51 protein-coding genes, 1 tRNA gene and 2 pseudogenes (1 of these 54 running past the window's edge) are annotated in these 57671 nt (G+C 61.1%); 37 read left to right on the top strand and 17 right to left on the bottom strand.

Annotation, left to right across the window (positions count from 1 at the left end):
- Positions 1-717, bottom strand: the 5' portion of a protein-coding gene (locus FHT28_RS31995) for an aldo/keto reductase (protein ID WP_168598405.1). It extends 282 nt beyond the left edge of the window; the window shows 717 of its 999 coding nt (coding positions 1-717); it begins with the start codon at positions 715-717; the stop codon falls past the left edge of the window.
- Positions 718-1041: 324 nt separating this feature from the next.
- Between FHT28_RS31995 and FHT28_RS31990 the strand changes: the two genes are divergently transcribed.
- From FHT28_RS31990 to FHT28_RS31975, 4 genes are all read left to right on the top strand, one after another.
- Entirely contained in the window at positions 1042-2130 is a 1089-nt protein-coding gene (locus tag FHT28_RS31990; protein ID WP_246705006.1) for a polyamine ABC transporter substrate-binding protein, read from the top strand.
- Positions 2131-2356: 226 nt separating this feature from the next.
- A complete protein-coding gene (locus tag FHT28_RS31985; RefSeq protein WP_037199032.1) occupies positions 2357-3499 on the top strand; it encodes an ABC transporter ATP-binding protein in 1143 nt (380 codons plus the stop codon).
- 2 nt (positions 3500-3501) lie between these two features.
- Positions 3502-4413 carry an ABC transporter permease subunit gene (locus FHT28_RS31980; protein ID WP_037199031.1) on the top strand — a complete coding sequence of 304 codons (912 nt, stop codon included), beginning with the start codon at positions 3502-3504 and terminating at the stop codon, positions 4411-4413.
- 3 nt (positions 4414-4416) lie between these two features.
- The gene (locus FHT28_RS31975) at positions 4417-5232 is read left to right on the top strand and encodes an ABC transporter permease subunit (RefSeq protein ID WP_037199029.1); all 816 of its coding nucleotides are present in this window, start codon (positions 4417-4419) and stop codon (positions 5230-5232) included.
- A gap of 21 nt (positions 5233-5253) precedes the next feature.
- On the opposite strand, the gene FHT28_RS31970 is transcribed toward FHT28_RS31975, so the two are convergent.
- Entirely contained in the window at positions 5254-7158 is a 1905-nt protein-coding gene (locus tag FHT28_RS31970; RefSeq protein ID WP_047560997.1) for an AsmA-like C-terminal region-containing protein, read from the bottom strand.
- Positions 7159-7322: 164 nt separating this feature from the next.
- Between FHT28_RS31970 and FHT28_RS31965 the strand changes: the two genes are divergently transcribed.
- The 3 genes from FHT28_RS31965 (at position 7323) to FHT28_RS31955 (ending at position 12118) form a co-directional block, all read left to right on the top strand.
- Entirely contained in the window at positions 7323-9275 is a 1953-nt protein-coding gene (locus FHT28_RS31965; protein ID WP_168598403.1) for an acetoacetate--CoA ligase, read from the top strand.
- Between the two features lie 355 nt (positions 9276-9630).
- Positions 9631-11559 carry a DEAD/DEAH box helicase gene (locus tag FHT28_RS31960; protein WP_168598402.1) on the top strand — a complete coding sequence of 643 codons (1929 nt, stop codon included), beginning with the start codon at positions 9631-9633 and terminating at the stop codon, positions 11557-11559.
- Between the two features lie 157 nt (positions 11560-11716).
- Positions 11717-12118, top strand: coding sequence for a GFA family protein (locus FHT28_RS31955; protein WP_168598401.1), 402 nt, complete (start codon positions 11717-11719; stop codon positions 12116-12118).
- 93 nt (positions 12119-12211) lie between these two features.
- On the opposite strand, the gene FHT28_RS31950 is transcribed toward FHT28_RS31955, so the two are convergent.
- Positions 12212-15844 carry an ATP-binding protein gene (locus tag FHT28_RS31950; RefSeq protein WP_168598400.1) on the bottom strand — a complete coding sequence of 1211 codons (3633 nt, stop codon included), beginning with the start codon at positions 15842-15844 and terminating at the stop codon, positions 12212-12214.
- Between the two features lie 221 nt (positions 15845-16065).
- On the opposite strand from FHT28_RS31950, the gene FHT28_RS31945 reads away from it, so the two are divergent.
- Both FHT28_RS31945 and FHT28_RS31940 read left to right on the top strand, forming a co-directional pair.
- Positions 16066-16515 (top strand): phasin, encoded by a 450-nt coding sequence (locus FHT28_RS31945; protein WP_037199021.1) that lies wholly within the window; start codon positions 16066-16068, stop codon positions 16513-16515.
- A gap of 216 nt (positions 16516-16731) precedes the next feature.
- A tRNA-His gene (locus FHT28_RS31940) sits at positions 16732-16808 on the top strand.
- Between the two features lie 51 nt (positions 16809-16859).
- Here FHT28_RS31940 and FHT28_RS31935 read toward each other — a convergent pair.
- The 3 genes from FHT28_RS31935 to FHT28_RS31925 all read right to left on the bottom strand — a co-directional run bounded on the left by FHT28_RS31935 (position 16860) and on the right by FHT28_RS31925 (position 19098).
- Entirely contained in the window at positions 16860-17006 is a 147-nt protein-coding gene (locus FHT28_RS31935) for a hypothetical protein (RefSeq protein ID WP_162693744.1), read from the bottom strand.
- A gap of 115 nt (positions 17007-17121) precedes the next feature.
- On the bottom strand, positions 17122-17838 hold the full coding sequence (locus FHT28_RS31930) for a hypothetical protein (RefSeq protein WP_168598399.1): 717 nt from the start codon (positions 17836-17838) through the stop codon (positions 17122-17124).
- Between the two features lie 378 nt (positions 17839-18216).
- Positions 18217-19098 carry a LysR family transcriptional regulator gene (locus FHT28_RS31925; protein WP_047561005.1) on the bottom strand — a complete coding sequence of 294 codons (882 nt, stop codon included), beginning with the start codon at positions 19096-19098 and terminating at the stop codon, positions 18217-18219.
- Positions 19099-19210: 112 nt separating this feature from the next.
- On the opposite strand from FHT28_RS31925, the gene FHT28_RS31920 reads away from it, so the two are divergent.
- From FHT28_RS31920 to FHT28_RS31870, 11 genes are all read left to right on the top strand, one after another.
- Positions 19211-20707 (top strand): CoA-acylating methylmalonate-semialdehyde dehydrogenase, encoded by a 1497-nt coding sequence (locus FHT28_RS31920; RefSeq protein ID WP_168598398.1) that lies wholly within the window; start codon positions 19211-19213, stop codon positions 20705-20707.
- 145 nt (positions 20708-20852) lie between these two features.
- The gene (locus FHT28_RS31915; protein WP_092573029.1) at positions 20853-21200 is read left to right on the top strand and encodes a VOC family protein; all 348 of its coding nucleotides are present in this window, start codon (positions 20853-20855) and stop codon (positions 21198-21200) included.
- A 228-nt stretch (positions 21201-21428) separates the two neighbouring features.
- Entirely contained in the window at positions 21429-22496 is a 1068-nt protein-coding gene (locus FHT28_RS31910; RefSeq protein ID WP_092572988.1) for a YjgN family protein, read from the top strand.
- Positions 22468-23571, top strand: a complete 1104-nt coding sequence (locus tag FHT28_RS31905; RefSeq protein ID WP_210255944.1) for a M48 family metallopeptidase — start codon at positions 22468-22470, stop codon at positions 23569-23571. Before FHT28_RS31910 ends, FHT28_RS31905 begins: the two co-directional genes overlap by 29 nt.
- 120 nt (positions 23572-23691) lie before the next feature.
- The gene (rirA, locus tag FHT28_RS31900) at positions 23692-24180 is read left to right on the top strand and encodes an iron-responsive transcriptional regulator RirA (RefSeq protein ID WP_037199013.1); all 489 of its coding nucleotides are present in this window, start codon (positions 23692-23694) and stop codon (positions 24178-24180) included.
- A 342-nt stretch (positions 24181-24522) separates the two neighbouring features.
- Positions 24523-26118 (top strand): ABC transporter substrate-binding protein, encoded by a 1596-nt coding sequence (locus tag FHT28_RS31895; RefSeq protein WP_037199011.1) that lies wholly within the window; start codon positions 24523-24525, stop codon positions 26116-26118.
- 89 nt (positions 26119-26207) lie between these two features.
- Complete coding sequence (locus tag FHT28_RS31890; RefSeq protein WP_037199010.1) at positions 26208-27212, top strand: ABC transporter permease subunit; 1005 nt, start codon at positions 26208-26210, stop codon at positions 27210-27212.
- A 9-nt stretch (positions 27213-27221) separates the two neighbouring features.
- Positions 27222-28115 (top strand): ABC transporter permease subunit, encoded by an 894-nt coding sequence (locus FHT28_RS31885; RefSeq protein WP_047561021.1) that lies wholly within the window; start codon positions 27222-27224, stop codon positions 28113-28115.
- Positions 28115-29131: an ABC transporter ATP-binding protein gene (locus FHT28_RS31880; protein ID WP_037199007.1), complete on the top strand. Its 1017-nt coding sequence runs from the start codon at positions 28115-28117 to the stop codon at positions 29129-29131. The genes FHT28_RS31885 and FHT28_RS31880 overlap by 1 nt, the downstream gene beginning before the upstream one ends.
- Positions 29128-30081, top strand: a complete 954-nt coding sequence (locus FHT28_RS31875; RefSeq protein ID WP_037199004.1) for a peptide ABC transporter ATP-binding protein — start codon at positions 29128-29130, stop codon at positions 30079-30081. The genes FHT28_RS31880 and FHT28_RS31875 overlap by 4 nt, the downstream gene beginning before the upstream one ends.
- A 212-nt stretch (positions 30082-30293) precedes the next feature.
- Positions 30294-30821: a gluconokinase gene (locus FHT28_RS31870; protein ID WP_168598397.1), complete on the top strand. Its 528-nt coding sequence runs from the start codon at positions 30294-30296 to the stop codon at positions 30819-30821.
- 8 nt (positions 30822-30829) lie between these two features.
- Here the strand turns inward: FHT28_RS31870 and FHT28_RS31865 are convergent, their stop codons facing one another.
- The 3 genes from FHT28_RS31865 to FHT28_RS31855 all read right to left on the bottom strand — a co-directional run bounded on the left by FHT28_RS31865 (position 30830) and on the right by FHT28_RS31855 (position 33756).
- On the bottom strand, positions 30830-32077 hold the full coding sequence (locus FHT28_RS31865) for an FAD-binding oxidoreductase (protein WP_168598396.1): 1248 nt from the start codon (positions 32075-32077) through the stop codon (positions 30830-30832).
- Between the two features lie 129 nt (positions 32078-32206).
- Positions 32207-32704, bottom strand: coding sequence for an isoprenylcysteine carboxylmethyltransferase family protein (locus tag FHT28_RS31860; RefSeq protein ID WP_168598417.1), 498 nt, complete (start codon positions 32702-32704; stop codon positions 32207-32209).
- Entirely contained in the window at positions 32704-33756 is a 1053-nt protein-coding gene (locus tag FHT28_RS31855) for a type III polyketide synthase (RefSeq protein WP_168598395.1), read from the bottom strand. The genes FHT28_RS31860 and FHT28_RS31855 overlap by 1 nt, the downstream gene beginning before the upstream one ends.
- A 195-nt stretch (positions 33757-33951) precedes the next feature.
- Between FHT28_RS31855 and FHT28_RS31850 the strand changes: the two genes are divergently transcribed.
- From FHT28_RS31850 to FHT28_RS31840, 3 genes are all read left to right on the top strand, one after another.
- Positions 33952-34494, top strand: coding sequence for a tetratricopeptide repeat protein (locus FHT28_RS31850; protein ID WP_037198995.1), 543 nt, complete (start codon positions 33952-33954; stop codon positions 34492-34494).
- 62 nt (positions 34495-34556) lie between these two features.
- A complete protein-coding gene (locus FHT28_RS31845; protein WP_037199071.1) occupies positions 34557-35201 on the top strand; it encodes an RNA polymerase sigma factor in 645 nt (214 codons plus the stop codon).
- Complete coding sequence (locus FHT28_RS31840) at positions 35194-35997, top strand: anti-sigma factor (protein ID WP_246705005.1); 804 nt, start codon at positions 35194-35196, stop codon at positions 35995-35997. Before FHT28_RS31845 ends, FHT28_RS31840 begins: the two co-directional genes overlap by 8 nt.
- A gap of 144 nt (positions 35998-36141) precedes the next feature.
- Here the strand turns inward: FHT28_RS31840 and FHT28_RS31835 are convergent, their stop codons facing one another.
- On the bottom strand, positions 36142-36495 hold the full coding sequence (locus FHT28_RS31835; protein ID WP_168598415.1) for an antibiotic biosynthesis monooxygenase: 354 nt from the start codon (positions 36493-36495) through the stop codon (positions 36142-36144).
- 130 nt (positions 36496-36625) lie between these two features.
- On the opposite strand from FHT28_RS31835, the gene FHT28_RS31830 reads away from it, so the two are divergent.
- From FHT28_RS31830 to FHT28_RS31815, 4 genes are all read left to right on the top strand, one after another.
- Positions 36626-37513: a LysR family transcriptional regulator gene (locus FHT28_RS31830; protein WP_168598394.1), complete on the top strand. Its 888-nt coding sequence runs from the start codon at positions 36626-36628 to the stop codon at positions 37511-37513.
- A gap of 176 nt (positions 37514-37689) precedes the next feature.
- Entirely contained in the window at positions 37690-39270 is a 1581-nt protein-coding gene (locus tag FHT28_RS31825; RefSeq protein WP_168598393.1) for a Ppx/GppA phosphatase family protein, read from the top strand.
- A complete protein-coding gene (locus FHT28_RS31820; protein ID WP_037198985.1) occupies positions 39267-39986 on the top strand; it encodes an RlmE family RNA methyltransferase in 720 nt (239 codons plus the stop codon). Before FHT28_RS31825 ends, FHT28_RS31820 begins: the two co-directional genes overlap by 4 nt.
- Before the next feature lie 63 nt (positions 39987-40049).
- Positions 40050-40433, top strand: coding sequence for a VOC family protein (locus tag FHT28_RS31815; RefSeq protein WP_037198982.1), 384 nt, complete (start codon positions 40050-40052; stop codon positions 40431-40433).
- A 25-nt stretch (positions 40434-40458) separates the two neighbouring features.
- On the opposite strand, the gene FHT28_RS31810 is transcribed toward FHT28_RS31815, so the two are convergent.
- Positions 40459-41889 carry an MFS transporter gene (locus tag FHT28_RS31810; protein ID WP_047640452.1) on the bottom strand — a complete coding sequence of 477 codons (1431 nt, stop codon included), beginning with the start codon at positions 41887-41889 and terminating at the stop codon, positions 40459-40461.
- Between the two features lie 347 nt (positions 41890-42236).
- On the opposite strand from FHT28_RS31810, the gene FHT28_RS31805 reads away from it, so the two are divergent.
- Positions 42237-43109: an MBL fold metallo-hydrolase gene (locus FHT28_RS31805; RefSeq protein WP_168598392.1), complete on the top strand. Its 873-nt coding sequence runs from the start codon at positions 42237-42239 to the stop codon at positions 43107-43109.
- A 72-nt stretch (positions 43110-43181) separates the two neighbouring features.
- Here FHT28_RS31805 and FHT28_RS31800 read toward each other — a convergent pair.
- Positions 43182-44069, bottom strand: a pseudogene (locus tag FHT28_RS31800) (alpha/beta hydrolase).
- Positions 44070-44397: 328 nt separating this feature from the next.
- On the opposite strand from FHT28_RS31800, the gene guaB reads away from it, so the two are divergent.
- From guaB to FHT28_RS31775, 5 genes are all read left to right on the top strand, one after another.
- Complete coding sequence (guaB, locus tag FHT28_RS31795) at positions 44398-45882, top strand: IMP dehydrogenase (protein ID WP_037198972.1); 1485 nt, start codon at positions 44398-44400, stop codon at positions 45880-45882.
- A gap of 3 nt (positions 45883-45885) precedes the next feature.
- Positions 45886-46473 (top strand): hypothetical protein, encoded by a 588-nt coding sequence (locus tag FHT28_RS31790; RefSeq protein ID WP_168598391.1) that lies wholly within the window; start codon positions 45886-45888, stop codon positions 46471-46473.
- A 42-nt stretch (positions 46474-46515) separates the two neighbouring features.
- The gene (locus FHT28_RS31785) at positions 46516-46938 is read left to right on the top strand and encodes an MAPEG family protein (protein ID WP_037198967.1); all 423 of its coding nucleotides are present in this window, start codon (positions 46516-46518) and stop codon (positions 46936-46938) included.
- A 147-nt stretch (positions 46939-47085) separates the two neighbouring features.
- Positions 47086-47967 (top strand): dienelactone hydrolase family protein, encoded by an 882-nt coding sequence (locus FHT28_RS31780; protein WP_168598390.1) that lies wholly within the window; start codon positions 47086-47088, stop codon positions 47965-47967.
- 208 nt (positions 47968-48175) lie between these two features.
- A complete protein-coding gene (locus FHT28_RS31775; RefSeq protein WP_047640456.1) occupies positions 48176-48808 on the top strand; it encodes a TetR/AcrR family transcriptional regulator in 633 nt (210 codons plus the stop codon).
- Positions 48809-48847: 39 nt separating this feature from the next.
- Here the strand turns inward: FHT28_RS31775 and FHT28_RS31770 are convergent, their stop codons facing one another.
- Entirely contained in the window at positions 48848-49801 is a 954-nt protein-coding gene (locus FHT28_RS31770; protein ID WP_037198961.1) for a LysR substrate-binding domain-containing protein, read from the bottom strand.
- A 201-nt stretch (positions 49802-50002) separates the two neighbouring features.
- Here FHT28_RS31770 and FHT28_RS31765 point away from each other — a divergent pair, with 201 nt between their 5' ends.
- The 3 genes from FHT28_RS31765 to FHT28_RS31755 all read left to right on the top strand — a co-directional run bounded on the left by FHT28_RS31765 (position 50003) and on the right by FHT28_RS31755 (position 52819).
- On the top strand, positions 50003-50302 hold the full coding sequence (locus FHT28_RS31765) for a DUF1127 domain-containing protein (protein ID WP_047640457.1): 300 nt from the start codon (positions 50003-50005) through the stop codon (positions 50300-50302).
- A gap of 190 nt (positions 50303-50492) precedes the next feature.
- Entirely contained in the window at positions 50493-51071 is a 579-nt protein-coding gene (locus FHT28_RS31760; protein ID WP_047640468.1) for a dienelactone hydrolase family protein, read from the top strand.
- Positions 51072-51190: 119 nt separating this feature from the next.
- The gene (locus FHT28_RS31755; RefSeq protein WP_168598389.1) at positions 51191-52819 is read left to right on the top strand and encodes an ABC-F family ATP-binding cassette domain-containing protein; all 1629 of its coding nucleotides are present in this window, start codon (positions 51191-51193) and stop codon (positions 52817-52819) included.
- Positions 52820-52921: 102 nt separating this feature from the next.
- Here the strand turns inward: FHT28_RS31755 and FHT28_RS31750 are convergent, their stop codons facing one another.
- From FHT28_RS31750 to FHT28_RS31740, 3 genes are all read right to left on the bottom strand, one after another.
- Positions 52922-53800, bottom strand: coding sequence for an aldo/keto reductase family oxidoreductase (locus FHT28_RS31750; protein ID WP_047640470.1), 879 nt, complete (start codon positions 53798-53800; stop codon positions 52922-52924).
- Between the two features lie 516 nt (positions 53801-54316).
- The gene (locus FHT28_RS31745) at positions 54317-55195 is read right to left on the bottom strand and encodes a DUF937 domain-containing protein (protein WP_037198953.1); all 879 of its coding nucleotides are present in this window, start codon (positions 55193-55195) and stop codon (positions 54317-54319) included.
- 137 nt (positions 55196-55332) lie between these two features.
- Positions 55333-56706, bottom strand: a complete 1374-nt coding sequence (locus FHT28_RS31740) for a glutamate--cysteine ligase (RefSeq protein ID WP_037198951.1) — start codon at positions 56704-56706, stop codon at positions 55333-55335.
- Positions 56707-56951: 245 nt separating this feature from the next.
- Here FHT28_RS31740 and FHT28_RS31735 point away from each other — a divergent pair, with 245 nt between their 5' ends.
- Complete coding sequence (locus FHT28_RS31735) at positions 56952-57563, top strand: LysE family transporter (RefSeq protein ID WP_047561047.1); 612 nt, start codon at positions 56952-56954, stop codon at positions 57561-57563.
- 13 nt (positions 57564-57576) lie between these two features.
- Here FHT28_RS31735 and FHT28_RS31730 read toward each other — a convergent pair.
- Positions 57577-57671 (bottom strand): annotated as a pseudogene (locus tag FHT28_RS31730) (IS5/IS1182 family transposase); the annotation flags it as partial.

Here is a 57671-nt window from a genome sequence, read left to right as displayed (position 1 = left end):
GCGCAGCTGCGGGCTGAAGCGGCCTTCGGTCGGTGCGACATCGTGCCTGTGCTTGCCGGTGAGAAGGCCACCGGCGATCGGATTGTAGGGGATGACGGCGATGCGTTGTTCTTCGGCAAGTGGCAGCAATTCGCGCTCGATTTGGCGGAACAGCAGATTATAGCGCGGCTGCACCGAGACGAAGCGGGCGGTGCGCAAAAAGTCAGCGCGGCCAAGCGCCAGGGCCAGCCGATAGGCCAGGAAGTTCGACACGCCGACATAGCGGGCCTTGCCGGAGCGTACGATGATATCGAGCGCTTCCAGCGTCTCGTCGATCGGCGTTTCGCGATCGTCGGAATGCAGCTGGTAGAGGTCGACGTAATCGGTGCTGAGACGCCGCAGCGAAGCGTCGATGGCATCGAGAAGGTGCTTGCGCGACGCGCCCTGATCCCAGGATGACGGGCCGACCTTGCCGACGGCTTTGGTCGCGACGATGAAGCGGTCGCGCTTGCCCTTCAGCCAGCCGCCGACGATCTCTTCGGTGCGGCCGGCAAGCTGCTCGTCGCCGCCAAGCGGGTAAACGTCGGCCGTGTCGATGAAGTTGACGCCGGCGTCGGCCGCCTTGTCGAGAATGGCGTGGGCTGTGTCTTCCTGCTCGATCTGCAGGCCGAAGGTCATCGTGCCCAGGCATAGGCGCGAGACGCTGAGGCCGGTATTGCCGAATTTTTGGTACTGCATGATGCACCCTTGAATTATGGGTTGGGTTTGCCCGCTGGGCAGGGCTGCGAAACGGGCGTGAGACTATTCTAGGAGTGAGACGCTACGATGTTAGCAAAGCTAGTTTCCGCATTCACGCAGGAAGCGGATCTTGAGTTCACAATCGCGTGCAAGCAGGAAGCGTCACCCTTTGCAATGCCGTTTCTCGGCAAATCCGCCAAAGCTCGCAATGGCTTGCTTTTCCCCCTTGTGGCGTTCCGATTTCCTTTCTAGTCTAACGGGAAAAACAGAGGGTTGGGTGTCGCCAAGATGCCCTTGAACAAAACAGGAGTGACTATGAAGTCCATGTTCGCACGGCTCGCAGCAACGGCTTTCGCGGTCGTTTCGCTGGCGACGGCCGCTCAGGCAGAAGACAAGGTCGTCAATATCTACAACTGGTCGGATTATATCGACGATTCGATCCTGACCGATTTCACCAAGGAAACCGGCATCAAGGTCGTCTACGATACGTTCGATCAGAACGAGACGCTGGAAACCAAGCTTCTGGCCGGCAAGACCGGTTATGACATCGTCGTGCCGACGGCATACTTCCTGCAACGCCAGATCAAGGCCGGTGTCTTCCAGAAGCTCGACAAGTCCAAGCTGCCGAATATTTCGAACATGTGGGATACGGTGCAGCAACGCATCGCCACCTACGACCCGGGCAATCAATACGCCATCGACTACATGTGGGGCACCAGCGGCGTCGGCTACAATGTCGACAAGGTGAAGCAGATTCTCGGCTCCGACGAAGCACCTGATATCGACGTGATCTTCGATCCCAAGCTCGCCGCCAAGTTCAAGGATTGCGGCATCTATATGCTGGATTCGCCGACGGACGCCATTCCGGCCGCCCTGCGTTATCTCGGCCTCGATCCGAATTCGACCAAGGCCGAGGATTTCAAGAAGGCCGAGGCGCTGCTGACCTCGATCCGGCCCTTCGTCCGCAAATTCCATTCCTCTGAATATATCAATGCGCTCGCCAACGGCGATATCTGCATCGCCTTCGGCTATTCCGGCGATGTGCTGCAGGCACGCAACCGAGCCGTAGAAGCCAAGAACGGCGTGAACATCGGCTACTCGATCCCCAAGAAGGGCGCGCAGATGTGGTTCGACGTCATGGCGATCCCGGCCGATGCGCCGCATGTCGCGGAAGCGCACGCCTTCCTCAATTACATCATGAAGCCGGAAGTCATCGCCAAGGCCAGCAACTTCGTCTCTTACGCCAACGGCAACAAGGCGTCGCAGCAGTTCGTCAACAAGGACGTGCTTGAAGATCCGGCTGTCTACCCGACGGATGAGGTCAGGAGCAAGCTGTTCACGCTCACCCCTTGGGATCCGAAAACACAGCGCGTCGCCACGCGCTTGTGGACAAAGGTCACCACTGGCCAATAATTCGAAGAGGCCCGGACGGCAACGTCCGGGCCTTTCCTTAGGAGGATAAGGTAAGAATGAAGAGCGTGCCGGGTAGGGGAAGAGCCGGTGCTAGAGCATTTCCAGGAAAAGTGCGCAGCGGTTTTCCGTCCGGAATGCGAAAAAACAAGATGGAGCGTTTTCGCGATTCGAAGAAAAGCGGAAATGCTCTAGGACAGCCCGCCCGGCATCCATTTGGGGATAGATGATGAAGTCACTCGGTAATATCCGGCGTTCCTTTGCTCCTTGGAGCGACCCTTCGGCCAAGCCGTACATTTCCTTCAAGAACGTGACGAAGAAGTTCGGTGATTTCACCGCCGTCGACAATCTCTCCCTGGATATCTACAACCGCGAATTCTTCGCTCTCCTCGGCGCATCGGGCTGCGGCAAGTCCACGTTGCTGCGCATGCTGGCGGGCTTCGAGCAGCCAACGACGGGCGAGATCGTGCTCGATGGCCAGAACCTTGCCGGCACGCCGCCCTATCGCCGCCCCGTCAACATGATGTTCCAGTCCTACGCGCTGTTTCCGCATATGTCGGTGGAAAAGAATATCGCCTTCGGCCTGCGCCAGGACGGCATGCCGAAAGCCGAGATCGACGATCGCGTCGCGCAGATGCTGAAGCTCGTAAAGCTCGAGCAATTCGCCAAGCGCAAGCCCAACCAGCTTTCCGGCGGCCAGCGCCAGCGCGTGGCGCTGGCCCGCTCGATTGCCAAGCGTCCGAAGGTGCTGTTGCTCGACGAGCCGCTCGGCGCGCTCGACAAGAAGCTGCGCGAGGAGACGCAGTTCGAACTCATGGATCTGCAGCAGAGCCTCGGCCTCACCTTCGTCGTCGTCACCCATGACCAGGAAGAAGCGATGACCATGGCGGACCGCATCGCCGTCATGAGCCACGGCAAGGTGGTGCAGGTGGCGACACCGGCGGAAATCTATGAGGCGCCCAATTGCCGCTTCGTCGCCGACTTCATCGGCGATGTGAACATTCTCGACGGCAATGTCACCTCCGCGCAGTCCGGCATCGTCGAAATCGCTGTCGATTCCGCCCTCACGCTGCGCACCGCCTCCAGCGAGGCACCGGCCGCGGGAAGCCGCGCCAGCCTCGCTATCCGGCCTGAGAAGTTGAGGGTCACGCCGCGCCCGCCGGCCAACGCGTCGGTCAATGCCACCGAAGGCGAGATCTGGGATATCGCCTATCTCGGCGACATGACCGTTTTCCATGTGAAGCTGAAGAGCGGACAGGTGCTCAAGGCCTCGTCGCTGAACGCGGTTCGCGCCGTGGAAGAACCCTTCGCCTATGACCAGAATGTCTGGGTTTCCTTCGACGAAAATGCCGGCGTATTGCTGAAGGACTGATCATGAGAGCGCTCGGTTCCTCCCTCTATCAGCGCCTCGTCATCATCATTCCCTATGCTTGGCTGCTGATCTTCTTTCTCGCGCCCTTTCTCATCGTCTTCCGCATCTCGCTGTCGACCAAGGCGCTATCCGTCCCGCCCTACGATCCGTCGTTCGCCTGGGCCGACAGCTTCGCCGACTGGTGGGACAAGCTGCAGACCATGTCGTTCGACAACTACGTATGGCTGACCGGCGATCCGCTCTATATGAATGCCTACATTCAGAGCCTTCAGATTGCCGGCATCTCGACGTTGTTGACGCTGATCATCGCCTATCCCATCGCCTACGGCATGGCGCAGGCGCCGCGCACGATCCGGCCCACTTTGCTGATGCTGGTCATCCTGCCCTTCTGGACGAGCTTCCTGATCCGCGTCTATTCCTGGATGTCGATCCTCAGCACCACGGGTCTGCTGAACCAGCTGTTGATGGCGCTCGGCATCATCCACGAACCGCTTGTCATCCTCAACACCAATACGGCCGTCTATATCGGCATGGTCTATTCCTATCTGCCCTTCATGATCTTGCCGCTCTATTCCGCGCTGGAGAAGATGGACGACACGCTGATCGAAGCGGCGCAGGATCTCGGCTGTACGCGGATCGGCGCCTTCTGGCGCGTCACCTTTCCGCTCTCCATTCCCGGAGTCATTGCCGGCTGCATGCTGGTCTTCATTCCAGCTGTCGGCGAGTTCGTCATTCCCGACCTGCTCGGCGGCTCGGAAACCCTGATGATCGGCAAGGTGCTCTGGACCGAATTCTACAGCAATACCGACTGGCCGCTGGCATCGGCGGTGGCGACCATCCTCCTTCTGGTATTGGTGGTGCCCATCGTCTTCTTCCAGCATTTCCAGGCTAAAGCCGACGAGAAGGGGAGATAGTCAATGATCCGCTGGTCTCGTTTCAACATCGTCTCGGTCACCCTCGGTCTGGCCTTCCTCTATCTGCCGATCCTGCTGCTGGTCATCTACTCCTTCAACAGGTCTCGGCTGGTCACGGTCTGGGGCGGTTTCTCGACGCAATGGTATGTGCATCTGTTCAGCAACGACACCATGTTGAGCGCCGCCTGGCTGACGGTGCGCATTGCGCTGCTATCGGCGACCATCGCCACCGTGCTCGGCACTATGGCGGCACTCACCTTGGTGCGTTACACGCGTTTCCGCGGCCGAATCCTGTTTTCGGGCATGATTTATGCGCCGCTGGTCATGCCTGACGTCATCACCGGCCTGTCGCTGCTGCTGCTGTTCGTGGCGTCCGGCGTCGACCGCGGCTTCTGGACGATCGTCTTGGCCCACACGACACTGACCATGTGTTTCGTCGCCGTCGTCGTGCAATCGCGCCTGCTGACTTTCGATCGCTCGATCGAGGAGGCGGCGCTGGATCTGGGCGCTCCGCCGGTGCGCACCTTCTTCGAGATCACTCTTCCGATCATCGCGCCGGCCGTGTTTTCGGGCTGGGTCCTGGCTCTGACGCTTTCGCTCGACGATCTGGTAATCGCGACCTTCGCGTCCGGCGCCGGTGCCAAGACGCTGCCGATGCTGATCTACAGCCAGGTCAAGCTCGGCGTCACGCCGGAGATCAACGCCATCTGCACCATCCTGATCGGCGTCGTCGCCATCGGCGTCATCTGCGCTTCCATTGCGACCAAGCGTCGCGAGGTCCAGCGCCAAAGGGACGAGCACGCGGCGGCCGCAGCTTGAGACAAGGTTGCGTGGAGCGGATTATTGCTCTTGCGGCTGGGCCGGTTTCTGCAAAAGCGTCGTCACAGGCGAGACGACCGGATCCGGCCAAGTGCCGCCAATGAAGAAGGGCAGCATCGGCAGCTCCTCCGAATCGGCGGGCGCGGTTGCGTCGATCGCGCCTGACAGCGCCAGGCCATTGCTGCGGAAGGGAACGACACCATTCAATGTCACGGTTTCGTTCCGCCCGGCGATCGTGGCGTTCTGGACCTCGGCCGATCCCTTTGCGAAGCTTGCATCGACATTGATGCTGTCGAAATCGAAGGATCCGCCGGCAATGTCACTCATTCGGAAGAAGGCTTTTTCCGCCGCCAGACCCCGGAAGGTCGATATGTCGAATTGGCGGAAGGAGCCGGTGGTCGACTGGAAATGCATCTTTCCGGCGACGTCGCTGAGCGTGGCGACCCAGATCGGCTTGGAGGTGCTGAGCGCGAGGTCCAGCGACCCTGCTGTCATCAACGGCAGCGGGCCTGGCAGCTTCAACCGGGTAAAGAGCCCGCCGAAATCCGCATTGCGGATGGATATCTGCAATTTGCCGCCGCCATCGAAGTCTCCTGGAGCGACCTCCAGATGGGCGGTCAGCGAGCCCCCCTCGAAGCCGCTGTCGCCGATGTCGAATTTCGCCTTGCCGCCGGCGACGAGCAAGCTCGCGCCGATATTGTCGAACTGGAAGGGGCCGAGCGCCGCCTTGTTGGATGAAAGCGTCATATCGAGATCGAGCCGCTGCAGCGGATTGCCGTTCAGCAGCGCATCGAAGGCGGTCTCGGCGGCGAGACGCATGGAGAAGGCGGCCAGGAACGGATTGAGGTTCATCTGGTCGAAGGCGAGCGTGCCGGAAATCTTCGGCTTGCCGGCCGTGGTGTAGCTCAGATCCATGACGCCGGAGGCAGCGGAATCGTTGACCTTGAAATTCAGATTGTTGAAGCGCAGGCCGTTCTCGATCGCTGCTATATCGGCGTTGAGCGAGACGTTCTTCAGCGCATCGGCGGCCGGCAGGTGCTGTCCGCTCCACGCCAGGAAGGAAGGCACGTTGGGCACGCTGAGCTCGAGATTGCCGGCAAGCGTCGAAAGATCCGAGATGCTGGTGACGCCCGCATAAGTCCAGCTGATCAGCGGCGAAGAGAAACTGGTCCTGGCATCAACGCTCTTGCCGGCGAAAAGCAGCAGAGGCTGGGTGGAATCGAAGTTGAGCTTGACGTCCTGCCCGTTGAAACGGGCGAGAATGACAGCCGTCATCGGGCGGGACAGCCGTGGCCACGATATGTCCGCATTGACGCCGTTCATCTTGTAGACGTTGCCGCTGCGATCGTCCGTCATCTCGACGCTGCCATCCTCGATGGTCAGCATGCCGATGGCGGCATCCTGGTCCTTGGGTATCGACACACCTTGGCTGGACGAGGACGCGTCCACCTGCTCGATCGCCTTGGAAAGGCGGCCTTCGTTCGTCCAATCGATGAGGCCGTTCTCGTCGCGCCGGATGTAGAGGGTCGGGCGCAGGAAATGGAACTCATGAAAATGCGCGCGTCCGCGGATGGCTGAAAGCAGCGAGAAATCCGCCGATAGGCTGTCGACATGGCCGAGTACCTTGCCGTTCTTCGTCGGCTCGCGGATCGTAACCTGATTGAGCGTCACGCGCGGCGTCGGCCAGAAATCGAGAGTGGGATCGCCCTCGATCTGGGCGCGGTATCCCGTCCATTCCGAAAGCGCCTTTTCGATGCCGGAGCGAACCAGCCCGCTGGAGATCAGGAAAGGCGCCGTCGCTCTGAAGACAGCAAAGATGATGAGGATTGTTAGAAGAATGATACCGGTCGTGCGTACGACGCTCGGCAGCCAGCGCGAAGCCGATCGCATCGTCAACCACCATTTATTGTTTCTCGACGCTCTCATATCCCGTGGAAACTCTCAAACTGATAGGGACGATCTGCCTATGCTTGCCGGATATAGGAAATGTTTAGCGGATGCAAACATTGCACACTGGAAATGCCCACAACTCCATGACTTTATAGTGCGCTGCAACATTGGTATATAAGGCGAGAAGCAGGGAGGGAAATATGCAAGATCAACAGCCACTTTGGACGCCATCGGAAGAATTTCGTCGCCAGAGCCCGATGTTTTCCTTCACGCAGGAATGCAACCAGCGTTTCGGCCTGTCAATGTCCGATTTCGGCGGCCTGCATGCCTGGTCCATCGCCGATCGCGAGAACTTCTGGACAGCGGTCTGGGATTTCTGCGGCATCAAGGGAAAGCGTGGAGAGAGGGCACTGATCAATGGCGACCTCATGCTGGAAGCCCGCTTCTTTCCCGATGCCGAACTGAATTTTGCCGAGAATCTGCTGTCGAGAAGCGGCGAGGGCGATGCGCTGGTGTTCTGGGGCGAGGACAAGGTGCGCGATCGCTGGTCGTGGGACCGGCTGGCGGCGATGGTATCGCGCCTGCAGCAGGCCTACCGCGCCATCGGCATCGGCAAGGGCGATCGCGTGGCGGCAATGATGCCGAACATGCCCGAAACCATCGCCTGCATGCTGGCGGCTGCGTCGATCGGCGCGATATGGTCCTCCTGTTCTCCGGATTTCGGCGAGCAGGGCGTCATGGATCGGTTCGGCCAGATCGAACCGAAGCTTTTCATCGCCTGCAGCGGCTATTGGTATGGCGGCAAGCTGCAGGATGTCACGTCGAAGGTCAGCGCCATTGCACAGCGGCTGAACGTGCCCACCCTCGTCGTGCCCTATGCCGGCAGCGCCGACGCGGTCGTGGCAGCGACGCCTGATGCGCGAACCCTTGATACGTTTGTCGCGCAGTTCGAGGCGAAGGCGGTCGAGTTCGTCGCGGTGCCCTTCTCTCATCCGCTGTTCATCCTGTTTTCCTCCGGCACCACCGGCGTGCCGAAATGCATCGTCCATTCCACCGGCGGCGCGCTTCTGCAACTGATCAAGGAGCATCGGCTGCATTGCGGCGTCGTTCCCGGCGAAAAGGTCTTCTATTTCACCACCTGCGGCTGGATGATGTGGAACTGGCTCGTGACCGGGCTTGCCGCCGGCGCGACGCTCTGCCTCTACGACGGATCGCCCTTTGCGCCCGACGGCAACATCCTGTTCGACTATGCGCAGGAAGAGAAATTCGCTCTGTTCGGCACCTCGGCCAAATATATCGACGCCGTTCGCAAGAGCGGCCTGACCCCGAAGACGTCGCATGATCTTTCAAGCCTGCGATTGATGACCTCCACCGGCTCGCCGCTGTCTCCGGAAGGCTTCTCCTTCGTCTATGAAGGCATCAAGGACGATGTCCAGCTCGCTTCCATCTCCGGCGGCACCGATATCGTCTCCTGCTTCGTGCTCGGCAATCCGCTGCAGCCTGTCTGGCGCGGCGAGATCCAGGGACCAGGTCTCGGCCTTGCCGTCGACGTCTGGAACGAGGACGGCAAGCCAGTGCGCGGCGAGAAGGGCGAGCTGGTCTGCGCCAAGTCCTTTCCCTCGATGCCGGTCATGTTCTGGAATGATCCAGAGCGCGCCAAATATCATGCCGCCTATTTCGAGCGTTTCGACAATGTCTGGTGCCATGGCGACTTCGCCGAATGGACCGAGCACGGCGGCCTGATCATTCACGGCCGCTCGGACGCCACGCTCAATCCCGGCGGTGTGCGCATCGGCACGGCCGAGATTTACAATCAGGTCGAGCAGATCCCGGAGATTCTGGAGGCGCTCTGCATCGGTCAGGATTGGGACGACGATGTCCGTGTCGTCCTTTTCGTCCGCCTCGCCGCCGGCGCTTCGCTGACGGAGGAGCTGGTCAAGGCGATGAAGACGCTTATTCGTACCGGTGCCTCGCCTCGCCACGTGCCGGCCAAGATCATCGCCGTTGCCGATATTCCGCGCACGAAATCCGGCAAGATCGTCGAGCTTGCGGTGCGCGATGTCGTGCATGGCCGGCCCGTCAAGAACAAGGAAGCGCTTGCCAATCCGGAAGCGCTGGATCTCTTCGCCGGGCTGGAGGAGCTGAAGAATTGAGCCGTACCCTAAAACTGAGGGGCAAACGATGACCCCCCTCTGCTAACTTCGCGTTAAGAAAGATTGGTCAAAGGTAAAAGCCGACTTGAGACCGTTCGCATGAGCTATGAGCGGATTGGAGCTTCCCCTGGCTCCCGAGACATGAAGTTAACCGACTCGAGCTTTCGTTAGGCAGCATCAACTTCAAAGGCAGCGCGTTCGCTGCCTTTTTTTCGTTCCGTCGCACGCAAATACGCGCCCGCTCTGTACATTGGCCTACCGACCAAGTATGTGCAGGCTTGAAGAAGAGGCCTGCGACGTGCGGGCCACGATGATCCGTGCCGCTTGGCACGCGAAGAATTCCGAAAGACAAGATATGACCGAATTCGAAGGCATCGTTCCTGCGATTGCCCAGGCTTTGGCAAAGCGCGGTTACGAAGTGCTGACGCCGGTGCAAAAAGCCATGCTCGATCCCGACCTTGCCGGCAAGGACGCGCTGGTATCGGCCCAGACCGGCTCCGGTAAGACGGTAGCCTTTGGCCTGGCGCTTGCCCCAACCCTGTTGGATGGCGCAGAGCGCTTTGGCCGCGCCGGCACGCCGCTGGCCTTGGCGATCGCGCCCACCCGCGAACTGGCGCTTCAGGTCCAGCGCGAGCTGGAATGGCTCTATGAATTGACGGGCGCCACCATCGTCTCCTGCGTCGGGGGCATGGACATGCGCACCGAAAAGCGGGCGTTGGAGCGCGGCGCGCATATTGTCGTCGGCACGCCGGGCCGCCTTTGCGACCATATCCGCCGTAATTCGCTCGATATTTCCGAGCTGAAGGCCGTCGTACTGGATGAGGCCGACGAGATGCTCGATCTCGGCTTCCGCGAGGACCTTGAATTCATCCTGGAAACGTCGCCGGCCGAGCGGCGGACGCTGATGTTTTCCGCGACCGTGCCGCGCTCGATCGCCAAGCTTGCCGAGAATTACCAGCGTGACGCGGTGCGTATCGCCACGGCTTCGGAAACCAAGCAGCATGTCGATATCGACTATCGCGCCCTGACGGTGGCGCCGAGCGACAGGGAAAACGCCATCATCAACGTTCTGCGCTACTACGAAGCGCAGAATGCCATCGTTTTCTGCTCGACGCGTGCAGCCGTCAACCATCTGACGGCGCGCTTCAACAATCGCGGCTTCTCTGTCGTCGCCCTGTCGGGTGAGCTTAGCCAGAGCGAGCGCACACATGCGCTGCAGGCCATGCGCGACGGCCGCGCCCGCGTCTGCATTGCCACCGACGTCGCTGCCCGCGGTATCGACCTGCCGGGCCTCGATCTGGTGATTCACGCTGATATACCGACCAATCCGGAAACGCTGCTGCATCGAAGCGGCCGCACCGGCCGTGCCGGCCGCAAGGGCGTCAGCGCTCTGATCGTGCCGCTCAGCGCCCGCCGCCGCACCGAACGCCTGCTGGAGGCAGCTCGCCTGCGCGCCACCTGGGCGAAGCCGCCGTCGGCGGATGAAGTGAACGAACGCGACGACGAGCGTCTGCTCGCCGATCCGATTTTCTCCGAACCTCTACGGGATGAGGAGCAGTCGCTGGTAAAGCGGCTGCTGGAAAGCCATGGCGCCGAACAGATCGCGGCCGCATTCCTGCGTCACTATCGGGCGCGTCACTCCGCGCCGGAAGAGCTGCAGGACGTGCCGGCTGAAGGCGAGCGCAAAAAGCCTCGCCGAGACGATTTTCCTGTTTTCCGCGATGACGCGCCCGGCTCTTCTTCCTCTGGACGCAACGATTTCACCGACGGCGTCTGGGTGTCGCTTTCTGTAGGACGCAAGCAGAACGCCGAGCCGCGTTGGCTGATCCCGATGCTCTGCCGCAACGGCAACCTGACCAAGCGTGACATCGGCGCGATCAAGATGCAGCCGGAGGAAACCTTCGTCGAATTTTCACAGGAAGGCGCCGAGCGCTTCCTTGCAGCTATCGGGCCTGACAAGACGCTGGAAAGAGGCATCCGCGTGAAGCCGCTCGCCGGAGTGCCGGATTTTTCGCAGGCGAGGAGGGAAGGGGATTTCGAGAAAAAGAAACCCTTCGCCGATAAGGGCGCCCGCCCCCAGGAGGGCGGCAAGCCGAAATGGAAATCCGACCGCAAACCGGAACGGACGCAGGCAGGCGAGAGCGTTGCTTCGGAACGCCAGGATAAGAAGCCCTGGGTGAAGAAGCCCGGCAAACCGCATTTCGCCAAGAGCGATGCAGCCCCGGCGCCCGGCAGGCCGAATTCGCGAGCCAAGCGCAAGGCGACGAAGGTTCGGGGGGAGTGATTTCCGCTGTGCCGCGCCTGGGTCAGGCGCGGCGCATGCCGGCGCGATACGAATTGAGCTAGGGGTAGGCATAGAGAGAATGTCCGGCCCGCGCCATTTGCAGGCGCTCGAAGACTGAGGCAGAATGCCGCCATCGAATATGCGGCAGGATAGGCTCATGCTCATTGGTTCATGTCATTGCGGCAAGGCAAGTTGGACCCTCGAGGGTGATCCAGGCTCGATCACGGCATGCAACTGTACCCTCTGCCGGCGCTATGGCGCGTTGTGGGCCTATGACTACGAAGGAGAGCGTATCTCCATCGCCGGACAGACTGCCTCCTATACGCGCGCCGCAGAGAAGCACCCCTCTCTCGAAATACTATTCTGCCCAGCCTGTGCCTGTGTATTGAGTTGGCGCGGCTTGAGGCTTCAAAGCGACGGTCGCCGGCGTATGGCCGTCAACCTGCGGCTTGCACCACCGGATCTTGTCTATGACTTGCCGATCGATCATTTCGATGGGCTGGACACGTTTGAAGACCTACCTTCCAAAGGCCGCTGTGTGCGTGATCTCTGGTTTTGACAGCGGCAGCACCGCCGAAGGTTACGATGCACCTTGGCTGCAGCTATTGCCCGATAGTGGTGCGTTTCCACCACCATCAAACTAAGATCATCTTCAATTCGCCAGCACCCTCGGCGACGGGAAGGTGATTTCCACCAGCGTTCCTTCATTGGGCGCGGAGTTGATCGAGAAGCTCGCCCGGTTGGCGTCGACCATGGCTTTCGTCAGCGGCAGGCCGAGGCCGGTGCCGTCGCCGCGCTTGCGGGAATTGGTCGACACCTGTCGGAAAGGCTTCATGGCCTGTTCCAGTTCCGAGCGTGTCATGCCGACGCCCGTGTCCCGGATGCGCAAGACAACGCTGCCATTGCCTTCATAGGAGGTCGACACGACGATCTGGCCGCCTGAAGGCGTGAAGCGGATGGCGTTGGACAGGATATTCAGCGCGATCTGCTTGATCGAACGCTGGTCGGCCACGACATTCGGCACGGCTTGCGACAGCGCGGTGCGGATGATGACGCGCTGGCTGTTGGCCTGTGGCTGCACCAGCGAGACCGACTCGGTGATCGCCTCGTTCAGGCCGACCGACGCGAATTCCAGATCCATCTCGCCGGCCTCGATCTTGGAAATGTCCAGCAGATCGTTGACGATGTCGAGCACATGCCGGCCGGAGCGGCCGATATCGGTCGCATATTCGATATAGCGCGAATGGCCGATCGGCCCGAAACGCTCGCCGGCCATCATGTCGGAAAAGCCGATGATGGCATTGAGCGGCGTGCGGATCTCGTGGCTGACGCGGGCGAGGAAATCCGTCTTGTGGGCATTGGCGGTTTCGGCGGCGCGTTTGGCGTTGCGCAGCTCTTCTTCAGTCCGCTTCCATTGCGTGATGTCGCGGATGACGGCGCAGTAGCCGTTGGAGGAATTGAGCCTGCCCATGGTCATGAACAGCGGCACGAAGCCGCCAGACGCCTCGCGGCCGATCACTTCGCGGCCGTCGTTGAGCACGCTTGCGACGCCGTGGCCGGAAAGGCCGCTGAGATAGTCGAGCACCGCCCTCTGGCTTTCATGGGCAAACAGCATGGTGAAAGGTTTGCCGCGGGTTTCCTGGTCGTCGTAGTTGAAGAGCGCGCTCGCCGAGCGGTTCACCGAGCGGATCTCGCCCTCCTGGCCGATGATGATCACCCCGTCGGTCGCCGTTTCCAGCGTCGAGCGCAATTCCTCGATCTCGACCTGCAGCTTGGCGACCTTTTCGAGGATGCGTTCGGGGCGGGCTTCCTCGGCAACCGGTTGCGGCGGGGCGGACGGCTCGCTCTTCTCCACCGGCATCAGTGCCAGCATCAAGGCGGTGCCGTCCTCCCAGCGGATCGATTGCAGCCGCGCGGTGACCGGCACCAGCGCGTCGTCGGCGCGCACGACCATCATCGTGCCCGGCTGCTCGGTCTTGCCTTCCAGATCGTTGCGCTGCAGGAGCGCGTCCAGACCGCCGACGTGCTCGAGATCCGTCAGGCTCTCGTAACCGGTCAGCCGCAGAAATTCCGGATTGCCGTGGATCAGCCGATCGCCAGCATGAACGAGGATGGCCAGCGGCAACTGATCGACGATCTCAGCCGACAGGCCGGTGTGCATTTTTATGCGCGGCGGAATGGCGGTGCTCAGAACATCAAGCGGATCGAAATCCTCTTCCGGCTCGGCTGAGGCGCCTTGCGTTTCGGCGGGAGGATTACCGGTGGCGGCATCGTCCGGCTCCTCCGCAGCGTCGGCGGGTTCCTGGCTCGGTTCGGATGCCAGTTCGCTCGCTTCCGCCGCAACGTCGGCATGCTGAGCGTCGACATTGTCGTTTCCGACGGTCGTTTTGGCCGTGTCGGACAGGATTTCGTCAGCCGCGTTCGGTTGCGGCGCGATATCGACGCTTTCCTCAGATTGCTCAGTGGGCGGCTCAGTGCGCTTGCCGAAGGGTTCGAGCTGCCGAGCGATTTCCCGAAAGGCGGCCTGCTCGCTTGCTGAAAGGCCGGCCGGTGTCAGCGGACGGCGCTCGTAGAGCCGGATGACCTTGTCCGACTCGCGGCGGTTCGGCGTGTCGGCGATCTGCAGAGCCGGTGGCTCCTCGCTTGTGGTGGGGGCGTCTTCAATCGTTGCATGGCCGATATCCTCGGCTTGTTCGGTCGCGGCTGCGTCTTCCTGCTCGGGAGCTGGATGTTCGGTCGCCGCCTCTTCCATCTCCGCCGTTTGGTCGATAGCGGCAGGGGGCGTGGACTGGTCGTCCTGCTCGCCCAGGGTCATTCCACGCTTCGTCGGGTCTTCGATGGTATCCGCCAGACGGACCACGCCGAAGCCTCTGAAGCCGTCGAATTCGCGGCTGCGCGTATAGGTCGGCAAGGCGGCCAGGTCGACCGGTACCATCAGACCCGTGCCTTCCACCGGCCAATAAATCGTCCGACCCGACCAAGTGTCGCGCCGCGCCAGCAGTTCGGCGATCTTGCCGTCCGGATCGAGATTGAAGCGGGCGGCGACATCGGTAAAGGCGGCGCCTGCAAGCTGCGCCGCGTGCGGTCCCACAGCATCGGCGAACTCACGCGAAACCTCGCTGAAGTGGCCTGCGGCATCGATCTTCCACACGAAGCGGGTGGCGCGGCCGTTGCGCTTGAAAGTGAAGCTCTCCGCGTGATCGTCTTGGGCAGCGGGCGCTTCGGACGCGGCGGCCGGCTCGGCGCTCACATCCGTTGGGGCATCGGCGATATGGTCTTCGCCGTCATCTGCCGCTTCCATATTCGGTTCGTCGGATTGGGCGGCCGCTTCGATATCGGCGTCGCTTGCGCCATCCATCAGGGCTAGCGCATGTGTGTCTTCCGCCGCGCTATCGGTGGCCGGAGCTGCCTCGGCCTGTTCGTCCGGCTGATATTCCGGCGTCTCGTCCAGTTCCTGAATATGCGCCACCGCATCGATGACGTCGCCGAAGGGCGCTGTCGCAGCGGGGGTGGGCGCTTCCTCCAGGGCCGCACCTTCCAGTTCCCGGCGAGCCTCTTCCGCCTGCGGTTCGGCCGAAGCCGACGCGGCGCCGAGGCTACCTGTCGGATCGAGGTGACCGAGGGCGGTTTCGACGACGAACAGCAGGTGCAGGGCGGGGATTTCCGACAGCTTGCCGATAGCGGCCGGCAGATAGCCGTGACCGGTCGGGATCGGCCGCTTGATCAACCGGTCCGGCTGCGCGCCGGCCATGGTCGTCAGCATTCTCGCCGTCTGCGGCGTGACGCCCAGCGTGCCGAAGCGGGCGGATGCGGCGATCACTTCGCCGTCGCGGCCGACGACGGCCATGTGGGTATCGGGGTCGTCGAACCCGTCGATCATGCGCTTGGCGCATTCGGCTGATGCCATCGGCTTGGCCGAGACCGGCGAGGAAAACAGGATTGCTTCCTCGTCCGCCTGAATGCGGATGAGTTCGACCGCCGCGTTGACGACCGCACGCTGGAAGCCGGAGGCCATGCGGATCAGGAAGGTACGCTGGTCGCCAATGCCGCCAAGTCCGCGCGCCGTCGCTTCGATCTGGCGGAACGAGACGTCGCCGGGCTTCGGTCCCTGATCGAGGAAATCGTAGATGACGTCGTAGCCGAAGAGGTTGGCGCCGGCGCCATTGGCCCACAGCACGCGATCCATGCCGGTCGAGAACATTACCATGGCTTCACCACGGGCAAAGCGTTCCCGAACGCGCGGATGCACGGCAATGTCAATGAACGGATATTGAACTGCGGGCATATTCCAACCTGTTTTGCGGGCGTGACCGCCTCTCGTGTTTTAACGGTTTATTAATAACCGTACCCCGCTTTTGGGTCCAGCAAAGGCCCCATCTTTCGGCCGGAAAGGTTAATGCGTTGTGCGTCGCACAATTATGTTGCACTGCACAATTTTTTATATTATATAAGCCTCACACAGTTCACGAAGGGTGCCTCGAAGAGGACCCGTATAGGAGCGTAATCATGGCTACTGTAAAGAAAGACGACGTTTTTTCAACGGCTGCATTCGATCCTTCCAAGGTCTCCGAATCCTTCCGCGAATTCGCGGAAAAGGGTGCTGCCCAGTCCAAGGAAGCCTTCGCTAAGATGAAGGCTGCCACCGAGGAAGCCGGCAAGACCGTCGAAGCGACGGTGCAGACTGCACAGGCTGGTTCCGTTGAGATCGGCCTCAAGGCAATCGACGTTCTGCGCACCAATGCCGAAAGCTCGCTGGCACACATGGAAGCCCTGCTTCGCGTCAAGTCCGTTGCCGAACTGTTCGAACTTCAGACCTCCTTCATCCGCAAGCAGGCCGAAGTCACCATCGAACAGGCCAAGTCCATTCAGGAAACCACCAAGAAGGTTGCTGAAAAGCTGGCAAAGCCGGCCAAGGATGCAGCCGAAAAGGCAATGGCTTCCTTCAAGGTCGCCTGATTTCCCAAAAGCCTCCCAAGGCATGAACGTCCCGTTTTCAGGTGAAAGCTCTGAAGGCGGGACATTTCGTTTAGGGATGGTTCCTGTTCGTGCAAATGCTGGCGGCGCACCACCATCCGGATATCTTTGAAGCTTTTTTGTATTGCGGGGAGATAGGACTTGAAATAATTTCAAAGTCCTCGTATGTCACCCCCGTTCGCGGCGACGCGAGCATGTGCGGTTGTAGCTCAGTTGGTTAGAGCGCAGGTTTGTGGCACCTGAGGTCGGAGGTTCGAGACCCCCCAACCGTACCATTCTCTCCCCAGTCGATCAGACATGATAGCTCTCCCGGCACCGGCAGAGGGCTATTCCTTGCTTTCAGGTTTCTTTACGACATGCCCCGGCGAGATCGGATCGCTTGCGGGAAAGGTTTCCTCGAGCGCCTCTTCGAGGTAGTCGTCCTGTTCCTTGTGGTCTTTCTCAGCCTGCTTCGGTTTCTTTTTCTCGCTCATCATCCTTACTCCCCAAAGTGCTCCTGAAATAACTAGACCACGGGATGCCCTTGTCCAGCGTAGCCTCATCTGAGCGCCGTGTCGCGCGCTTCTTGGGACTCACCGGGAGATGCTCTTAGAATGTAATCCGCGACACGATCGTAGCGCGGCCACGTGGTGGTATTGCGGGCGTCTCGGGGGGAACTCTGAATGTCTTTCGCACGGCGCGCGGCGCGGCGCCGGGGATGGCGTTTTCGACTGCGGCGATATCCTCGGGTTTGAGTTTGGAGGCGCTGCAGGCACCCTGTTTGTTCCAGAGGCTTTCGGCAATGCTGCTACCCACCGCGGCGGTGATGGCTGTTCCGGCTATATCGTTCTGCTGAACTTTATTTGCTTTCACCATCCCCCGGATGGCCTCGCCGAGTATCTTGGCGGAATCCTCGAACGACACGTTGCGTACCTGGTCGAACCGCTTGCTGTTCTCGCCATCCACAATGCAATGGTGCGCCGTGAACAGCCAGTCGTGGATCATGTAGGCCGGCGCATAACCCCACGGTGACAATCCTTTGAAGACCTGCGCGATCTTCGGAATAGAGCCACCGTCCGTGTACATCAAGCCGGGCTGGATTTCGGCGCCGGGTAGAGAGCGATCAGCTCGGCGGAACGTCAAGGGATCGGCAGGATCGGGAACGAAGACGAACTTGCCATCTCCGCTGGAATCACCCTCGCCAACCCACATCACGAACAGGCTGCCGGTTAGCGTCGCCGGAGCAAGCTGTGAAAAGTCGACAGTCGTGCATGCGTTGAGACCAACGGCAAGCGCCGTGAAGAATACCCCGCCTTTCAGCATCAAGCGCTCCCTCGGAATCTGCTCGGATGAAATGAAAGCCTGCCACTCTACTTATGCACGAGCTGGCCGCATGCGCAAATAAAACCGAAAGTCTTGCACGGCGAGGACACGGTGCCGGCTTCCGACGATGGACCAGCGAGATTTCCCATGGAACCCTGCCTGCTCCCGACCGTTAGCCAATATCAGCAACAAGACGGAAGGAACTGGCATGTCCGTGCCGCGCGAGCCGATTCCCGAGACGCCACCGATGCCTGATCCGGGTTGGGCACCGAAGCCGCCGATTGAGGAGCCGGATCCGGATAGGATGCCGGATGAAATTCCCGTGCCCAATCCTGATGAGAACGAGGAGCCGCCGAAACATGCTTAGGGCGAGGCGGGCCTTTACAGGAACATCCGCCGTTCTTCGCTGACCAGTTCCTGCAGGAAATCCGACACGGTGCGCACTCGCACGAGATCGCGGGCACTTTCGTGATAAACAGTCCAATAGGCGCGCTTGATGGAGATATCGGGCAGGATGCGAGTGAGTTCCGGGAATTGCCTGGCGATGTAATCGTGCAGGATGCCGATGCCGGCGCCGGAGCGAACCGCTTCCGTCTGGCCGATGGAGGTGGAGATTTCGAAAGAGGCATCCCAGCTGCGCATGATCTCGCCGGAGAAATTCAGCGAGGCGGTGAAGATCAGGTCCTCGACATAGCCGATGCGCGGATGCAGCTTCAGCGCTTCCACGCTATCGGGCAGGCCTGCCTGCTCCAGATAGGTCTTCGAGGCATAGAGGCCGAGCGTGTAATCCGTCAGCTTGGAGGAGACCAGGCGGCCCTGCTCGGGGCGCTCCAGCGTGATCGCGATGTCGGCCTCGCGCTGTGACAGCGAAAAGGAGCGAGGCACCGGCACGAGCTGGATGCGCAGCTCCGGATAACGCGCGATCAGCCGTCCGAGCCTGGGCGCCAGGAAGGAGACGCCGAAACCGTCCGGCGCGCCGATGCGCACCGTGCCGGTAATGGCGCTGTCAAGGTGGCCGACGCTTGCCTGCGCGCGCAGCATCTCGGTTTCCATGCGCTCCGCCGCATGCAGGAAGATCTCGCCCTCTGCTGTCAGCTCGCAGCCATTGGTGCGGCGCACCAGCAGTCGTGTCTTCAGCCGCTCCTCCAGCGTCGTCACCCGCCGGGAGAGCGTGGCATGGTTGACGCCGAGCCGCTTGGAGGCCGCCAGAATCTGCCCCGTGCGGGCGACGGCGAGAAACATGCGGACATCATCCCAATCCATATGCACATCCAGGGCTTTAATTTTTGCACAACGGTTGCTTATAACAGCTCATTGATTTGTGCAAATTGAAGTGCGATCCTGTATACATCCAAGAAAACGAGGAGGCACATCCATGCAAGAGATCGGTCATTTCATTGGCGGCAAGCACGTCGCCGGCACCAGCGGACGCACAGCCAACGTCTACAATCCGGCAACCGGCGAAGTGCAGGCGACGGTAGCACTCGCCAGCGTCGCGGAGATCCGCGCAGCGGTCGAAAATGCCAAGGCAGCGCAGCCCAAATGGGCGGCCACCAATCCGCAGCGCCGCGCCCGCGTTTTCTTCAAATTCGTCGAGCTTCTGAACAAGCACATGGACGAGCTGGCCGAGATGCTCTCCAAGGAGCACGGCAAGACGATCGAGGATTCCAAGGGTGACATCATCCGTGGCCTGGAAGTCTGCGAATTCGTCTGTGGCATTCCGCATCTCGCCAAGGGCGAATTCACCGAGGGCGCCGGCCCGGCGATCGACATGTATTCCATCCGCCAGCCGGTTGGCATCGGGGCCGGCATCACACCGTTCAATTTTCCGGGCATGATCCCGATGTGGATGTTCGCTCCGGCGATCGCCTGCGGCAACGCTTTCATCCTGAAGCCTTCCGAGCGCGATCCTTCCCTGCCGATCCGCCTGGCCGAACTCATGATCGAAGCCGGCCTGCCGGCAGGCATCCTCAACGTCGTCAACGGCGACAAGGCTGCGGTCGACGCCATCCTGGCCGATCCGGATATCGCTGCTATTTCCTTCGTCGGCTCCACGCCGATCGCCCGTTACGTTTACGGCACGGCTGCCATGAACGGCAAGCGCGCCCAGTGCTTCGGCGGCGCCAAGAACCACATGATCATCATGCCGGACGCCGACATGGATCAGGCCGTCAACGCCCTGATGGGCGCCGGCTATGGCTCGGCCGGCGAGCGCTGCATGGCGATTTCTGTCGCGGTGCCGGTCGGCGAGGATACGGCCAACCGCCTCGTCGAGAAGCTGGTGCCGAAGATCGAATCCCTGCGCATCGGTCCTTATACCGATGACAAGGCCGATATGGGTCCGCTCGTCACCAAGGACGCTTATAACCGCGTCAACGGCCTGATCGATCGTGGTGTCGGAGAGGGCGCCAAGCTCGTCGTCGACGGCCGTGGCTTCAAGCTGCAGGGATATGAAGACGGCTATTTCGTTGGCGGCTCGCTGTTCGACCACGTCACGCCGAGCATGGATATCTACAAGACCGAGATCTTCGGACCGGTTCTGTCCGTCGTCCGTGCCAAGAACTATGAAGACGCGCTCGACCTGCCGATGAAGCATGAATATGGCAATGGCGTCGCCATCTACACCCGCGACGGCGATGCTGCCCGCGATTTCGCCTCGCGCATCAACATCGGCATGATCGGCGTCAACGTTCCGATCCCGGTTCCGCTCGCCTATCATTCCTTCGGCGGCTGGAAGGCTTCCAGCTTCGGCGATCTCAACCAGCACGGCACGGACTCGATCAAGTTCTGGACGCGCACCAAGACGATCACCGCCCGCTGGCCGTCCGGCATCAAGGATGGCGCCGAATTCGTCATGCCGACGATGAAATAAGGATCGCCATTATCGAATGATTTCAACCGCCGTCCGACATATTTCCGGGCGGCGGTTTTTTGTTGCGATTGTTTTGGGTAGAGTGAGCTTGTCTACGCCATTGTTTTGCTCTAGAACAAAACAAGAACAGTGGGAGGACCGCATGGTGTCCGTGACCTATCAGATCGACTATCTTGAATTTCCGTCGAAAGATGGCCTGAAAACCCGGCGCTTCTTCCAGGAAGCTTTCGATTGGAGCTTTGTCAGCTACGGGCCGACCTACCATGTTATCGAGGCGGCGGGTATAGACGCCGGCATCGACGGCGATGCGGGGGAAGCGGCCGGCGCGCCGCTGCCTGTGGTGCGCACCACCGATCTGGAAGAGGCCCAGCGCGCAGTCGAATTCGCCGGCGGCGTCATAACCCGTCCCGCCTTCGATTTCCCCGGCGGCCGACGCTTTCACTTCCGCGAGCCGGGCGGCTGCGAAATGGCCGTCTGGGTCTCCGCGCCCTGAGCACCAGGCCAGTGTGGCATTAAGGTTGCAGCTACGGGGGCTATTTGCCCCCTTGGCGGGGCGAATGCTGCCGTCGGATATTTTTCCGTTGATCGGCGCTTATTTTCCTGCTCTCAAGTGCAACGGTAAGGCGAGTGATGTGGTGCGCAACACATCTCCCTGCGGCCCGTGCTCATGTGGAGTGCCTCCGGGAAACGCTCGTCCTCTCGTGGGGTAGGGGACTACAATATGGCAACTGTCGAGCAAAGCTATCCGTTGGGCGGAAAGCCCTTTTTCCAAAGGGCTTCCTTCACGGGCAACGCCTCCGAATATTTCGGCATCTGGATCGTCAATATTCTGCTGACGATCGTTACGTTGGGCATCTATTCGGCCTGGGCAAAAGTACGCCGCAACCGGTATTTTTATGGGAATACCGCCCTTCTGGGCCACAGCTTCGAATATCATGCCAAGGGCAAACAGATACTCATCGGCCGGCTGATCGTGTTCGGCTTTCTTATCGTGGTGAATATACTTTCACACGTGGCGCCGTTGGCGGTGCTGGCGATCTGGCCTGTCATGCTTGTGGTATTCCCATGGTTTCTCATGCGCGGACTGAGGTTCAATGCGCGCGTGACAAGCTATCGCAATGTGCGCTTCGATTTCGTCGGGACCTATGGCGGCGCGTTCAAGGCGATCTTCCTGGGTACCCTGGTAACGGTGATATCGGTCGGGCTGCTGTCTCCGGTCGCAACCCGCTGGTTCTATAAATACGTCTTCGACAATCTGCGTTACGGAGATCGACCCTTCTCGACCGAGCCGCGATTGGGCGCGCTGTACGAGGCGTTCATCACCGTAGTCGCGATTGTGATCGCCGGCCTCGTGATCTTGGGACTTTTCGGTGCTGCCGCAGGCGGTTTCAGCGGCAACTCGATGGGTCGGGGAATGGGTAGCATCAGCCTGTGGCATTGGATGATTGTGCTTATTTTCCCGATTTACATATTGGCCGGCCTCTACTATCGCGCGACGGTGCGCAACATCATCTGGTCGGCCGCGATGATCGATCATCGCCATCAGCTCAGAAGCGATCTCGGTCGCCGGCGCTATGCGTGGATTGCGATTTCCAATGTCGTTGTCACCTTGGTAACCCTCGGATTGATGCGCCCCTGGGCGGCCGTGCGCATGCAAGTTTTTCTTACCGAGCATACTGCTGTCCATGTCGACGGTGAAATCGGCGTGGTCTTCGACCAGATCCGCTCGACCGGCAACGCCATCAGCGCGGAATATCTCGATGTCGATGGATTCGACTTTGGCTTCTGATCCGCAAGCGATCGCGACGGGCATCTGGCATCCGCCGCATTCCAGCCGGGAGGTTCCGGCCCGGCTGTTGGATGTCGGCGGATCGCTCATCGTGCTGTCTGACGAAGAGGGAGACGCGAGCAAGCGGCTTGCCTGGGGCATCCGCTCCGATATCGACGTCAGCCAGCGCGTGGGCTCCATCCCGCGCCGTATCGTGTTCGGAAACGAATCGGTTTTCGAAACCCGCGATAACGACGCCGTCGATGCCTATCTGCAAAGCCGCGGCGAAAAGCGCAGCAGCTTTGTTCATCGGCTCGAGATCGTCCGTTCCCGGCTGATCGCCTTCGCCCTGGCGGTATTCGTCCTGGCCTCGATCATCTATCGTTATGCCCTGCCGGCCCTCGTGGAAGTCGCCGTCCTGGTAACGCCGCCGGTGGTGCCGGAGATGATGTCGGCGGGAACGCTGAAGACATTGGATCGAGTGACCTTCGGCCCCAGCAAGCTTCTCGAGGCGCAGCAGGCGGAAATTCGCGATGATTTTACCAGGATAGCCGCGAACGCTGAGGGCGGTGCGGGCCGCTATCATCTGAATTTCCGCGATGGCGGCCTCATCGGCCCCAACGCCTTCGCGCTGCCGGACGGCAATCTCGTCCTGACCGATCAGCTCGTCGAGCTGGCCGGCGGCGACAAGGAGATGATCACCGCCGTGCTCGGCCATGAGATCGGTCACGTCGAATACAAACACAGCCTCCGCCAGCTGTATAGGGCCGCCGGTGTCGCCGGTCTCGTGTTGCTGATCGCCGGAGACGTGGGCTCTGGCGTTCACGACGTATTGACACAGGGCGGCGGCCTTCTTGCGCTTTCCTACTCCCGGCAAGCCGAGGCGCAGGCCGATCGCCGCTCGGTGGAGCTGATGCTGGCCGCCGGCAAAGACCCGGCAGCGTTGTCGCGCTTCTTCGATCTCCTCGAAGCCAAGCTCGATGATCATAGTGACACCAGCATGCTGTCGACCCATCCGGGTACGCCGGAGCGCAAGCAGGCGATCCTCGATTATGCCAGGGAACTGAAGGAGAAGCAGGCGAGGACGGGCGGATGAGGAGGTCGGCGCCGTCAGAATAACGTGAATATGAATTTCATATTTTGGAATTGTTCAAAACTAAGAAAGTCTCTATATACGGATCGACCCCCTAAGCAGCCTCGATTCCAGGAGATCGGCATGCGCTTGACGAAACAGACCAATTACGCGGTGCGCATGTTGATGTATTGCGCCGCCAACGACGGCCATTTGAGCCGCATCCCGGAAATCGCCAAGGCATACAGCGTTTCCGAGCTTTTCCTCTTCAAGATTCTGCAGCCGCTGACGAAGGCAGGTCTCGTCGAAACCGTACGCGGCCGCAACGGCGGCGTGCGCCTCGGCAGGCCTGCGACCGCCATCAGCCTTTTTGACGTCGTTCGTGTCACCGAGGATAGCTTCGCCATGGCGGAGTGCTTCGAAGAGGGCGTGGTGGAATGTCCGCTGGTGGATAGCTGCGGTCTCAATACGGCGCTGCGCAAGGCTTTGAACGCTTTCTTCGATGTTTTGACGGAATATTCCATCGACGATCTGGTCAAGGCGCGTCCGCAGATCAACTTCCTGCTCGGCCTGACTGATCTGGATCACCGGGCGATCGCCAAGAAGCCGCGGATCGCCGCTCCCGCAGCCTGATCGCCCTTCGCGAATTCCATCATGTTTGCGATCCGCAGTTGCCTCCGGCCGCTGCGGATTTTTGTTGGTATTGCCTCCTATCGAGGCAATAGAGGGTTAGCCGATTGCAAGAGTAAAATGTCAAATCATTCTGAAACTGCTAAATCGGCGCAAAATTTTGCCAGATTATTACCAATTCAAAGGCTTTTTTGTCCAAAAATTTCCAAACTCCATAATTTGGAAAAAATTTAGGCGGCGCTTGTTGCTTTCAAACTTAAAATAAAGTTCCATCGGCCCGATCCGGAAGGGAACCTCTGGGGTGTCCACGGCTTCAAAAGAATAACAAACCTGGGAAACGATATCATGAAAAAGATCTCTGTCCTGCTGGCAGTGACAGCCTTGACTTCGGTCATGGCGACGTCCGCCTGGTCGAAAACACTCGTTTATTGCTCGGAGGGCTCGCCGGAAGGATTCGATCCGGGAATTTATACTGCCGGTACCACGTTCGATGCTTCTTCGCGTACGGTCTACAGCCGCCTCGTCGAATTCAAGCACGGCAGCACCGAGGTCGAACCTGGCCTTGCCGAAAGCTGGACCGTTTCCCCCGACGGCAAGGAATACACCTTCAAGCTGCGCAAGGGTGTAAAGTTCCAGACGACCGATTTCTTCACGCCGACGCGTGACCTCACTGCCGATGACGTCATTTTCTCCATCGGCCGTCAGATCAGTGCAGACGGCCCCTGGGCCAAGTATGTCGCCGGCGGTTCCTACGAATATGCTGACGGCATGGGCTTCACCAAGCTGATCAAGTCGATCGACAAGGTTGACGACCTTACCGTAAAATTCGTGCTGAACCATCCGGAAGCCCCGTTCCTCGCGGACCTCGCTATGGACTTCGGCTCGATCCTGTCGAAGGAATATGCAGACAAGCTCCAGGCCGACAAGAAGATGGAGCAGATGAACCAGCAGCCGCTCGGCACCGGCCCGTTCACCTTCGTCGCCTACCAGCCGGATGCCGTCATCCGCTACAAGGCAAACGAGACCTATTTCAAGGGCAAGGAAAAGATCGACGATCTCGTCTTTGCGATCACGCCGGATGCATCCGTCCGCGCGCAGAAGCTGAAGTCCGGCGAGTGCAATATCATGCCGTACCCGAACGCGGCCGACATCAAGGATCTGAAGGCTGACAAGAATCTCAAGGTTCTCGAGCAGGCCGGCTTGAACGTTTCTTACCTCGCCTACAACACGCTGATCGCGCCTTTCGACAAGGTCGAAGTGCGCAAGGCGCTCAACATGGCCGTCAACAAGCAGGCCATCGTCGACGCCGTCTTCCAGGGTTCGGCTTCGGTTGCGACCAACCCGATCCCGCCGACCATGTGGTCCTATAACAAGGACGTCAAGGACGATAAATACAACCCTGACGAAGCCAAGAAGATGCTTGAAAAGGCTGGCGTCAAGGATCTCAGCATGAAGATTTGGGCGATGCCGGTGTCGCGTCCCTACATGCTGAATGCACGCCGCGCTGCCGAGCTGATGCAGGCTGACCTTGGCAAAATCGGCGTCAAGGTCGAGATCGTCACCTATGACTGGGCTCAGTATCTGAAGCTTTCCTCCGCCAAGGACCGCGACGGCGCGGCCATCCTCGGCTGGACCGGCGACAACGGCGACCCGGACAACTTCCTTGACACGCTGCTCGGCTGCGATGCCGTCGGTGGCAACAACCGTGCGCAGTGGTGCAACAAGGAATTCGACGACCTGGTGAAGAAGGCCAAGCAGACGGCCGACGTCAAGGAGCGCACCAAGCTCTACGAACAGGCCCAGGTCGTGTTCAAGCGTGAAGCACCGTGGATGACCATCGACCATTCGGAAGAGTTCATCCCGATGACGAAGAATGTCACCGGGTACTTCCAGGATCCGGTCGGCGTTCACCGCTTCGACGGCGTCGATATCGCCGAATAACAAAAAGTCTGTGAGAATGCCCGGCTAGAACCGGGCGACCCGGCGGTCAGGCAATCTGCCTGACCGCCGGAAAAATTTGGACAACTGTCATGTTGCGATTTCTTTTCAGCCGTCTTGCGGTGCTGATCCCGACATTCCTCGGCGTATCGATCGTCGCCTTCTCTTTCATCCGTCTGCTTCCCGGCGATCCCGTCATGCTGCTGTCGGGCGAACGCGTGATGTCGCCGGAACGCCATGCCCAGATCTCGCACGATCTCGGCTATGACCAGCCGATGGTCGTTCAGTACGGCAAATACATCTGGAGCGCCTTGCACGGCGACCTCGGCACCTCGATCACCACCAAGCGTGACGTGCTGACCGACTTCTTCACCTTCTTCCCGGCAACGCTCGAGCTGTCGATCTGCGCCATGATCCTGGCGATCTGTCTTGGCATTCCGGCCGGCGTTTTCGCCGCCGTCAAACGAGGGACATGGTTCGACCAGACCGTCATGGGCGTCGCCCTCGTCGGCTATTCCATGCCGATCTTCTGGTGGGGCCTGCTGCTGATCATCGTCTTCAACGGCTATCTGCACTGGACGCCGGTTTCGGGCCGCATCGGTCTCATCTACTTCTTCAAGCCGATCACCGGCTTCATGCTGATCGACAGCCTGCTGTCCGGTCAGAAGGGCGCTTTCTGGTCCGCGCTCAATTCGCTGATTCTGCCGACGATCGTTCTCGGCACCATTCCACTTGCCGTCATCGCGCGGCAGACACGTTCGGCCATGCTGGAAGTGCTCGGCGAGGATTATGTGCGCACCGCCCGCTCCAAGGGCCTGTCGCCGCTGCGGGTCGTCTCCGTGCATGCGCTGCGCAACGCCATGATCCCTGTGGTCACCACCATCGGCCTGCAGGTCGGCGTGCTGCTCGGCGGCGCCATCCTGACGGAGAGCATCTTTTCCTGGCCGGGCATCGGCAAATGGATGATCGACGCCGTCTTCAAGCGTGATTATCCGGTGGTGCAGGGCGGCCTGCTGCTGATTGCCGGCATCGTCATGCTCGTCAATCTGGCTGTCGACGTGCTCTACGGCTTCGTCAATCCACGCATTCGTCATTAGGAGCGGCTCATGAGCACGGTTAGCGTCAAATCCGACCGCCCCTCCGCTCTGGCGGAGTTCTGGTACTACTTCTCTCGCAACAAGGGCGCCGTCATCGGCCTTGCGATCTTTCTTTTCGTCCTGTTTCTGGCGATCTTCGCCGGCCTCGTCGCCCCGCATGATCCCGATGCCGCCTATGGCAGCGACATGCAGCGCCTGCCGCCGTTCTGGGCGCAGGGCAGCAACAGCAGCTTCCTGCTGGGCACGGATGCCAACGGCCGCGATCTCCTGTCGCGCCTCATCTACGGCACACGGTTTTCACTGTTCATCGGCCTCGTGGTCGCCTCGCTTTCGGCAATCGCCGGCATTCTGATCGGCCTCCTCGCCGGTTATGTTCGCGGCCGCACCGATACGATCATCATGCGCATCATGGACATCATCCTGGCCATCCCGTCGCTGCTGCTTGCCCTGGTGCTGGTGGCGATCCTCGGGCCTGGCCTGACGAACGCCATGATCGCGATCTCCATCGTCAACCAGCCGCATTTTGTGCGCCTGACGCGCGCATCGGTCATGACCGAACGCGACAAGGAATATGTCATCGCCTCGCGCGTCGCCGGTGCCGGTCCGCTGCGGCTGATGTTCAAGACGATCCTGCCGAACTGTCTGGGGCCGCTGATCGTACAGGGCACGCTCGCGTTCTCCTCTGCCATTCTCGATGCCGCGGCTCTCGGCTTTCTCGGCCAGGGCGCCCAGCCGCCGACGCCGGAATGGGGCACGATGCTCGCGGACTCGCGCGAGTTCTTCCAGAGCAACCCCTGGCTCGTCACTTTCCCCGGTCTCTGCATCCTGATCACGGTCCTCGCCATCAATCTGATGGGCGACGGCCTGCGCGATGCCTTCGACCCGAAGCTGAAGAGGTCGTAATGGCGCTTCTCGATATTGAAAATCTCACCGTTGAATTCCAGACCTCGTCCGGCCTGTTCCGGGCGGTCGACGGTGTCTCGCTCACCTGCGACAAGGGAGAGATCCTCTCGATCGTCGGTGAATCCGGTTCCGGCAAATCGGTCTCCATGCTCGCCATGATGGGGCTCTTGCCCTGGACGGCGAACATCACTGCCGACCGCATGATGTTCGATGGCAAGGACCTGCGCGGCATCTCCGCGCGCCAGCGCCGCAAGATCATCGGCAAGGACATGGCGATGATCTTCCAGGAGCCGATGTCGAGCCTCAATCCGTGCTTCACGGTCGGCTTCCAGCTCGGCGAGACCCTGCGCATCCATATGGGTCTCGACCGCAAGGCGCGCCGACAGCGTTCGATCGAGCTTTTGAATCTCGTCGGCATTCCGGCGCCCGAAGATCGCCTGTCGAACTTCCCGCACCAGATGTCGGGCGGCATGAGCCAGCGTGTCATGATCGCCATGGCGCTCGCCTGCAATCCGAAGCTTTTGATCGCCGACGAGCCGACCACCGCGCTCGACGTGACAATCCAGGCGCAGATCCTCGATCTGCTCGCACGCCTGCAGCGGGAGCACGGTATGGCGCTGGTGCTCATCACCCATGACATGGGCGTCGTCGCCGAAACGGCTGAGCGCGTGCAGGTGCAGTATGCCGGCCAGAAAGTGGAGGAACAGCCGGTCAAGGCGCTGTTCCGCGATCCGCATCATCCCTATACGGCCGCGCTTCTCTCGGCGCTGCCGGAGCGTGCCGTGGTCGGCGAACGCCTGCCGTCCATCGCCGGCGTCGTCCCCGGTCAGCACGATCGGCCCACAGGCTGTCTCTTCGCACCGCGTTGTTCCTTCGCCACGCCCGAATGCGACAAGGGCGTCACACGCCAGGGCGTCGATCTCGGCAGGACCCTTTGCAACTATCCGCTGGAACATGGCAAGCCGCTCGGCCATCCCGGCATTGCCGCCACGCAAGCAGCAGGAGGTGCGGCATGACCGGCGCTGTTCTCGAAGGGCGCGATCTCGCCCGTTTCTACACCATCAAGCGCGGCAGTTTCAAACCGGAGGCGACCGTCAAGGCGCTGAACGGTGTCAGCTTCAGCCTGCAGTCGGGCCGCACGCTCGCCGTCGTCGGTGAATCCGGCTGCGGCAAGTCGACGCTCGCCCGTCTGGTGACGATGATCGAACACCCGACATCAGGTGAATTGCTGATCGACGGCAAGCCGGCGAAGCTCGGCGATCGCAGCCTGCGCAGCGCCGTGCAGATCGTCTTTCAGAACCCCTATGGCTCGCTCAACCCGCGCCAGAAGGTCGGCTCCATTTTGGAGGAGCCGCTGAAGATCAACACCGATGACGATGCCGCCACCCGCCGCCGCAAGGCCGAGGAGATGATGGCGCGCGTCGGCCTGCGCCCGGAGCATTACGACCGTTACCCGCATATGTTCTCCGGCGGCCAGCGTCAGCGCATCGCCATTGCGCGCGCCCTGATGCTGCGGCCGAAGGTGCTGGTGCTCGACGAGCCGGTTTCCGCGCTCGACCTGTCGATTCAGGCGCAGGTTCTCAACCTCTTGATGGATCTGCAAAAGGAGATGGGTCTTGCCTATCTCTTCATCTCGCACGGCCTTTCCGTCGTCCGCCACATCGCCGATGACGTGATGGTGATGTATCTCGGCCGACCGGTCGAAACCGGCACGGCCGAAGAAGTCTTCAGCCGCCCGCGCCATCCCTATACCGCGGCACTTCTGTCTGCGACGCCGATCGCCGATCCGGAGCGCGAGAAGAACCGCATCCGCCTGCAGGGCGAACTGCCGTCGCCGCTCAACCCGCCGACCGGCTGCCACTTCAACCCGCGCTGCTGGCGTGCGCAGGACAAATGCCGGCAGACCGCGCCGGAATTGACCGGCGAGGGAACGCATAAATTTTCCTGTTTCTTTCCGCTGGATTGATCCAAGTTGTGAAACAGGCAGGTCCGGCTTTCCCGCGCCTTTTTGCCCGGCACTGCCTCCGTCCCAGTTGCAGATGCCGATTGGCTTGCTCACCCTAACCCTCTTCCCGCGTGCGGGGAGAGGGCTAGGGTGAGGGGCCAGGCACTTGGATGCGTCAACGGCGGAACCCGCCTGACTGTCATTATCGGCCATGGTTCAAAGCAGAAAACAATATGAGTGAAATATCCAAGATTCCCCTTGCCATCATCGTCATGGGTGTGAGCGGCAGCGGCAAATCCTCGATCGGCGAGGGCGTGGCGGCTCGGCTCGACATACATTTCATCGAGGGCGATGCGCTGCATCCGGCGGCCAATGTCGAGAAGATGAGCAAGGGCATCCCGCTGACCGACGAGGATCGCTGGCCGTGGCTCGAAAAGATCGGCCAGGATATCACGGCAAGCCTTGCCAAGGGCGAGGGGATCGCCGTTTCCTGCTCGGCGCTCAAGCGCATCTATCGCGAACGCCTGCGGGCTGCTGCCGGCGGCCATCTCTATTTCATCTATCTTGACGGCTCCAAGGAGCTGCTGACCAAGCGCATGGGCGAACGCAAGGGCCATTTCATGCCCGCCTCGCTATTGGAAAGCCAGTTGCAGACGCTGGAAGTGCCGACCGGCGAGCCTGGTGTCGTCACCGTCGATATCGACGACACGATCGACGGCATTGTCGAAGCTGCTCTCAAGGGCCTTGCGGCAATCCGCTAGGCTGAAGATCACGGCGCGAATCGATCCGGCGCATAGGCCGAAATATCGATGAAAGGCTTCTCGCCGGTGATGAGCTCGGCGAGCACGCGGCCGGTCACGGGGCCGAGCGTCAGGCCGTGATGCGCATGGCCGAAGGCGAACCATAATCCCTCGTGGCGTGGCGCCTTGCCGATAATGGGCATCATGTCGGGCGTGCAGGGGCGGGCGCCCATCCAGGGTTCGGGGTCGAGCCGTTCGCCGAGCGGGAAGACGGTGCGGGCGACGGCCTCGGCGCGGTCGAGCTGCACCGGCGTCTTTGGTGCGTCGCGCAGCGCGAATTCCGCCCCCGTCGTCAGCCGGATGCCGCGGCTCATCGGCGCGAGCAGATAGCCGCGTTCGGCATCCAGCGTCCAATTGTTGAGAACGGCATTGCCCTCGGCGGCATAGTGCATGTGATAGCCGCGCTTCACGCCGAGCGGAAAGGCATAGCCGAAGCGTTTCGTCACCAGGTCCGCCCAGGGTCCGAGCGCGACGACGACATCCTCCGCCTCGATAGACCCTTCCGCCGTCACCATTCTCCAGGCCGAGCCGGATCGGCCAAGCGAGACGGCGTCCCCCGTCGTCACGCGGCCGCCGATGCTTTCGAAGTAACGGCGATAGGCTGATGTCAGCCCATGCGGATCGACCACCGACCATGGATCGCGCCAGCGCAAGGCGCCGGCGAAGCTGTCTTTGAGATGCGGCTCCGCCGTCGCCACGTCCGCGCTGGTCAGCGCATCGTAGGCGATGCCGAATTCGCGGTTGAGACGTTCGGCTTCGGCAAACTCCGCGTCGCGTTTCTCGTTCGAGCGGAAGAGCTCCACCCAGCCGTTCTTGCGGATCAGCTCGTTGGCGTGGGCGGCTTCGATGAGGTCGTTGTGTTCGCTCACGGAATGCTCGATCAATGGTGCATATGCGCGCGAGATCATCTCATGGCGCTTGGTGTTGGAATTCCACCAATAGCGGGCAAGGAAGGCGATCTGCGCGGGGAGGGCGCGCAGATGGTAATGCGCATCGACGCGATTGTTGAAGGCGTAGCGCAGCAGCAGGCCGAATTGCTGCGGAAAGCCGTAGGGCACCACGCCCTCGCGCTGGATGAGGCCGGCATTGCCGAAGGACGTTCCCTGGCCGGGCTCCTTCCTGTCGACGAGGACGACCTGGCGTCCCCGCCGCTGAAGGTGGATTGCCGTCGATACGCCGACGATGCCGGCGCCGAGAACGATTGCGTCCTTTGTCATTTTCCCCTGCTATCCGCATGTTCATGGCACTCAGCGCGATCTCACGGAAGGTTTGATATCGTTGCGTGGACTGCGCCCTAAGCATCGAAAATGCCTGCCAAATTTCAGCGGCGCAAATGAAAAATGCGGTCAGGCCGCAGTCTGTCTCAAGCAGGCGTTCTCGGCGCGGATGCGGATAGTGAGAATGATGCCGTTCAGCAGCGAAAAGATCGCTGCATAGAGCGGCATGCCGAAGCAAAGCGGCAGCACCGCTATCTCGGCGACGACAATCACATAGTTCGGATGATTGAGGAAGCGATAGGGCCCATTCGTCACAAGGGGCGCTCCGGGCAATATGATGATACGCGTCGTCCAGCGCTCCTTGAGCGTGGCCAATACCCAGAGACGCAATCCCTGAAGCACCATGAACAGGAGGAACCAGACGGGATCGACCGGCCGGCCGGTGGCAAGCAGCCACAGGCCGACGAGCCATGCCGCATGCATCGCCACCATGAAGGGATAGTGCTCCCCCGCGCATTCCCGGGCGCCGCGGGCAAGGAGGGCGGCGGTGTTGCGTCTCGCATAGGCCAGTTCCGCCAGCCGCTGCAGTGTCACGAAACTCAGAAGAGCGATCGATGGCCACAGCATCATGCGACCCTCTTCAGCGTGATGCAGCTCGCCGTAAACCCCGGCCCCATCGCAACCAATGCCGAACGTTCAGGCAATCCAGCGGCGATCGCGCGTTCCAGCACGAACAATACGGTGGGGGAGGACATGTTGCCGTAATCACCGATCACCTCGCGTTCTATATCGAGCGAGCCGGGCTCGATACCGAGCGCGCTTTCCAGCGCCGCAAGCACCCTGGCGCCGCCGGGATGGCAGATGAAACGGTCGACATCCGATAGCGAGAGCCCGGCTCGATCGAGAATGCCTTCAATCGCGGCTCTGACATGGGTCTCGGCAAAGACTGGCAGCGATTGCTCGAGGACGATGCCGAAGCCGGTGTCGTCGATCTTCCAGCCCATGATGCCGAGACTGTCGGGGAAAAGATGCTCGCCCGTCGATTCGATTTCGGCGATGCCACCATCTCCGGCCCTCAGGACGCAGGCCGCCGCCCCGTCGCCGAACAGGGCCGTGGCGATGATGTTGGGTCTGGTCAGCTCGTCCAGGCGGAAGGCCAGCGAGCAGAGTTCGATCGAGACGAAGAGGACGACGGCGCCCGGCCGGCTTCTCGCCATTTTCGAGGCAATGGCAAGGCCGGAAACGCCTGCCGCGCAGCCGAGCCCGAAGATCGGCACCCGCTCGATATCGCAGCGAAAGCCGAGCTCGCCGGCGAGCCGCGCTTCGAGGCTTGGTGTCACAACGCCGGTGGAAGAGACCGTGACGATGCAATCCACCTGATGAGCTTCGATCCCGGCGCGTTGCAGCGCCCCTGTCGCGGTCCGCCGGAAGAGCTCGGTTGCGACTTCGACATAGGCTGCCATGCGATCCTGCCAACCATGCGGCTGTTCGAACCAGGAAAGCGGCCGCGCCACATGGCGCTTGCGGATGCCGGTGCTTTCGAAGACGCGGGCCAGATATTTGAAATCCTGGAATCGCTCGGAAAACAATCGGCCCGCCGTTTCGGCGGCCTCCGATTGGAGAATGATGTTGTCGGGGGTTGCGACGGCAAGGCTTAGAAGTTTGACGGTATCGATCACGAGTTTCTCCTGCTGCCCTTGGAGGGCGTGCCCTGTGAAACACGCAACGATCGACATCTATTCGATGCCGGGGCGGTCACAAAAGAGTGACGACCGCCAAAGGTCTGAAGAAAAAATATTCTCAGGCGATCCGAATAAAAGCAGCAGGCGGTGTGTTCTCTCCTCGCAACATCCATTTTGCCAAGGAGACATTCCATGACGACCACCGCATTCCGCCTGGCTTCCATTGCCCTCGGCGCAGGCCTCGCCCTCAGTGCTTTCACCGTTCCGGTTTTCGCAGCCGGCGACAATTCCAGCACGACGCCGACCTGCAAGAAGGGCGAGATCTACGACCAGAAGACGAAGAAATGCGTCAAGCAGCAAGGTGCCAACGTCACGGACGAAAACCGCGCTGACTATGCATATTCGCTGGCCAAGAAGGATCATCGCTATCAGGAAGCGTTGGCGGTCCTCGATACCATGCAGAACCCCAACACAGCCGAAGCGCTGAACTATCGCGGCTATGCCACCCGCAAGCTCGGCCGCACCGATGAAGGTATTTCCTACTATACGAAGTCCGTCGCCATGGATCCGAAATACACGCTGGTCCGCGAATATCTCGGCGAAGCCTACGTCATCAAGGGTCAGATGGATCTCGCCAACGATCAGCTGAGCACGATCAAGGCGCTCTGCGGCAACACGACTTGCGAGGAATACCGCGATCTTCATGCGGCTATCCTGAACCCGTCGAGCCTTTGAGGTCGGGATCGGTTCAACGACAAATGTCATGAGCAGGGAGCTTTGCGAGAAATATGGGAACCATGCCGGTCGCTCGTACCGCAATTTCTGCTTATAGTCTGATAGCATCGGAGTCGCCGAGAAGGCCGGCGGCTCCTGCAAGCGCTGATGTCGCGGAGGATGCCATAGCGAGCGAAGAGGATATCAGGGCGGGCCTGTCCCAACATCTGACGCGGCTGTGGCGCTATGGCGTGGTGCTGTCGCGCCAGCGTGACGTGGCCGACGATCTTGTTCAGGCGACCTGTGTCAGGGCGCTGGAGCGGGCGGCCCAGTTTACATCAGGCACGAGGCTGGATCGCTGGCTGTTTGCGATCCTTCATTCCATATGGCTGAACGAGGTTCGTTCGCGGCGGGTGCGCCTGGGACAGGGCTTTGTCGATGCCGATGAGACGCTGGTTTTCGACGGCGCGCGGGAAACAGAGACGCATATTCTCGCCGGCCAGGTGTTGCGGCGGGTGCAGGCGCTTCCGGAGGCGCAGCGCACCGCTGTATTTCTCGCCTATGTCGAAGGACTTTCCTATCGCGAGGTGGCCGACATTCTGGCTGTGCCGATCGGAACCGTGATGAGCCGGCTGGCGGCGGCGCGGGCAAAGCTTGCTGAAGGCATGGGGGCGATGGACGACGGACGGCCTTCGGGGGGCGGGCGACTGGGGAACGGAAATGAGTGAATTGAACAAAGGAAACATGCCCTCGGACGAGCAGCTCACCGCCTTCATTGATGGCGAGCTGGATGCGCCCGATCGCGAAAGGATCGAACGACTGATCGCCGCCGACGAGCGCGTGGCGGAGCGATTCGATCTCCTGTCGCACAGCGCCCTGCCGTTCCGCCAGGCGTTCGAGCCGCTGCTTGCCGAGGCCCCGGCTGCCAAGCTGGAAGCCATGCTCGCCGCCATTCCCGCAGTCCAGGAGCGCAAGACCGGTGCCTTCGATGTCAGCCGTCGAGGCTTCCTTGCGGCAATTGCCGCGAGCTTCGTAGCGGCCATTGCGGTAGACCGCGCGGTGATCGGCATTGGCCATCGCCTCGCCAGGCCGGACGAAGACACCGAATGGCGTGCCGTGGTTGCTGAATATCTCTCCCTCTATACGGCGGATACATTGAGCGCACCGGGCGGCGACCGGGCGCAGCAGACAGCGCAGCTGAACGAAGTTGGCGCTAAGCTGGGCCTGTTGCTGGCGCCCGAAACCGTCGTCATGCCGGGCGTCGACTTCAAGCGTGCCGAGATATTGAATTATGACAGCAAGCCCCTCGCGCAGATTGCCTATCTCGATCCGCAAACCGGACCCATGGCCCTTTGCATCGTCCAGTCCGCCAGGGGAGCGGCTGCGCCGGATATGGAAAATCGCCGCGGCATGAATATCGTCTACTGGTCGAGCGCCACACACGCCTTCATGCTGATCGGCCACGCACCGATCGATCGGATGAAGGCATTGGCGGATAACGTCATGGGCAGGCTCACGGCCTGAGATAACCGGCCTCTTGGAGAGTGCTCTGTTCATCGGCTCAAATCGCGCCGTTCGGTCGCGGCTGCCATCAACGCAAACGGCGGTTTGCGCTGATGTGGTCGTTTCTTCCGATCTCTGATGCGCGGTCGGAAGAAACGGAAATGCTTATCCCACGAGTGGACGCGGAAGCACGAGGTCAGAAACCTTGTAGATGTGAAATTCGCTTTCAGAGACGGTATCGAGCTTCTTAAATTTTTCAAGAAAGGCCGGATCGGAAAAGAATTCGTCGACATTGTTCTCGTCGCGGATCGCCTCGATATTCACGACGGTTTTGCCGTCCGTACTTTTCGACAGGTTACTCCATAGAAATCCTTCCTTCCGTTCCGCAACATAGTGCACGGCATCCTGGATGATTTTGAATGCTTCCTCCTGCTTGCCCGGATGGGCATGAATGACGTTCACGACGAACACGGTGGGCTGAGAAGCGAATTGGAATTCGGCTTTTTGGGGATGGGTCACGCGATCTCCGTTCAAAAGTTGTCAGGCGGAATTTGCCGCGTTGCGAGAGATAGCCGGCGACAAAGGCGGAAAAAATGGGCTAGTTATCCGCAGATAATGGACGTTGACGTCCGCAATGGGATTTCTCGCCATGGACAATATCGCCGCGTTGAATGTGTTCGTGATTGCGGCGGAAACTCGCAGTTTTGTCCGCGCAGGAGAGATACTCGGCGTTTCCTCGTCGGCCATCGGCAAAACCATGGCCCGCTTGGAGAAAAGGCTTGGCGTACGCCTGTTTCACCGAAACACCCGCAGCATCGCGATTACAGCCGAGGGTATTATGTTTCTCGAGCGCTGCAGGCGAATTTTCTCCGAGATAGAAGCGGCAGAACAGGAATTGTCGCAAACTATCGCCGCGCCCCGTGGCTGGCTCCGCGTGAGCTTGCCCCTCGCCGGCATGCTTTTCATGCCCACGATCACCAAATTCATGCGCGCGTTCCCGGACGTGATGATCGACCTCGATTTTACGGATCGCCTGGTCGATGTGATCGAAGAGGGGTTCGACGCAGTGGTGCGAACGGGCGAAATTACCGACAGCCGCCTGATGGTGCGGACGCTCGGAAGATTCTCCCACCGTGTTGTCGGGTCGAAGGAGTATTTCGACTGCTTCGGGATTCCCAAAAGGCCGGAAGACCTTTCCGCACACATGTGTCTCCACCACAAATATCCGTCAACCGGCAGGCTGGAACGCTGGCCGCTACGCCACGATGCTGGGGTGGGAAAATTGGAGCTGCCTGTATCGTCGATGGCAAGCACGCTCGAGCCGCTGATCAGTATGGCTGAGGCTGGGCTTGGTGTCGCCTGCCTGCCGCTCTTTACCATTGGCAGGCAAATTGCGGAGGGAAAGCTCGTCTCCGTTCTGGCCGACTATATCGAGGATGTCGGCGAATTCCGCATTCTCTGGCCGTCGAGCCGTCAATTGTCGCCAAAAATACAAGCCTTTGCAAAGTTCATGGTGGAAAATCTGTTTCGTCCCTGATGGCCGCCGTTTCGGGTTAGGGGGATGCTGGAAGCAGCGCGACCGAATAGCTAAAATGGCGCGATCTAAAAAGAATTTGGCGAAAGCCCATCCTGCTGGTATTCTCGGCCCAACGAAAATCGAATGAGCGCCTGCAGCATGCCGGAAGGCGTCGCTCGGCGCGGTGGAAAAGATACGTGAGTGACCCCGACAGCGGCAAAGCGCCGCAGGCAGACGGGGCGTCGGAAGCAGAGCGCAGGAAGGGTAAATCCTCCCGGCGCGCGAAGCGCAAGCGTGGCGGCCATGGCCGTCCGACCGCTCATTCTGCCGAGGCCAGTCAGGCAGGCAAGCCCAGCCCGGCGGCGACGCGCCCAACAGAGGATGAAGCCGGTTCCCCGGCCAAAAAGCGAAAGCGCCGACGCCGCGCCCGCGGCGGAGCCCATGGTGATGGGCAGCACGCTTCTCCGATACAGCAGCCCTCGTCCGCGCCGGAACACCGTGCCGCGTTGGATCATGGACATCCCTCATCGCACAAGAGCGGCAAGAACCGGCGCAAGCACCGCAGCAAGCGCGGCTTGCAGGGCCGGCCGCTGGCGCATGAGAAGACCGCGCAGATTGTCGCCCCGACGAACGCGTTTGCCGCCGGGCACGTGCAGGTCCATGAGGATCATCGCCATGACCGGCAATCGATGCCGCGGCGTGAGGGGGATGGGCAGCGTCATCATGCCGAAGGCGATTCCCGTCCGGTCGACCTTTACGCCGCGCTTGATCTCGGCACCAACAATTGCCGCCTGCTGATCGCGCAGCCGACGCGCCCGGGGCAGTTCCGGGTCATCGATGCATTCTCGCGAATCGTGCGTCTCGGCGAGGGGCTTGGCGCCAGTGGACGGCTGTCCGGCGATGCCATGGACCGGGCCGTCGAAGCGCTGCGCATCTGCGCCGCCAAGCTGAAGACGCGTGAGATCCGCCGCATGCGGCTGATCGCGACCGAAGCTTGCCGCGCGGCTGACAATGGCGAGGCCTTCCTCGAGCGCGTCACCGCCGAAACGGGATTGCAGCTGGAGATTATCGACCGCGAGACCGAAGCGCGGCTTGCCGTCTCCGGTTGCTCGTCGCTCGTCGGGCCGGAAGCGCGTTCGGTCGTGCTTTTCGATATCGGCGGCGGCTCCTCCGAGATTGCCGTCATCCGCATCGGTGAAAACCGCTCGAGCCGGCTTGCCAATCATATCACCCATTGGACCTCACTGCCCGTCGGCGTGGTGACGCTTTCGGAGCGGCACGGCGGACGCGACGTAACGCCGGAGCTGTTCGAGACGATGGTGTGCGAGGTTGAGCGCATGCTCGAACATTTCGATTGCCCGCCGGTACAGGGGGCCGCACGCGATAGCGGCGATTTCCATCTGATCGGCACGTCAGGCACGGTGACGACACTTGCCGGTGTGCATCTCGATCTGCCGCGTTACGATCGGCGCAGGGTCGACGGTGTCTGGCTGTCGGACGACGAGGTAAGCGCGATGCAGGCGAAGCTGCTCTCGTGGGACTTTGCCGGCCGCGCCGCCAATCCCTGCATCGGGCCGGATCGCGCCGATCTGGTTCTTGCGGGCTGCGCCATTCTGGAGGCGATCCGCCGCCGCTGGCCGAGCCCGCGCATGCGCGTTGCCGATCGTGGCCTGCGCGAGGGATTGCTTACCGACATGATGGCGGATGACGGCGTTTGGCGGCGGGGCCGCTCGCGCCGCGGTTATCGACCGAGGGACGTAAAGGGGCCGCAGACTTGAGTAAGCCAACCATCGCCGGCAACCGCACGGGCCGCAAGCTCGGCCAGCGCGTCAAGAAAAAGAAGCTGAAGGCCTCCTCGCGGGAGTGGCTGCATCGGCACATCAACGATCCCTATGTGCAGCGAGCCCAGCTTGAAGGCTATCGCGCCCGCGCCGCCTTCAAGCTGCTGGAGATCGACGAGAAGCACCAGATCCTGAAGGGCGCACGCCGCATCATCGATCTGGGTGCGGCACCGGGAAGCTGGTCGCAGATCGCGGCCAAGGTGACCGGGTCGACGGAAGACGATATTCGCGTCGCGGCCATCGACTTTCTGGAAATGGCGCATCTGCCTGGCGTCACCATCCTGCAGCTCGACTTTCTCGACCCGGACGCGCCGCAGCGGCTGGTCGATGCTGTCGGCGGTGAGCCGGACTTGGTGATGTCGGATATGGCGGCGCCGACGACGGGCCATCACCGCACCGATCACCTGCGCACCATGCATCTCTGCGAGGTCGCGGCGCATTTCGCAATCGAGGTTCTGGCCGAGGGCGGGCATTTCCTCGCCAAGACCTTCCAGGGCGGCACCGAGCGCGACCTGCTGAACCTGCTGAAGCAGAACTTCCGCCAGGTCGTCCATGTGAAGCCGGGTGCATCCAGGGCGGAATCGGTCGAAATGTTCCTGCTGGCAAAAGGCTTCAAGGGACGCAATGTCGAGCACGGCACAATAAGCGCTTGATTGAGCAGTCGCTTTTGGTCGATGATGTGGTCCCCTCGATACTGAAGGCGGCTCATCATCACCATGCTTCTTTACGTCACGCTCGGTTCCAATGACATTCCGCGTGCTCGCGGCTTCTATGACGCAGTTCTGCCGATCCTCGGCTACCGGCGTCAACGCGAATCGGACGAGGAAATCGGCTATGCCGCCGATGGCGACGTCCGTTGCCGGTTCTGGGTGGTGACCCCCTATGATCACCGCGCCGCAACGATCGGCAATGGCTCGATGGTTGCTCTGCATGCGGAGAGCCGCTCGGATGTCGACGCCTTCCATGCCGCGGCCCTGGCCAATGGCGGCACCGATGAAGGCAAGCCCGGCCTTCGCTCCTTCCATGCCAATTTCTATGCTGCCTATGTGCGCGACCCCGATGGCAACAAGCTGAGCGCCGTCTGCGAAAGACCGGAATAGGCGCCGACGCCTGACTGACGCGTCATCATTTTGCTGCCGGCTGCTGCACCTGTGGCTGCGCGGTGGCTACGCGCTTCAGGCCGGCCTTGTGGCCGGAGACCGTGGCGCCGGCGCTGCGATCCATTCTGATGAAGGGAATAGTGGCAAGCACGGTCAGGGCCGAGATGCAGAAGAAGGCGATGTGGAAATCGCTGACCTGCAGTTCCGTGCCGCGGAAGAAAGTCGAGGTTTCCAGGATCATGGCAGCGACCGCGACGCCGAGCGCCAGGCTGATCTGCTGCATGACGGAGCTCATGGAGGTCGCCTGGCTCGCCTGCTTGTCGCTGATATCGGCAAAGGCGAGCGCATTGATGCCGGTGAAGAAGAACGAGCGCGAGAAGCCGCCGATCAACAGCACTCCGATGATGATGAGATGCGACGTCCACGGCTGGAAGAGGCCGGTGCAGATCGTCGTAATGGTCGTGACGGCCGCAGCCGAAAGAAGTGCTGTCTTGAAGCCGACAGCGGTAAAGACCCGGCGCGCGATGAACTTGGTGGAGATCGCGCCGATCGCGCCGGCAAAGGTGATCAGGCCGGACTGGAACGGATTGAGGCCGAAGCCGAGCTGCAGCATCAGCGGCGTCAGGAATGGCATGGCGCCGATGCAGATGCGAAACAGCGTGCCGCCGGTGACGGAAGCGCGGAAGGTGCCGTTCTTCAACAGAGACAGGTCGAGGATCGGTGCGGGGTGGCGACGTGCGTGGCCGATATAGAGGAAGCCGCAGACGAAGCCGATGACGATGGCCGAGATGCCGATGTATGGCGGGAGCGCCGGCAGGCTGATGACCGACATGCCGAAGACGACGCCGGCCGCCGCGAAGGACGTCAGCAGGAAGCCGATAGCATCGAGCTTCGGCGGCATGGTGGCCTCGACTTCCGGCAGGAAGATTGACGACAGGATGACGCCGAGAATGCCGACGGGCACGTTGATCAGGAAGATCCAGTGCCAGGAGGCATAGGTAGTGATGAAACCGCCGAGCGGCGGGCCGGCCAGCGGGCCGACAAGTGCCGGAATGGAAAGAAGCGCCATGGCCGAGACCAGATCGCTCTTCTGCGTGGTGCGCACCAGCACCAGGCGTCCGACCGGTGTCATCATCGAGCCACCGACACCCTGCAGGAAGCGCGCAAAGACGAATTCCAAGAGGCCGCCCGAAAAGGCGCACATGATGGAGCCGATGACGAAGACGCAGATGGCGATGCGGAAAATGTTCTTCGCGCCGAAGCGGTCCGCCATCCAGCCGCTGATCGGGATGAATACCGCGAGCGACACCATGTAGGAGGTCAGCGCCAGTTTGAGGGTGATTGGGCCGACATGCAGATCGTTGGCGATCGCCGGCAGCGCTGTCGCGATGACCGTGGAATCCATCTGTTCCATGAAGAGAGCGACGGCGAGGATCAGCGGAACGATGCGATTCATAGGCGCTTGCCTTGATGGGTCTTATCTTCGGGAAGGCGGACCGCTGGGGAGGCAGTCAGCCGCTCTGTAGTCCTATGCGAAGCCGCTGCCAATCCCGGATTCTGCTCCATGATCGCTCGGAGATCACGTCTTCGTGATGTCCGCCCCCGCATGGCGCGGAACGCAGTATTTGACATATGCTAAGAGCATGGAAATGCTAAACGCATAAAATGCCGCCCGTGTATTAGCGGAATTGGATTGTCTTGTCATGACCAAATTATCGGTCACGCAAGATCATATTCCCGGCCCTCGTTGCCGGCGGCGATGATAGGCGCAGCTTACGCTGCCCCAGTACAAGGAGTGACATCATGACTGCCGTTCCGCCCCCAGACGCGCACCAGTTCAAATTGGGATCCTGCACCGTCACCGTCATCAAGGACGGTGCCAGTGTCATGGACAACCCGTGGGAAATCTTCGGCTCGAACCAGGCACCGGATACGGTCCGCAAACTGCTGGAGCAGAATCTCCTGCCGACGGAAAAGCTTGTGAACAGCTATACGCCCGCCATTATCGACACGGGTTTCGACGTGATCGTCGTCGACACCGGCATCGGCGCCGCCGGCCGCGCCCGCGGTCTTGGCCGCTTTCGCGAGGGCCTGAAGGCCGTCGGCTATACGCCGGAACAGGTGACCGTCGTCGCTCTGACGCATCTGCACGGAGACCATATCGGCGGGCTGATGGAGGATGGCGTCCCGGCATTTCCGAACGCCCGCTACGTTGCCGGCGAGATCGAATATGGCTTCTGGACCGACAAGGCGCGCGAAGGCACGCCCGCCGAAGGCGGCCAGAAGTCCGTGCTTGCCAATGTGGTGCCCTTCGCCGAAAAGATGACCTTCCTTAGGGATGGCGACCAGATCGTCAGCGGCATGACCGCCATGCTCGCGCCTGGTCACACGCCAGGCCATCTCGTGTTTCATCTGGAATCGGACGGCAAGCAGCTTGTCATGACCGGCGATACCGCCAATCACTATATCCTGTCCGTCGGCCGTCCGGACTGGGAAGTCCGCTTCGATGTGGATAAGACTCAAGCCGCCAAAACCCGGCGGCGCATCTTCGATATGATCGCCGCCGACCGGATTCCCTTCCTCGGCTTCCACATGCCTTTCCCCGCCGTCGGCTTCGTCGAGAAGCAGCCGGAAGGCTTCCGCTACATTCCGAAGACCTATCAGTTCGACTTGTGAGGGCAGGGGGATAGTCCTGCCTTGGCTCCGGGACATAAGCCTTACGCTACAGTCGTGGAATAGATCATCACCCTATCTCGCGACGGAACGGATGGCGGCTGCAAAGGCGGCCGGCGCTTCCTGCGGCAAGTTGTGACCTACCTTGGGAATGATGCGGCGCTCATAAAATGGTGTTGTGAAATGGCTGGCGGCGTAGTCGATCGCATCTGGTGGATCGACCCCGTCGTCTGCTCCCTGCAGCACGACAGCCGGCACGGTGATGTCAGGCTGTTTCGCTAGTAGCGCCTCGATGGGCTGCAACGCAGGATCCCCAGGGATGCCACCGAAGCGATGCCGATAGGAGTGAATGACGATGTCAACGAAATCGGGATTTTCAAACGCGAGATAGCTCTGTTCGAAGGTGGCGTCATCGAATGTCCATGTCGGAGACCATATCCGCCAGATGAAACGGCAAAGGTCGCGGCGATTCTAAGCAAGCCCGGCTCGGCCGCGTTCCGAGTGGAAATAATACTGATACCAATAACGGCATTCTTCCTCCGGCGAGACCGGGTGTTCGGCCATGGCGATATTCTGGATGTTGTATCCCGTTCCGCAGCTCACCAGCCCTCGAACGCGCTCGGGCCAAAGTGCTGCGACGATGCAGGCTGCCCGTCCGCCCCAATCATAACCCCCGAGCACGGCTGAAGGGATGGATAGCGCATCCATGAATGCCAGCAGATCGGCGCCGAGCGCCGCTTGCTCTCCGGAGCGGAAGGTCTCGTCTGACAGGAAACGGGTCGGGCCGTAGCCGCGCAGGAACGGCATGAGACAGCGCCAGCCCTCTGTTGCAAGCTGTTGTGCGACCTCGTCGTAGGCATGGACATCATAGGGGAAGCCGTGCAGCAGGATGACCGGCTTGCCGTCGAGCGGTCCGGTTTCGTGATAGGCGATTTCCAGGACTCCGGCGGTGACTGTCTTCATCCCCGATCTCTCTTCCGTTCAAAGCTGCGCGCCCAGTATGTCCCAGCATGGCAAAGGGAACCTCATACGGCAATCGAAATCCCGGATGCCTGCAACGGTTGCATACCTAGAGAGCGGATTTCCATAAAAGCCGCCCAAACACTCGCCGTTCGCAGTTTCATGGCACGGTGTGGGGGATGGTGTTATCCACCGGGCGCTTTTCCCTATTCCCTTCCTGTCATAGACGTGTTACCAGCCCTCGCCAACTTCCAAGCAACACTTGCAAGATCGCCCGGTAGACGATTCGTTCCGGAGCCTTGCTGTTTTTCACAGACGAAGGAATTTGGCCATGGCACGCATTATTGAAACGTCAACCGGGTTGGATGCTCTGACATTCGACGACGTGCTCCTGCAGCCGGGACACTCCGAGGTCATGCCCGGCCAGACGAATATTGCCACCCGCATCGCCCAGGACATAGAACTGAACCTGCCGATCATGTCAGCCGCGATGGACACGGTGACGGAAAGCCGTCTTGCCATCGCCATGGCCCAGGCCGGCGGCCTCGGCGTTATCCACCGCAACCTGACGCCGGTCCAGCAGGCCGAGGAGGTCCGCCAGGTCAAGAAATTCGAAAGCGGCATGGTGGTCAATCCGGTGACGATCGGTCCCGACGCGACGCTTGCCGAGGCACTCGCCCTGATGAGGGCGCATGGCATTTCCGGCATTCCGGTCGTTGAAAAGTCGCAACTCCCCGTTGGCATCCTCACCAATCGCGACGTCCGCTTCGCTTCCGATCCTCAGCAGAAGATCTACGAGCTGATGACCCGTGAAAACCTCATCATGGTCACGGACGGCGTGCAGCAGCAGGAAGCCAAGCGCCTGCTGCACAAGCATCGCATCGAGAAACTGCTTGTTGTCGACGGAGAAGGTCGCCTCGTCGGCCTGATCACGGTCAAGGATATCGAGAAGTCGCAGCTCAACCCGAATGCCTCGAAGGATGCGCAGGGCCGCCTGCGCGCCGCCGCCGCCATCAGCGTCGGCGACGACGGCTTCGAGCGCGCCGAACGCCTGATCGAAGCCGGCGTCGACCTCCTGGTCGTGGATACCGCCCATGGCCATTCGCAGCGCGTTCTCGACGCCGTCACCCGCGTCAAGAAGCTCACCAACTCGGTCCGCATCATGGCCGGCAACGTCGCTACCTATGACGGCACGCGAGCGCTGATCGATGCCGGCGCGGACGCCGTCAAGGTCGGCATCGGCCCCGGCTCCATCTGCACGACCCGTATCGTCGCTGGCGTCGGCGTGCCGCAGCTCGCGGCCATCATGTCGGCGGTCCAGGCCGCTCAGGACCAGAACATCCCCGTCATCGCCGATGGCGGCATCAAGTTCTCCGGCGATCTGGCCAAGGCCATCGCCGCCGGCGCTTCCGCTGCCATGGTCGGCTCGCTGCTGGCCGGCACGGATGAAAGCCCGGGCGAGGTCTATCTCTACCAGGGTCGCTCCTTCAAGGCCTATCGCGGCATGGGCTCCGTCGGTGCCATGGCGCGCGGCTCGGCCGATCGCTACTTCCAGGCTGAGGTCCGCGACACGCTGAAGCTGGTGCCGGAAGGCATCGAAGGCCAGGTACCCTACAAGGGCCCGGTCTCGGGCGTGCTGCATCAGCTCGCCGGCGGCCTCAAGGCTGCGATGGGCTATGTCGGCGGCGCCGATCTCAAGGATTTCCAGGAGCGCGCCACCTTCGTGCGCATCTCCGGCGCGGGCCTGCGTGAAAGCCATGCCCATGACGTCACGATCACCCGCGAAAGCCCGAACTATCCGGGTGGAGGCGTCTGATCGATGGCAGATCAAGCCCAAGGCAGCGTCAGGTCCCTGCAGGGCCTGACGGCGATCCTCGCGGCTCTCTGCCTGGCGCTGTTTGCCTGGATCTATGCCGGCTTCGTCACTGCCTTTCGTAATGCGGCGGGGCAGCAGATGCTGGATGCGCGCATCGGCGGCTACGAGCAGGGTGATGTCATTGCCATGGTGCGCTATCTCAAGGATCATCCCGATCCGGCTGCAATCCTGCATTCCATGTATCTCGGACCGGAACTGGTCTTTCCGCTGGTGCTGGCCGGCCTGTTGTTCTGCCTGATGCGTCTGATCGGTCCCGGCGGTTTCTTCTTCGGCCGCCCCCTTCCGCCGGGCGCGACCACAGTCATTTTCTGTCTGCCGGTCTTTTATGGGGTTGTCGATTATGCCGAGAATATCGCCGGCCTCATGCTTTATCCGCCGGCGATGCCAGCGGACTCGACCGTAACGCTTCTTTCAAGCGTGCTGCCAATCATCGTGAGGCTGAAGTTCCTGACGCTGGTAGTGACCGTTATTCTGCTGGCCCGTTTCGCGATTTTTCGCTACCTCTCGCCGGACGGCTCCAGACCGTCCTGATCGACCGTTTCGGCTTTCGGAAATTCCAAAGGAGTTGGCGACTTGACAGGCTATGAAATGTTCTGGCCGATGGTGGCGCATGCGGTGCTTGTTTTCATTCTCTATGCATTGCTGGGTTGGCGTCGCCGCGTTCTGGTGAACGACGGCCGGATCAAGCCCTCACAATTTCGCGAAAACCATGCCGGCGACGAGCCTGCGGAAAGCCTGGTGGTGCGCAACAGCATCGCCAATCAGTTCGAGCTTCCCTTGCTCTTTTACGTCTGCTGCATCGTGCTCTATGTGACCCAGGCGGATAACCTGCCTGCCGTGATCCTTGCCTGGCTGTTCGTCGCCACGCGCTATGTGCATGCCTTCGTGCATGTGACCAGCAACAACCTGCGCTACCGCAGCCCGCTCTTTGCCCTGGGCTATATTGTGCTGGCCGGCATGTGGGTCTGGCTCGGCGTCTGGCTCGCCTTCTCCTAAGCGGCGTGCGTAATCGCTGATAGCAACCTGCGGTAACGTATTTGTGTTCTTCCTTTGTCGTTACGCCGCCACCCGGCGACCTATCTTGTCAGCGGGTGGCTTGCAGCAACGTGCCGGCTGCCGGAGAGAAATAGGGAGAACAGGACCATGAGCACGGACAACCCCATCGTGACGCAGGCGATGATCAACGCCTATGACGAATATACGCATCTGACGCTCGATCGTCGGGGCTTCATGGAAAAGCTGACGAAGCTTGCGGGCTCGGCCGGAGCTGCCGCCGCCATCGCGCCGCTGCTTGCCGCCAACAAGGCGAGTGCCGAGGTCATTGCCGCCGACGACAACAGGGTGAAAGGCAAGGATGTCACCTACGCCGGCAGCAAGGGCGAGATGAAGGGGTATCTCGTCCGTCCGAAGGATGCGGCCGGCAAGCTCGGCGGCGTCATCGTCATCCACGAAAACCGTGGCCTCAATCCGCATATTCGTGACGTGGCGCGCCGCATGGCACTGGAAGGTTTTATCGCGCTGGCGCCGGACTTCCTGTCGCCGCTCGGCGGCACGCCCGAGGACGAGGACAAGGCGCGCGACATGTTCACCAATCTCGACCCGGCGCTGACGGCAGCCAATGCCGAGGCGAGCCTCGCCTATCTCGCCAAGCTCGACGGAGCCAACGGCAAGGTCGGCGCTGTCGGCTTCTGCTGGGGCGGCGGCCTTATCAATCGCTTCGCGACCATTTCGCCGGAATTGAAGGCCGGTGTCGCCTATTACGGCGCGCAGCCGCCGGCGAGCGATGTCCCGAACATCAAGGCCGCTCTTCTGCTGCATTATGCCGGCCTGGACGATCGCATCAATGCCGGAATCGATGCCTATCGCAAGGAGTTGCAGGCAGGCGGCAAGACCTTCGAGATCTTCGTCTATGACGGCGTCAACCACGCCTTCAACAATGATACGTCCGCCGCCCGTTATGACAAGAAGGCTGCGGATCTGGCCTGGGGCCGAACCGTCGAGTTCCTGAAAAAATACGTGGCGTAGGGCGCATCATACGTCTTCGATGCCGCCCGATGAGGCAATCATCATGCACCAAGGCCGAGACCATGGCCGGCCTTGGTCGTCGCAGCCGCAACGTGCATCTCGACTATACTTAAAATTGGAATTTTCCCTTTTACGCGCGTTGAACGCGTGTGTGCCATAGCGTCTCCACGCCCCGCGTCGTTCCGCATGACAAGGAAACGGGAAATGCATGAGTCCTGATAGCCCCGCCCACACCACGTTCCGCAAGAGGCCGCAGCAGGAACGAAGCATCCAGCGTGTCGACGCCATTCTCGCCGTTGCCGCCAGGCTGATCGCGGAGAAGGGCGTCAGCGCGGTGAAAATGACGGAGCTGGCCACCGTGGCCGGGATCCCGATCGGTTCGATCTATCAGTATTTCCCGGACAAGGCCGCGATCGTCAGGGCCTTGCTCGAGCGTCACGCCAATCTCATCCAGCAGAAGGTCGGGGAAGCCTTCGCCGCCGTAAGGTCGCTTGACCATGCCGTGGAACTGGTTTGCGGCATGATCGATTGGTACTACCGCGAATTTCGCGGCGATCCGGCCTATCTGGGCGTATGGTTGGGAACGGAGATAGACAGGGATATCCTGCAGCTCAACATGCAGCACAGCAATCACGTCGCTGAAATATTCCTCAGTAATATCCAGCCCTTCCTGCCGGCCGAAAGCCGCATCGACCTGAAGGCGCGCACGCAGCTCTTCAGCCATCTGATCGGCGCATCCGTCCGCTTTGCCATCATGAGCGACCATGGAATGTCGATACGCTTGCTGCATGAATGGAAACAGGTGATCCGCGCTACGCTGCTGGCAGAGCCGGCACCGTAGCAAGATCGGGCAATGAGGCGCCGGTTGCCGAAAAGGCGCTTACCAGCCCGGCAGAATATGCCCGGCGCGCAGCCTTGGAGAATAGCGGGTGTAGGTCTTCACCTCGCCATCGAGGTCGTCGTCGACCGCTGCCGGCGTGATGTTGTCCAGGCAGGCGGAGATATGGGCGGTGATGGCGTTCATCAGCGACACGGAAAGGCCCGCCCGCTTCATGATGCCGATCTGCACCGGCGGCAGGGGTGGGAAACCGTCGGCCTGGGTCAGCACTTTCATGCCGGTCCTGAGCGCCGATTCCGGCATGACCGAAACCGCCATCCCGGCGAGCACCGCCGCCGCAACCACGGTGCAGGACCAGCTGGTGAACAGGATCTGATAGTCGCGGCCGCCGGCATCGAGCGCCGAGCAGGCAAGCTGGCGCCACTGACAGTCGCGCCGCCCGACGGCGAGCGGGATGGGTGCATCGTCGCGCAGCGGATGGTTGGCCGAGCCGACCCAGCAGAGCGGCTCGGTCCGCACGACATCGGACATTCTCTCACGCGGATTGTGCGTGACGAGCGCGATGTCGAGCTCGCCGCGATGCATGCGCTCGGCAAGATCGACCGAGGGTTCGCAGACGATGTAGAGCTCGACGTTCGGATGCGTCTTGGCGAAGCGGCCGATGATCTCGGGCATGTAGCGGTCGGCGTAATCATCCGGCGTGCCGATCCGCAACGTCCCTTCGAGACGGTTGTCGTCGAAGGCGGCCATCGCTTCGTTGTTCAGGCGGATGATGCGGCGGGCGTAGTTGAGCAGTTTTTCGCCTTCGGCGGTCAGGCGGTTGCCGCGGCCGTCCTTGATGAAAAGCTGCTTGCCGACGCGCTCTTCCAGCCGGCGCATCTGCATCGAAACCGCCGACTGTGTCTTGAATACCCGGTCGGCGGCCTTGGTGAAGCTGCCGGAATCCACGATTGCGATGAAGGTCTGCAATTGGTCGAGGTCGAGCGGCGCGGCCATGGTCTCACCTATAAAGGAGTTTGATAGTTATCATTAGAAACATTCGTTGGACTGATCAATAGGGCTTTGGCATCTTCCTGATGCAATTCAGCATACCAATCGAACAGAAACTCTTGTCGAACTTCTCCCGGCCGACGCCCCTTTCCCAGACCATCGGGAAGGGGCTTGGCTAGCGTGTGCCTCAAGGAAAGGACTACGGAAATGCGCACGACAGATCGGACACTTCACCTCGGCCCTGCAACACGGTCGCTGCCGTTGACGGCACGCTTGATGCTTGCTTTCGCCAATGTGGCATCCGGCTGGCGCGCAATCCGCAATCGCCGCGAGATCCACTATCTGAATGAGCTGAACGACAGCCAGCTGAAGGACATCGGCCTGACCCGCCAGGACCTCGACGCCGCGCTGATCACCTCGACCTTCTTCGAGGACCCGTCCAGCCACCTGACTAATTCCGCGCGTCGCCGCACACGCCTCTCCGCCTTCAGCAGCTTCCGCGACTGAAGTCGGAAAATAGTTTCCCCGCAGGGTGATAGCCAATAAGCCCTGCCTCTTTCCCGGTGTTCGGCCTCAGGCCAACACCGGGTTTTTTCTTTTTGTGGATATTGTTCCGACGGCAGACCATGGGCGGACAAGTTGCCTGCAGCGGCAATTGCCTTATGTTACCGCTGATCGAAATTGCAGGGATGTGGCGATGGCAACCGTGATCTTCTTCCACTCTGTCTATGGCTTGCGTTCTCTCGAAAATGAGGCCGTCGAGCGCGTGCAGGCGGCCGGACACAAGGCTTTCGCACCGGATCTCTATGAAGGGCTGATCGCCCGATCGATCGAAGAAGGCTTTGAATTCAAGGACGAAATCGGCTGGCCGACGATTTGCGAGCGCGCGGAATGGGCGATGGCGGGCCTGCCTGCATCGACTGTGCTCGCCGGGTTTTCGATGGGCGCCGCCGTTGCGGCGAGCCTCTGGCCGAAACGGCCGAAGACCGCCGGCGTCCTTTTCCTGCATGGCATCGCCGGAATTGCCGACAATGCCCGCAAGGGCCTGCCCGTTCAGCTCCATCTTGCCGAACCGGATCCGTTCGAACCGGAGGAGGATGTTGCCGCCTGGCGATCGGCGGCCGCGCGGTCCGGGATCGCGGCGGATATATTCACCTATCCCGGCGGCGGCCATCTTTATACCGATGCCAGCCTGCCCGATTATGATGCCGCGGCTGCCGACCTCACCTGGAAGCGAGTCATAAGCTTTCTTGATGCCGTCGACGCCCAAGCTTGAACTGAAACTATTTGTCGCCTAACTTATGGGCATCAGTCATTCAAACAGGATGTGTGCCGCAATGGATTCCAACCCGACCGCAATGCCGTTCAGCCTTGCCATCGGGGACATTCGTATCCATGCCTTCATCCATCGTTCTATCCAATCTTTCTTGGTCCACGCCTGACGGCCGGCCGCTTCTTTCCAATCTCGATCTGAGCTTCGGCACCGAACGCACGGGCCTTGTCGGCCGCAACGGCGTCGGCAAGACGACGCTGCTCAAGCTCGTTGCCGGCGAATTGCAGCCCCGGTCCGGCACGGTCTCCTTCAACGGCAGACTGGGCATCCTGCGTCAGAGCGTTCAAGTGCAGGCCGGTGAAACCGTCGCTGATCTCTTCGGGGCGAGCGAGGCACTGGCCGTCCTGAAGCGTGCGGAGGCTGGCGGGGCAACGGCCGAAGAACTCGCCTCGGCGGACTGGACGCTGGAGGCCCGCATCGCCTCGGCGCTCCATCGCGTCGGGCTCGATGTCTCGCCCGAGACACTTCTCGTCACCCTGTCTGGCGGGCAGCGCACGCGATGTGGCCTTGCGGCGCTGATCGTCGACGATCCCGATTTCCTCATTCTGGACGAACCGACCAATAATCTCGACCGCGACGGCCGTGCCTCGGTGATCGATCTGCTTTCGAACTGGAGAGCGGGCGCGATCGTGGTCAGCCATGACAGGGAGCTGCTCGATGCGATGGATGCGATCGTCGAGCTGACCTCGCTCGGGGCGACACGTTACGGCGGCAACTGGAGCCAATATCGTGAACGCAAGGCCCTGGAGCTGGCGGCGGTCGAGCATGAGTTCGCCGAGGCCGAGAAGCGCGTAGTTGAGGTCGCACGAAGCGCGCAGGCAACAGTCGAGCGGCAGGCCCGCCGGGACAAGGCCGGCCGGAAGATGGCGGCCAAAGGCGACATACCGCGCATCATGCTCGGCGGATTGAAGGAGCGAAGCGAGACGACGGGCGGCGAGAACGCGCGTCTTGCCGAGCGCCGGCGCGCCCAGGCTTTGCAGGATGCCGCAACCGCCCGCGAAAAGATCGAGATCCTGCAACCGCTGACGGTCAAGCTGCCGACATCGGGATTGCCGGCAAGCCGGATCGTTCTGAAGATGGAGAAAGTCACCGCCGGCTATCAGCCGGAACGACCGATTATCAGCGATTTCGATTTCGTCATCACCGGCCCGGAACGCATTGCGATCACCGGGCCGAACGGCTCGGGCAAGACGACGCTTCTGGCGCTCGTCTCCGGTGCGTTGGAGCCATGGAGCGGGACGGTGCGCGTCGTCTCCTCAGCCATCCTGGATCAGCGCGTCAGCCTGCTCGATCCATCGCTTTCGATCCGCGACAACTTCCGCGACATCAATCCGGATGCGGACGAAACGGCCTGCCGCGCCGCGCTCGCGCGCTTCATGTTCAGGGCGGATGCGGCGCTGCAGATCGTCTCCACCTTGAGCGGCGGACAGCTGTTGCGCGCAGGCCTTGCCTGCGTGCTCGGCGGAGCGGTGCCGCCAGCACTGTTGATCCTCGACGAACCCACCAATCATCTCGATATCGATTCGATCGCGGCGGTCGAGGCGGGATTGCGCGCTTATGACGGCGCGCTGCTGGTGGTCAGCCACGACGAGATATTTCTGGAGAGCATCGGGATATCGCGTCGGCTGGAATTACCCTTGCGGACGACCGATTGGGCAGGGACCACCGATTGGGCAGGGACCGTGGAATGAGGAAAAACTGCGTCATGCGGTTAAGCTCGTGACGTGTGCAACACCCCCGCCTCTGCCATGAGCGGGGCGGGGGAGCTCCAAAACAATCGGATCCAGAGAGCGTCAGGCGGCGCCGACGCCCGCGATGCGATCCAGTTCGGCAATCTCGTTCTTCGGCAGCACGAGCCCGGCGGCGGCGAGATTCTGCTGCAAGTGCTCGAGAGACGAGGTGCCGGGAATGAGCAGGATATTCGGTGCGCGTTGAAGCAGCCAGGCGAGCGCCACCTGCATCGGCGTAGCCTTCAGGCGTGCGGCGACATCGGACAGGGTGGAGGATTGCAACGGGGAGAACCCGCCGAGCGGAAAGAACGGCACATAGGCGATACCGTCGCGGGCAAGCTCGTCGATCAGAGTGTCGTCGGCCCGGTGAGCCAGATTATACTGGTTCTGCACGCAGACGATCTCGGTGATCCCACGTCCCTCGGCGATCTGCTTGGCGGTGACGTTGCTGAGCCCGATGTGACGCACGAGACCCTGCCTCTGAAGATCAGCCAGGATTGTCAGGGGCGCCTCGATCGACCCCTCGGCGGGACCATGCACATCGAGCATGATGCGAAGGTTGACGACGTCAAGCACATCCAGCCCCAGATTGCGGAGATTGTCATGCACCGCCTGCGTCAGCTCCTCGCGAGAGAAGGCCGGCAGCCATGAGGCATCCGTGCCCCTCCGGGCGCCGATCTTGGTGACAATGACGAGATCGTCACGGTAGGGGTGGAGCGCTTCGCGGATCAGCCGGTTGGTAACGTGCGGGCCGTAGAAATCGCTTGTGTCGATATGGTCGACGCCAGCGGCGACCGCTGCGCGCAATACGGCGAGCGCCGTCTCGTGATCCTTGGGCGGCCCGAACACGCCGGGGCCCGCAAGCTGCATGGCGCCGTAGCCGAGACGTTTGACGCTATAGTCGCCGAGGGTAAAGCTGCCGGATTGATCGATGTTGGACATGATTATCTCCATTCAAGATGGAACAGAGATATGCGCAATCCCGCTGTTTGATAACCGGGTGCAATCAGTACAGGTTGTGCGGAATTTCGAACAATGGATGTCGAGTTTGCTTGAGATCGTTGTCTCTCCATGTCGCGCTGTTCGGTGCGACGGTGGATTATCATGAGCTGCTCCGTCCGCGTCTCGCCGGATCATATATCATCGGTGGTGGGCTCACTCAGGCGCGTGCGGAGGAGCTCTTAAGGGAAGGCAAAGCCGACGCGGTGGTTTTGGCACGGTCTTTCTCGCCAACCCGGATTGCCGGAGCGTTTTCGTCGCAACGCGCCTCTAAACGAACCGGATCGCTCGACCTTCTGTGCGCCCGGAGCCAAGGGCTATATCGACTATCCGACGCTTGCCGCGTAGGCCCATCGGTCGCCTCCAGCCTGCACGCCGCGTGTGGCAGCGCGGTTAGAGCATTTCCAGGAAAAGTGCGAAGCGGTTTTCCGTCTGGAATGCGTAAAGAAACAAAACGCTCTAGGACTTGCCTTCGGGCGTCTTGGCCGGGCTGCCGTTCTGCATATAACTATCGAAGATCGTTTCCATGTTCTTCTGGTAGTTCTTCTGCACTTCCAGGCCGCTGTCGAACATGGCGTTGAACATGTCGGTATAGGCGGCCATGTCGACGCCGGCGGCGGGCTTCGCCTTGGGTTCTTCCTTCGGCGGCTCGACTGGCGACATCGGAAAGTTGCGCATCATGTCCTGAAACGCCTTGGCAAAGGGATTGTCGAGGAAGGGATTGGCGGGTTCGGCCTTCCCGTGCTTGGCCGGATCGCCGCCGAACATCAGTTCCATCGCCTGGGTGAAGGGGTTGTTGAAGATGTTTGCCTGCGGAGACGGCCGCTGCTTCGGCGCGAAACCGATGGTCTGCAGCCAGCCTTGCATCATCTCGCCCATCGCCGTGTTGAGGAAGGGATTGGCCATTGGCGGTATCTGGCCGCTGGTCTCCTTGAACAGGCCGCCCATTAGCGTATCGGCCATGGCGGGCAGCATGCGCTTGTAGATCTCCTGGCCGACGCCGGTCATTTGTGCCGCCTGCGCCGCGATCGCACGGGAGACTTCCTTGGAGCCGAAGAGGCGCGCCAAGACGGCGTTGCCATCGGCAATGCCTTCCGGCGTGAAGGCCTTGCCCATGTCCTCGAAATATTTGGCATAGTTGCCTGAGGTGATGTCCTGCATCACGCCCATGAAATTATAGGGGTCCGCCGCGCTGCGCTTGAAGCCGGTCGAGAAGGCCGGCATCAGCGCCGCCATCGCCTTGGTCGCCTGTTCCTGCGCGAGGTTGAACTGCTTGGCCATGGCCTCAGTCGCGGCGCCGTTCTGTGCCTGCATCATCATGTCGAAGAGTGGCAGCATCGAAGTCCCTTTCCCCGCAGTAACGCCGCTTCGGAATCACGCGGCGCATGATTCCGATAGTATAGCGGGAAAAAAGAGAGCGCATACCGGTTTCTGCCGTCGTTCCGTCCAGGCGATGAAGGCAGGCAGATCCGCTATCAGTATTGATATTCCTCGAAGATCGGCTCGACCGACTGGTTCCAGCGGCCGTTGTAGAGCATCAGCAGATCGTCGGCGAGCGTGCCCTTCTTCGCAAGCACCTCATCGAGCGGTGCGAGGAAGACGGTTTCGTCCTGCCCGTCGCCATTCAGCCGCGCGCGGTTCTTCAGGCCGATGCGGGAAATGCCGACGACTTCGCGGGCAATGTCCATCAGGCCATGCCCCTTGATCACAGCCTTCAGGCCTTGCGCCGGCACGACGTTGCGCAGCGCATTGACCTCGTCGAAGCTCCAGTCCTTGGTCAGCTCGTCGGCAGCCGTCAGCGCGGCATCGTCGTAAAGCAGGCCGACCCAGAAGGCCGGCAGGGCACAGATGCGCCGCCAGGGGCCGCCGTCGGCGCCGCGCATCTCCAGGAAGCGCTTGAGACGCACGTCGGGGAACAGCGTCGAAAGATGGTTCGTCCAGTCGCCCATCGTCGGCTCCCAGGCCGCGATCTCGCCCTTCAAGGCGCCGTTCATGAACTGGCGGAAGGTGACATGCGTACAGTCATGGTAGCGACCGTCGCGGACGACGAAATACATGGGAACGTCGAGCGCCCATTTCACGTAGTCTTCGAAGCCGAAATCATCCCGGAAGGTGAAGTCGAGCAGGCCGCCGCGGCTGTTGTCGGTATCGCGCCAGATGTCCCCGCGCCAGGAGGAAAGGCCGTTTGGCTTGCCCTCGGTGAAGGGCGAGGAGGCGAAGAGCGCCGTTGCCAGCGACTGCAGCTTCATCGACACGCGCATCTTGCGGCGCATGTCCTCTTCCGACGAAAAATCGAGATTCACCTGGATCGTGCAGGTGCGGTACATCATGTCGAGACCCTGGGTGCCGACCTTCGGCATGTAGCGGCTCATGATCTCGTAGCGGGATTTCGGCATGCGCGGGGTTTCGGCCAGGGTCCATTTCGGGCTGCCGCCAATCCCGAGGAAGCGAATGCCCATCGGCTCGGCGATCTCGCGCACGGTTGCCAGATGGCTGTTGGATTCCTTGCAGGTCTCGTGGATGGTTTCGAGCGGCGCGCCTGACAATTCGAACTGGCCGCCCGGCTCGATCGAGATCGCGCCCATGCCTGTGGGCTCACTGAGCCCGATGATGTTGCCGCGATCCATGATCGGATCCCAGCCGCTCTTTTCCTGCAGCCCCTTCAGGAGTGCGGAAATGCTGGCTTCGCCGAAATAGGGCACAGGGCTGTTGTCGGCGCGGAAGAACACGAACTTCTCGTGCTCCGTACCGATGCGGAAGTCCTCCTTGGGCCTGCTGCCGGCGGCCAGATAGGCCGTCATTTCCGAGACCGATGAGAGCGGAGTCTGGTCGGTGGTGTCGCGCGCCATGGTATTACCTTAGATCTCGGAAAGAGAACCCGCGCCAGCCGCAGGCCAATTGGAAGGGTGATTGACGCGGATTGAGGTACGGTGCAAGTGAATTTCTTTCAAGGGTCGTTCAAAAAAATAGGATTTTGTGTCTTAGAGGTCGCATCGCGACTGTGCGACTCGCCGGCATATTTGCACAAGTGTTCAAGACCTCCAGCCATTCCCGCGGATAGTTTGCTTCGACTGACAATGAACGGAGCATATCCATGTTCGGTGAAAATGGCCTTTATCCCATCCTGACGCTGCTTCTGGCGTCCTTGGTCATCATGGGGAGCCCCGGTCCTTCGACGATCAGCGCGACGGCGATGGGTGCTGCTTATGGCTTCCGGCGATCGCTTGGATATGTGTCCGGCCTCATCGTCGGCACTGTTGCGGTATTGCTGGCCGTGGCAGCCGGCGTCGTTGCCGTATTGCTCTCCGTGCCGCATGGCGCGCTCGTGCTGACGGTGGTTTCGGCTGTTTACATCCTTTACCTCGCCTTCAGGATCGCCACGGCGCCGCCGCTGGCACGCAGTGACGATCAGGTCGCCGCCCCCGCATTTTCCGGTGGCTTCCTTTTGGCTGTCGCCAATCCGAAGGCCTATGTGGCGATCGCCGCAGTCTTCGCCGGTGTCAGCGTCTTTCAGGATCGGCGGCTGCTCGATACCACAGTGAAGATCGCGCTGCTGACGGGGATGATCGTCGCCATCCATATCGTATGGCTTCTCGTCGGCGCCTCTCTGTCGCGCTTCCTTCAGCATCCCACGGTTTCGCGGGCGGTCAACATCTCCCTGGCTGTCCTGCTGGTCGTTGCGACGGTGTTCGCCGTGGTGGGCTGACGGCGAGGCGAGCCTAGGTGACCGACTCATAAGATCGGAGCCAAATTCGAATTGAGGCTAGCTGGACGGATGCGAGGAAGTTGTCGTCGCGTTTGTCGTATCGGGTTG

The organism is Rhizobium sp. SG570 (assembly GCF_012275345.1).
Classification (GTDB): domain Bacteria; phylum Pseudomonadota; class Alphaproteobacteria; order Rhizobiales; family Rhizobiaceae; genus Rhizobium; species Rhizobium lusitanum.
The sequence above is the reverse complement of the archived record's forward strand: the minus strand, read 5'-3'. Positions and strand labels throughout refer to the sequence as shown.

Excerpts from the sequence above, each read along its gene's own strand:
- FHT28_RS31990 (WP_246705006.1), top strand. The coding sequence starts at position 1,042 with ATGTTCGCACGGCTCGCAGCAACGGCTTTCGCGGTCGTTTCGCTGGCG.
- FHT28_RS31985 (WP_037199032.1), top strand. The coding sequence starts at position 2,357 with ATGAAGTCACTCGGTAATATCCGGCGTTCCTTTGCTCCTTGGAGCGAC.
- FHT28_RS31980 (WP_037199031.1), top strand. The coding sequence starts at position 3,502 with ATGAGAGCGCTCGGTTCCTCCCTCTATCAGCGCCTCGTCATCATCATT.
- FHT28_RS31975 (WP_037199029.1), top strand. The coding sequence starts at position 4,417 with ATGATCCGCTGGTCTCGTTTCAACATCGTCTCGGTCACCCTCGGTCTG.
- FHT28_RS31970 (WP_047560997.1), bottom strand. The coding sequence starts at position 7,158 with ATGAGAGCGTCGAGAAACAATAAATGGTGGTTGACGATGCGATCGGCT.
- FHT28_RS31965 (WP_168598403.1), top strand. The coding sequence starts at position 7,323 with ATGCAAGATCAACAGCCACTTTGGACGCCATCGGAAGAATTTCGTCGC.
- FHT28_RS31960 (WP_168598402.1), top strand. The coding sequence starts at position 9,631 with ATGACCGAATTCGAAGGCATCGTTCCTGCGATTGCCCAGGCTTTGGCA.
- FHT28_RS31955 (WP_168598401.1), top strand. The coding sequence starts at position 11,717 with ATGCTCATTGGTTCATGTCATTGCGGCAAGGCAAGTTGGACCCTCGAG.
- FHT28_RS31950 (WP_168598400.1), bottom strand. The coding sequence starts at position 15,844 with ATGCCCGCAGTTCAATATCCGTTCATTGACATTGCCGTGCATCCGCGC.
- FHT28_RS31945 (WP_037199021.1), top strand. The coding sequence starts at position 16,066 with ATGGCTACTGTAAAGAAAGACGACGTTTTTTCAACGGCTGCATTCGAT.
- FHT28_RS31935 (WP_162693744.1), bottom strand. The coding sequence starts at position 17,006 with ATGAGCGAGAAAAAGAAACCGAAGCAGGCTGAGAAAGACCACAAGGAA.
- FHT28_RS31925 (WP_047561005.1), bottom strand. The coding sequence starts at position 19,098 with ATGGATTGGGATGATGTCCGCATGTTTCTCGCCGTCGCCCGCACGGGG.
- FHT28_RS31920 (WP_168598398.1), top strand. The coding sequence starts at position 19,211 with ATGCAAGAGATCGGTCATTTCATTGGCGGCAAGCACGTCGCCGGCACC.
- FHT28_RS31910 (WP_092572988.1), top strand. The coding sequence starts at position 21,429 with ATGGCAACTGTCGAGCAAAGCTATCCGTTGGGCGGAAAGCCCTTTTTC.
- FHT28_RS31905 (WP_210255944.1), top strand. The coding sequence starts at position 22,468 with ATGTCGATGGATTCGACTTTGGCTTCTGATCCGCAAGCGATCGCGACG.
- rirA (WP_037199013.1), top strand. The coding sequence starts at position 23,692 with ATGCGCTTGACGAAACAGACCAATTACGCGGTGCGCATGTTGATGTAT.
- FHT28_RS31895 (WP_037199011.1), top strand. The coding sequence starts at position 24,523 with ATGAAAAAGATCTCTGTCCTGCTGGCAGTGACAGCCTTGACTTCGGTC.
- FHT28_RS31890 (WP_037199010.1), top strand. The coding sequence starts at position 26,208 with ATGTTGCGATTTCTTTTCAGCCGTCTTGCGGTGCTGATCCCGACATTC.
- FHT28_RS31885 (WP_047561021.1), top strand. The coding sequence starts at position 27,222 with ATGAGCACGGTTAGCGTCAAATCCGACCGCCCCTCCGCTCTGGCGGAG.
- FHT28_RS31880 (WP_037199007.1), top strand. The coding sequence starts at position 28,115 with ATGGCGCTTCTCGATATTGAAAATCTCACCGTTGAATTCCAGACCTCG.
- FHT28_RS31875 (WP_037199004.1), top strand. The coding sequence starts at position 29,128 with ATGACCGGCGCTGTTCTCGAAGGGCGCGATCTCGCCCGTTTCTACACC.
- FHT28_RS31870 (WP_168598397.1), top strand. The coding sequence starts at position 30,294 with ATGAGTGAAATATCCAAGATTCCCCTTGCCATCATCGTCATGGGTGTG.
- FHT28_RS31865 (WP_168598396.1), bottom strand. The coding sequence starts at position 32,077 with ATGACAAAGGACGCAATCGTTCTCGGCGCCGGCATCGTCGGCGTATCG.
- FHT28_RS31860 (WP_168598417.1), bottom strand. The coding sequence starts at position 32,704 with ATGCTGTGGCCATCGATCGCTCTTCTGAGTTTCGTGACACTGCAGCGG.
- FHT28_RS31850 (WP_037198995.1), top strand. The coding sequence starts at position 33,952 with ATGACGACCACCGCATTCCGCCTGGCTTCCATTGCCCTCGGCGCAGGC.
- FHT28_RS31845 (WP_037199071.1), top strand. The coding sequence starts at position 34,557 with ATGCCGGTCGCTCGTACCGCAATTTCTGCTTATAGTCTGATAGCATCG.
- FHT28_RS31840 (WP_246705005.1), top strand. The coding sequence starts at position 35,194 with ATGAGTGAATTGAACAAAGGAAACATGCCCTCGGACGAGCAGCTCACC.
- FHT28_RS31830 (WP_168598394.1), top strand. The coding sequence starts at position 36,626 with ATGGACAATATCGCCGCGTTGAATGTGTTCGTGATTGCGGCGGAAACT.
- FHT28_RS31815 (WP_037198982.1), top strand. The coding sequence starts at position 40,050 with ATGCTTCTTTACGTCACGCTCGGTTCCAATGACATTCCGCGTGCTCGC.
- FHT28_RS31810 (WP_047640452.1), bottom strand. The coding sequence starts at position 41,889 with ATGAATCGCATCGTTCCGCTGATCCTCGCCGTCGCTCTCTTCATGGAA.
- FHT28_RS31805 (WP_168598392.1), top strand. The coding sequence starts at position 42,237 with ATGACTGCCGTTCCGCCCCCAGACGCGCACCAGTTCAAATTGGGATCC.
- guaB (WP_037198972.1), top strand. The coding sequence starts at position 44,398 with ATGGCACGCATTATTGAAACGTCAACCGGGTTGGATGCTCTGACATTC.
- FHT28_RS31790 (WP_168598391.1), top strand. The coding sequence starts at position 45,886 with ATGGCAGATCAAGCCCAAGGCAGCGTCAGGTCCCTGCAGGGCCTGACG.
- FHT28_RS31780 (WP_168598390.1), top strand. The coding sequence starts at position 47,086 with ATGAGCACGGACAACCCCATCGTGACGCAGGCGATGATCAACGCCTAT.
- FHT28_RS31775 (WP_047640456.1), top strand. The coding sequence starts at position 48,176 with ATGAGTCCTGATAGCCCCGCCCACACCACGTTCCGCAAGAGGCCGCAG.
- FHT28_RS31770 (WP_037198961.1), bottom strand. The coding sequence starts at position 49,801 with ATGGCCGCGCCGCTCGACCTCGACCAATTGCAGACCTTCATCGCAATC.
- FHT28_RS31765 (WP_047640457.1), top strand. The coding sequence starts at position 50,003 with ATGCGCACGACAGATCGGACACTTCACCTCGGCCCTGCAACACGGTCG.
- FHT28_RS31760 (WP_047640468.1), top strand. The coding sequence starts at position 50,493 with ATGGCAACCGTGATCTTCTTCCACTCTGTCTATGGCTTGCGTTCTCTC.
- FHT28_RS31755 (WP_168598389.1), top strand. The coding sequence starts at position 51,191 with ATGCCTTCATCCATCGTTCTATCCAATCTTTCTTGGTCCACGCCTGAC.
- FHT28_RS31750 (WP_047640470.1), bottom strand. The coding sequence starts at position 53,800 with ATGTCCAACATCGATCAATCCGGCAGCTTTACCCTCGGCGACTATAGC.
- FHT28_RS31745 (WP_037198953.1), bottom strand. The coding sequence starts at position 55,195 with ATGCTGCCACTCTTCGACATGATGATGCAGGCACAGAACGGCGCCGCG.
- FHT28_RS31740 (WP_037198951.1), bottom strand. The coding sequence starts at position 56,706 with ATGGCGCGCGACACCACCGACCAGACTCCGCTCTCATCGGTCTCGGAA.
- FHT28_RS31735 (WP_047561047.1), top strand. The coding sequence starts at position 56,952 with ATGTTCGGTGAAAATGGCCTTTATCCCATCCTGACGCTGCTTCTGGCG.